The organism is Paenibacillus tundrae (genome assembly GCF_030812775.1).
Classification (GTDB): Bacteria; Bacillota; Bacilli; order Paenibacillales; family Paenibacillaceae; genus Paenibacillus; species Paenibacillus tundrae_A.
Window position 1 is genome coordinate 173015 of record NZ_JAUSTI010000003.1, and the last position, 57671, is coordinate 230685.

The 57671-nt window shown below is 45.1% G+C and carries 58 protein-coding genes (1 of these 58 cut by a window edge); 53 read left to right on the top strand and 5 right to left on the bottom strand.

The features are described from left to right. Positions 1-75: 75 nt before the first annotated feature. Both J2T19_RS06530 and hmpA read right to left on the bottom strand, forming a co-directional pair. Positions 76-1308, bottom strand: coding sequence for a nucleotidyltransferase (locus J2T19_RS06530; protein ID WP_307214212.1), 1233 nt, complete (start codon positions 1306-1308; stop codon positions 76-78). 226 nt (positions 1309-1534) lie between these two features. Then, positions 1535-2770 carry an NO-inducible flavohemoprotein gene (gene hmpA, locus J2T19_RS06535; protein ID WP_307214213.1) on the bottom strand — a complete coding sequence of 412 codons (1236 nt, stop codon included), beginning with the start codon at positions 2768-2770 and terminating at the stop codon, positions 1535-1537. 679 nt (positions 2771-3449) lie between these two features. Here hmpA and J2T19_RS06540 point away from each other — a divergent pair. From J2T19_RS06540 to trmD, 19 genes are all read left to right on the top strand, one after another. Next, positions 3450-3956: a YceD family protein gene (locus J2T19_RS06540; protein WP_307214214.1), complete on the top strand. Its 507-nt coding sequence runs from the start codon at positions 3450-3452 to the stop codon at positions 3954-3956. A 65-nt stretch (positions 3957-4021) separates the two neighbouring features. Further along, a complete protein-coding gene (gene rpmF, locus J2T19_RS06545; RefSeq protein WP_017689233.1) occupies positions 4022-4195 on the top strand; it encodes a 50S ribosomal protein L32 in 174 nt (57 codons plus the stop codon). A gap of 609 nt (positions 4196-4804) precedes the next feature. Next, positions 4805-5398 (top strand): transcription factor FapR, encoded by a 594-nt coding sequence (gene fapR, locus J2T19_RS06550; RefSeq protein WP_174715340.1) that lies wholly within the window; start codon positions 4805-4807, stop codon positions 5396-5398. Beyond that, a complete protein-coding gene (gene plsX, locus J2T19_RS06555; RefSeq protein ID WP_307214215.1) occupies positions 5395-6390 on the top strand; it encodes a phosphate acyltransferase PlsX in 996 nt (331 codons plus the stop codon). The genes fapR and plsX overlap by 4 nt, the downstream gene beginning before the upstream one ends. Before the next feature lie 8 nt (positions 6391-6398). Beyond that, a complete protein-coding gene (locus J2T19_RS06560; protein ID WP_145046248.1) occupies positions 6399-7388 on the top strand; it encodes a beta-ketoacyl-ACP synthase III in 990 nt (329 codons plus the stop codon). Positions 7389-7415: 27 nt separating this feature from the next. After that, complete coding sequence (fabD, locus tag J2T19_RS06565; RefSeq protein ID WP_307214216.1) at positions 7416-8348, top strand: ACP S-malonyltransferase; 933 nt, start codon at positions 7416-7418, stop codon at positions 8346-8348. 36 nt (positions 8349-8384) lie between these two features. Next, positions 8385-9134 carry a 3-oxoacyl-[acyl-carrier-protein] reductase gene (gene fabG, locus J2T19_RS06570; protein ID WP_307214217.1) on the top strand — a complete coding sequence of 250 codons (750 nt, stop codon included), beginning with the start codon at positions 8385-8387 and terminating at the stop codon, positions 9132-9134. Between the two features lie 151 nt (positions 9135-9285). After that, positions 9286-9519, top strand: a complete 234-nt coding sequence (gene acpP, locus J2T19_RS06575) for an acyl carrier protein (protein WP_024630176.1) — start codon at positions 9286-9288, stop codon at positions 9517-9519. Positions 9520-9697: 178 nt separating this feature from the next. Continuing rightward, positions 9698-10936 carry a beta-ketoacyl-ACP synthase II gene (fabF, locus tag J2T19_RS06580; RefSeq protein ID WP_145046254.1) on the top strand — a complete coding sequence of 413 codons (1239 nt, stop codon included), beginning with the start codon at positions 9698-9700 and terminating at the stop codon, positions 10934-10936. Positions 10937-10950: 14 nt separating this feature from the next. Beyond that, on the top strand, positions 10951-11649 hold the full coding sequence (rnc, locus tag J2T19_RS06585; protein WP_056700517.1) for a ribonuclease III: 699 nt from the start codon (positions 10951-10953) through the stop codon (positions 11647-11649). Between the two features lie 189 nt (positions 11650-11838). Further along, entirely contained in the window at positions 11839-15408 is a 3570-nt protein-coding gene (gene smc / locus J2T19_RS06590; protein ID WP_307214218.1) for a chromosome segregation protein SMC, read from the top strand. A gap of 96 nt (positions 15409-15504) precedes the next feature. Further along, complete coding sequence (ftsY, locus tag J2T19_RS06595; RefSeq protein ID WP_128101375.1) at positions 15505-16506, top strand: signal recognition particle-docking protein FtsY; 1002 nt, start codon at positions 15505-15507, stop codon at positions 16504-16506. A 170-nt stretch (positions 16507-16676) separates the two neighbouring features. Further along, a complete protein-coding gene (gene trhA, locus J2T19_RS06600) occupies positions 16677-17324 on the top strand; it encodes a PAQR family membrane homeostasis protein TrhA (RefSeq protein WP_145046258.1) in 648 nt (215 codons plus the stop codon). Between the two features lie 248 nt (positions 17325-17572). Further along, positions 17573-17923, top strand: coding sequence for a putative DNA-binding protein (locus J2T19_RS06605; RefSeq protein ID WP_307214219.1), 351 nt, complete (start codon positions 17573-17575; stop codon positions 17921-17923). 69 nt (positions 17924-17992) lie between these two features. Further along, positions 17993-19369 carry a signal recognition particle protein gene (gene ffh / locus J2T19_RS06610; protein WP_128101377.1) on the top strand — a complete coding sequence of 459 codons (1377 nt, stop codon included), beginning with the start codon at positions 17993-17995 and terminating at the stop codon, positions 19367-19369. Between the two features lie 53 nt (positions 19370-19422). Further along, positions 19423-19695 (top strand): 30S ribosomal protein S16, encoded by a 273-nt coding sequence (gene rpsP / locus J2T19_RS06615; protein ID WP_056700527.1) that lies wholly within the window; start codon positions 19423-19425, stop codon positions 19693-19695. A gap of 23 nt (positions 19696-19718) precedes the next feature. Further along, complete coding sequence (locus J2T19_RS06620) at positions 19719-19949, top strand: KH domain-containing protein (RefSeq protein WP_056700529.1); 231 nt, start codon at positions 19719-19721, stop codon at positions 19947-19949. 289 nt (positions 19950-20238) lie between these two features. Further along, positions 20239-20751: a ribosome maturation factor RimM gene (rimM, locus tag J2T19_RS06625; protein ID WP_307214220.1), complete on the top strand. Its 513-nt coding sequence runs from the start codon at positions 20239-20241 to the stop codon at positions 20749-20751. A 1-nt stretch (position 20752) separates the two neighbouring features. Then, positions 20753-21520 (top strand): tRNA (guanosine(37)-N1)-methyltransferase TrmD, encoded by a 768-nt coding sequence (gene trmD / locus J2T19_RS06630; protein ID WP_307214221.1) that lies wholly within the window; start codon positions 20753-20755, stop codon positions 21518-21520. A gap of 75 nt (positions 21521-21595) precedes the next feature. On the opposite strand, the gene J2T19_RS06635 is transcribed toward trmD, so the two are convergent. Further along, a complete protein-coding gene (locus tag J2T19_RS06635) occupies positions 21596-22552 on the bottom strand; it encodes a polysaccharide deacetylase family protein (protein ID WP_307214222.1) in 957 nt (318 codons plus the stop codon). Positions 22553-22767: 215 nt separating this feature from the next. On the opposite strand from J2T19_RS06635, the gene J2T19_RS06640 reads away from it, so the two are divergent. The 11 genes from J2T19_RS06640 to J2T19_RS06690 all read left to right on the top strand — a co-directional run bounded on the left by J2T19_RS06640 (position 22768) and on the right by J2T19_RS06690 (position 32526). Further along, entirely contained in the window at positions 22768-22905 is a 138-nt protein-coding gene (locus J2T19_RS06640; protein ID WP_307214223.1) for a hypothetical protein, read from the top strand. A 228-nt stretch (positions 22906-23133) separates the two neighbouring features. Beyond that, complete coding sequence (gene rplS / locus J2T19_RS06645) at positions 23134-23475, top strand: 50S ribosomal protein L19 (RefSeq protein ID WP_024630190.1); 342 nt, start codon at positions 23134-23136, stop codon at positions 23473-23475. A 478-nt stretch (positions 23476-23953) separates the two neighbouring features. Further along, positions 23954-24574 (top strand): signal peptidase I, encoded by a 621-nt coding sequence (gene lepB, locus J2T19_RS06650; RefSeq protein WP_307214224.1) that lies wholly within the window; start codon positions 23954-23956, stop codon positions 24572-24574. A gap of 116 nt (positions 24575-24690) precedes the next feature. Continuing rightward, positions 24691-25554 (top strand): ribosome biogenesis GTPase YlqF, encoded by an 864-nt coding sequence (ylqF, locus tag J2T19_RS06655; RefSeq protein WP_145046271.1) that lies wholly within the window; start codon positions 24691-24693, stop codon positions 25552-25554. A 705-nt stretch (positions 25555-26259) separates the two neighbouring features. Beyond that, on the top strand, positions 26260-26967 hold the full coding sequence (gene rnhB / locus J2T19_RS06660; protein ID WP_307214225.1) for a ribonuclease HII: 708 nt from the start codon (positions 26260-26262) through the stop codon (positions 26965-26967). Between the two features lie 62 nt (positions 26968-27029). Further along, a complete protein-coding gene (locus J2T19_RS06665) occupies positions 27030-29087 on the top strand; it encodes a TP0910 N-terminal domain-containing protein (RefSeq protein WP_307214226.1) in 2058 nt (685 codons plus the stop codon). Next, entirely contained in the window at positions 29084-29392 is a 309-nt protein-coding gene (locus J2T19_RS06670) for an EscU/YscU/HrcU family type III secretion system export apparatus switch protein (protein WP_056700545.1), read from the top strand. Before J2T19_RS06665 ends, J2T19_RS06670 begins: the two co-directional genes overlap by 4 nt. Further along, positions 29386-29784, top strand: a complete 399-nt coding sequence (locus J2T19_RS06675; protein ID WP_307214227.1) for a YraN family protein — start codon at positions 29386-29388, stop codon at positions 29782-29784. Before J2T19_RS06670 ends, J2T19_RS06675 begins: the two co-directional genes overlap by 7 nt. 453 nt (positions 29785-30237) lie before the next feature. Further along, the gene (locus tag J2T19_RS06680; protein ID WP_307214228.1) at positions 30238-30399 is read left to right on the top strand and encodes a hypothetical protein; all 162 of its coding nucleotides are present in this window, start codon (positions 30238-30240) and stop codon (positions 30397-30399) included. A gap of 61 nt (positions 30400-30460) precedes the next feature. Then, positions 30461-31681 (top strand): carboxypeptidase-like regulatory domain-containing protein, encoded by a 1221-nt coding sequence (locus J2T19_RS06685; RefSeq protein WP_307214229.1) that lies wholly within the window; start codon positions 30461-30463, stop codon positions 31679-31681. A gap of 293 nt (positions 31682-31974) precedes the next feature. Next, positions 31975-32526, top strand: a complete 552-nt coding sequence (locus J2T19_RS06690; RefSeq protein WP_307214230.1) for a nitroreductase family protein — start codon at positions 31975-31977, stop codon at positions 32524-32526. A gap of 293 nt (positions 32527-32819) precedes the next feature. On the opposite strand, the gene J2T19_RS06695 is transcribed toward J2T19_RS06690, so the two are convergent. Together J2T19_RS06695 and J2T19_RS06700 are read right to left on the bottom strand one after the other, a co-directional pair. After that, complete coding sequence (locus J2T19_RS06695; protein WP_307214231.1) at positions 32820-34424, bottom strand: YifB family Mg chelatase-like AAA ATPase; 1605 nt, start codon at positions 34422-34424, stop codon at positions 32820-32822. 258 nt (positions 34425-34682) lie between these two features. Continuing rightward, complete coding sequence (locus J2T19_RS06700) at positions 34683-35111, bottom strand: organic hydroperoxide resistance protein (protein WP_307214232.1); 429 nt, start codon at positions 35109-35111, stop codon at positions 34683-34685. Between the two features lie 225 nt (positions 35112-35336). Between J2T19_RS06700 and J2T19_RS06705 the strand changes: the two genes are divergently transcribed. From J2T19_RS06705 to J2T19_RS06815, 23 genes are all read left to right on the top strand, one after another. Further along, positions 35337-35792: a MarR family winged helix-turn-helix transcriptional regulator gene (locus J2T19_RS06705; RefSeq protein WP_056700555.1), complete on the top strand. Its 456-nt coding sequence runs from the start codon at positions 35337-35339 to the stop codon at positions 35790-35792. Between the two features lie 241 nt (positions 35793-36033). Then, positions 36034-37194, top strand: coding sequence for an ADP-forming succinate--CoA ligase subunit beta (sucC, locus tag J2T19_RS06710; protein ID WP_056700556.1), 1161 nt, complete (start codon positions 36034-36036; stop codon positions 37192-37194). Between the two features lie 99 nt (positions 37195-37293). Next, positions 37294-38223: a succinate--CoA ligase subunit alpha gene (gene sucD / locus J2T19_RS06715; protein WP_056700558.1), complete on the top strand. Its 930-nt coding sequence runs from the start codon at positions 37294-37296 to the stop codon at positions 38221-38223. Positions 38224-38470: 247 nt separating this feature from the next. Then, positions 38471-39601, top strand: coding sequence for a DNA-processing protein DprA (dprA, locus tag J2T19_RS06720; protein ID WP_307214233.1), 1131 nt, complete (start codon positions 38471-38473; stop codon positions 39599-39601). A 116-nt stretch (positions 39602-39717) separates the two neighbouring features. Then, positions 39718-41817: a type I DNA topoisomerase gene (topA, locus tag J2T19_RS06725; protein WP_307214234.1), complete on the top strand. Its 2100-nt coding sequence runs from the start codon at positions 39718-39720 to the stop codon at positions 41815-41817. Positions 41818-41832: 15 nt separating this feature from the next. After that, positions 41833-43176, top strand: a complete 1344-nt coding sequence (gene trmFO / locus J2T19_RS06730) for an FADH(2)-oxidizing methylenetetrahydrofolate--tRNA-(uracil(54)-C(5))-methyltransferase TrmFO (protein ID WP_370874826.1) — start codon at positions 41833-41835, stop codon at positions 43174-43176. A 24-nt stretch (positions 43177-43200) separates the two neighbouring features. After that, positions 43201-43743, top strand: a complete 543-nt coding sequence (hslV, locus tag J2T19_RS06735; protein ID WP_056700565.1) for an ATP-dependent protease subunit HslV — start codon at positions 43201-43203, stop codon at positions 43741-43743. A 119-nt stretch (positions 43744-43862) separates the two neighbouring features. Continuing rightward, on the top strand, positions 43863-45263 hold the full coding sequence (hslU, locus tag J2T19_RS06740; protein WP_307214235.1) for an ATP-dependent protease ATPase subunit HslU: 1401 nt from the start codon (positions 43863-43865) through the stop codon (positions 45261-45263). 1007 nt (positions 45264-46270) lie between these two features. Continuing rightward, positions 46271-46678, top strand: a complete 408-nt coding sequence (gene flgB / locus J2T19_RS06745; protein ID WP_307214236.1) for a flagellar basal body rod protein FlgB — start codon at positions 46271-46273, stop codon at positions 46676-46678. A 5-nt stretch (positions 46679-46683) separates the two neighbouring features. After that, positions 46684-47136 carry a flagellar basal body rod protein FlgC gene (gene flgC, locus J2T19_RS06750; protein ID WP_239289536.1) on the top strand — a complete coding sequence of 151 codons (453 nt, stop codon included), beginning with the start codon at positions 46684-46686 and terminating at the stop codon, positions 47134-47136. Between the two features lie 63 nt (positions 47137-47199). After that, entirely contained in the window at positions 47200-47511 is a 312-nt protein-coding gene (fliE, locus tag J2T19_RS06755) for a flagellar hook-basal body complex protein FliE (RefSeq protein ID WP_056700575.1), read from the top strand. Between the two features lie 149 nt (positions 47512-47660). After that, the gene (fliF, locus tag J2T19_RS06760; RefSeq protein ID WP_307214237.1) at positions 47661-49244 is read left to right on the top strand and encodes a flagellar basal-body MS-ring/collar protein FliF; all 1584 of its coding nucleotides are present in this window, start codon (positions 47661-47663) and stop codon (positions 49242-49244) included. 11 nt (positions 49245-49255) lie between these two features. After that, entirely contained in the window at positions 49256-50272 is a 1017-nt protein-coding gene (gene fliG / locus J2T19_RS06765) for a flagellar motor switch protein FliG (protein ID WP_056700579.1), read from the top strand. Further along, a complete protein-coding gene (locus J2T19_RS06770; protein WP_307214238.1) occupies positions 50265-51119 on the top strand; it encodes a FliH/SctL family protein in 855 nt (284 codons plus the stop codon). The genes fliG and J2T19_RS06770 overlap by 8 nt, the downstream gene beginning before the upstream one ends. Next, complete coding sequence (fliI, locus tag J2T19_RS06775; protein ID WP_128101398.1) at positions 51106-52425, top strand: flagellar protein export ATPase FliI; 1320 nt, start codon at positions 51106-51108, stop codon at positions 52423-52425. Before J2T19_RS06770 ends, fliI begins: the two co-directional genes overlap by 14 nt. 11 nt (positions 52426-52436) lie before the next feature. Continuing rightward, a complete protein-coding gene (fliJ, locus tag J2T19_RS06780) occupies positions 52437-52889 on the top strand; it encodes a flagellar export protein FliJ (protein WP_056700584.1) in 453 nt (150 codons plus the stop codon). A 45-nt stretch (positions 52890-52934) separates the two neighbouring features. Further along, positions 52935-53873: a MotE family protein gene (locus tag J2T19_RS06785; protein WP_307214239.1), complete on the top strand. Its 939-nt coding sequence runs from the start codon at positions 52935-52937 to the stop codon at positions 53871-53873. 55 nt (positions 53874-53928) lie between these two features. Further along, a complete protein-coding gene (locus tag J2T19_RS06790) occupies positions 53929-55326 on the top strand; it encodes a flagellar hook-length control protein FliK (protein WP_307214240.1) in 1398 nt (465 codons plus the stop codon). Between the two features lie 18 nt (positions 55327-55344). Further along, entirely contained in the window at positions 55345-55920 is a 576-nt protein-coding gene (locus tag J2T19_RS06795; RefSeq protein WP_307214241.1) for a flagellar hook capping FlgD N-terminal domain-containing protein, read from the top strand. Further along, a complete protein-coding gene (locus J2T19_RS06800; protein WP_307214242.1) occupies positions 55917-56300 on the top strand; it encodes a TIGR02530 family flagellar biosynthesis protein in 384 nt (127 codons plus the stop codon). The genes J2T19_RS06795 and J2T19_RS06800 overlap by 4 nt, the downstream gene beginning before the upstream one ends. An 82-nt stretch (positions 56301-56382) precedes the next feature. After that, positions 56383-57198 carry a flagellar basal body rod protein FlgG gene (flgG, locus tag J2T19_RS06805; protein WP_307214243.1) on the top strand — a complete coding sequence of 272 codons (816 nt, stop codon included), beginning with the start codon at positions 56383-56385 and terminating at the stop codon, positions 57196-57198. A gap of 68 nt (positions 57199-57266) precedes the next feature. Continuing rightward, on the top strand, positions 57267-57488 hold the full coding sequence (locus tag J2T19_RS06810; protein WP_056700597.1) for a flagellar FlbD family protein: 222 nt from the start codon (positions 57267-57269) through the stop codon (positions 57486-57488). After that, positions 57488-57671, top strand: the 5' end (the start) of a protein-coding gene (locus J2T19_RS06815) for a flagellar basal body-associated FliL family protein (protein ID WP_307214244.1). 278 nt of this gene lie beyond the right edge of the window; the window shows 184 of its 462 coding nt (coding positions 1-184); it begins with the start codon at positions 57488-57490; the stop codon falls past the right edge of the window. The genes J2T19_RS06810 and J2T19_RS06815 overlap by 1 nt, the downstream gene beginning before the upstream one ends.

Below are 57671 nucleotides of genomic sequence, written 5' to 3' on the forward strand. Positions count from 1 at the left end.
TTTGGTAACTCAATCGAATGAGTTACATGTCACCAATGATAAGCATCTGCAGATTCAGTATGCTTAAGATTCTACTTAGTATCGTATCGGTGGATCATAATAATCGCTGTACATTGTTCTTGTGTCTTTATCCTCGTAAGCAAGGGCATATGCTGCCTGAGCCTGTATATCCAGTTCAAGCTGGCTATGATTGAAGGTAGCTGGCTTGATCACGACGGGTAGAGATGCAGAACGTTTCATTTGTTTGAGCAGGCTTTGACCTTTCGAGCTGAAGCCAAGGACTCGAAGGTAACCTGGCCCCTCAGCCAAGATGCTGGGGGATAACTCAGTCTTGGAATGGTTTAACAGCACATGTGTTAACATCCGTTGCAGCTTGGTACGCGTATATCGCTTGGTCTTCAATGCATTAAGCAAGGCATCGACTGAAGGCTCTGCGAGCTGAGATAGGGTACGAATCAGCCGATGCTCTAGTCCTTCCGTGACCTCGGCGATGCTGGCTAGCTCGGAGGCACGGCGAGTCGCCGCGATGTGCAGCAGCGGCTGGACAAAGCGCTCCCAGTGCACGGGAGCGCGCTGAGTTTGCCATTCGCGTTGGAGAATGGCAAGGGTTGCCGCCGGCACGTATTGCGCGGCGGCTTCAGGCCCGTCCGCCATGAGTAGACGGCGGACGGCTGTTGCACTGGCGATCGCCCCCGGCCCGGGCGTCGCCTCGTGATACGCGGCACCGGTACGTGCCGCGGTAAAGGGTTGGATCGCGCTGCCTAACCGTTCCAGCGCGATCAGGTAGTGCAGCCCAAGCGAATTGTTGGGCTGCTCCAGCAGTGCAGCGGCGTCGCGTGCATCAACGCCGCCAGGCGCCAGTGCCGCCGCCGCGCCTGCGTACGCGGCGGGGTAGCTGGCGCCCTCCCGCAGGCGGCGCGCGATATCCTCGCGCAGCCCTGCGGGCTCTACAGCCAGCACGCGCGCAATGCGCTGCAGGCTGTCCAGGTCTCCCGACTCGCTGCCGAAGCAGAGCGAGTCGACAACCCCGGTATGGTGCAGCAAGGCCACCGCACCATACGCAAACCACTCCGCCGGTTGCACCGCATAGGCAACCGGCAGTTCAAGCACGAGATCAGCGCCAGCATGAAGCGCCATCTCGGTGCGTGCCCTTTTACCCACGATGGCGGGTTCGCCGCGTTGGAGGAAAGGGCCGCTCATCACAGCAACGACAGCATCCGCCCCGCTAAGCCGCCTGGCTTCGCTTAGATGATAGACATGCCCGTTATGCAGCGGATTATATTCAACAATGACACCAACGGCCTTCATATGTATGCTCCTTTTCGAGAAACTCTTTTCAACATGCGCATGTAACGTTTGGCTCAATCACATGAGAGGCATTTATCTTCTACCATAATAGGTCAGGTGGGTCTGATGTTCAAATTGCAGGAGTGTTACACACCCAAAAAGGCATCACTCTTGCATCGTAAGATGCTTAAGCATGCCTTTTGAAGGGTTAACCCGCCAATTTATTGTGAAAGCACAAGTTTATACATTAAACACCTTCTGGAGAAGGGGCGAGCTGTGCTTTTGGACCAAAGAATTCATAATGGATCTGGTCAGGCGATACGCCAATTTCATCTAGTGCTGCGTAAACGCTCTGCATGAATGGGACAGACCCACACATGTAAAATGTTGCATCCAAGTTATTTACAATCTGACGAAGCCAGTCGGCATCCATGTAACCTTCCTTGTGATAACATGAGATATCGCGATCAGAGCTGCTCGGTTGAGTGTAACAATAATAAGCACGAACATGATCATTGTTGTCAGCTAGTAGGTTTACATGTTCTCGGAACGCATGGTTGGCGCTATCTACATTGGCATGTATAAATGTGATTGGACGTTTATCGTCCTTTTGTACAAGGGTGTTCAGCATACTAATCATTGGCGTAATACCGACTCCGCCACTAAGGAGTACAATTGGGCGTGGGTCTTCTGCGTGAAGCGTAAAGTCGCCAGCCGGAGCTGATAACTCAACAACAGAGCCTTCTTTAATGTGTTCATGAAGATATGTGGAGATTACCCCATCTGGACGATCCATGTAACCTTGTTCTCTTTTGACGGAAATACGGTAATAAGGTTTATCAGGTGCATCAGAAAGGCTATACTGACGTATCTGGGTAAATGCATGACCCTCTGGATGAATTTTGATACTGATATATTGTCCCGGTTCATGGCTGGAAATGGGCAGACCATCCTCTGGATACAGGTAGAAGGAGGTAATGATGTCGCTCTCTTGCACTTTCTTTGCCACTTTGAACGAACGGAAGCCTTCCCAGCCGCCCGTTTGTTTCTCTGCTGTAGCATACATATCCTGCTCGATTCCAATAAATGCGTCTGCAATGACTTGGTAGGCTTCGCCCCATGCCGTTATAATTTCATCGGTTGCTGCGTCACCAAGCACGTCTTTAATCGCTTGGAGCAGATACGTGCCAACAATGGCATACTGCTCGGGAACAATGCCAAGACTACGGTGTTTATGGGCGACTTGACGTACGGCAGGTAAGATGGAGGCGAGATTGTCGATATGCAGGGCAGCTGTGTATACCATATTTGCAAGGGCAGCCTGTTGACGTCCTTGTTTTTGGTTAGCATGGTTGAATATATTCAGCAGTTCTGGATGCGCAGTGAACATCGTTTTATAGAAATGGCGGGTAATGGCTTCACCGTGCACTTCGAGTACAGGTACTGTGGATTTGATGACCTTAATCGTTTTTTCACTTAACATGAAATTCCCTCCCGATATAAGATGAAAGTATTAGAGTTTGTTAGCAAAAAAAGTCTGTCTTGTAGTCAGCTAAGTGGCTTCACTAGCGTCGTCGTAAGATTTGTTTGGAAGCGGAAGCGGATGTGGGCTGAGGAGATTTCCTTCATCTCCATTAGAAAATATTCGTTCAATATCTAACGCAGTTGCACGATAATCCGTAGTCTTCATTTTAGCTTCATTCCATTTTCTTTCGCACCGATCGCTAGACTTATTAAGTTAATAGTAGAATAAATCCGTCTTGGATGCTTAACGTGTTTCGGTTTACAACAAGTATAGATACGGAGCATGGAGGGGCGTGTGATATAGATCACACTAAATATCAACGAATTGTGACCGATACTTCCTGCAATAGATGCTTGTAGTTAGAGCGAAGTAAGCCTATAATGTGTCAATGTGCGTATTTGGTTGGAGATCATCGATTTTTTAAAATAGGGTGTAAAGTTAAAAGTGTTGACAAACCTCTTGAAAAATCGGTATAATGATTTTTGTTTGTTAAGTCAATTTCATAATAGTTTTAATGATATAGCGTCAGAATACATACAGTCAGGAAATGAAGTAGTTATACCTCAGCTTGATCTGTATACATGTCGTAAAGCGTTTGACAACAATTATGAGATTGGTTTCGTTTGGAGTGATGGAAATGTTAATGCCATTTCGCAAAGTGGCAACCAGTGATCGTCCTGTACAGTTCAATGAACAGTGGGATATTAAGGAACTGGTTTCTAACCGACAAGATATCACAGCCGTTACCCCGCTGACTGCAGATTTATCTGCAGAACAGAGAGAGGGAAGCGTTGTGGATGTTCATGGCAAACTGACAGTAGGAGCGGACATGTTATGCTCCAGGTGTCTTAAGCCGATTAATGAACATTTTCATATTGATTTTCATGAGCAATTCAAGCAGGGAAAACAACCAGAGGAATTGCACGAAGACGACGATACTTTCTATGTGGATGAAGATAGCGTTGATCTGAAGGCTTATGCCGAGGGGACTTTTCTGCTACATCTTCCGTTTGTACCACTCTGTAGCGATACATGCAAAGGGTTATGCCCTAAGTGTGGCCACGAGTTGAACGAAGGTGACTGCGGTTGTGATAACGAAGTTATCGACCCGCGGCTTGCAGGGCTCAAGGATTTTTTTAAATGAGCATGATTGAAAATCGAACGTAACAACTACCTGCAAAGGTTGATTTTGATAAGGAGGTGGGAATAATGGCAGTACCTCAACGGAGAACGTCCAAGACGCGTCGCGACAAACGTCGCACTCACTTTAAATTGGCTGTACCGGGCATGGTGAAATGTGAGCAATGTGGCGAACTGAAACTGAGTCACCACGTTTGCAAAGTGTGCGGAACGTACAAAGCAAGAGAGATCATCTCTCAATAATAGCTAGCTAATAAGTAGTACTTCATTTCGGTGGAGTGCTACTTTTTCTTTTTCAATCTCCTTTCTATTCTATATGGATGGAACTAAAACACGTTGCTGCCTTACGCTACTTCTTTTCTCTGCGTAGTTCAATCTATGTAGACATTTTCCCGTATAGGACACGGGATTTCATATAATACGGGCGAGTGGAGCGCGGTTGAGAAGTGGGGATTGTTTTTGGTGGATCAGCCTTTCTTTTTGACACGGGATGAGATATACTATAGTTTAGTACCAGGTTCTAAGATTTGACGTTACATAGATATGAGTTATAACTTGTACTTAGAAGTGCCCTGAATTAAGGGCGTAATTATAGAGTAATATGTACTTAAAGTGCATGTTCAAAAAGGTCGGTTTTCAGTACCAAGAAGATGGGATGAAGATAGAAATGGAGTAGCGGAGCGTAGATTAAGCTACGTGAGCAACGGACATTTCGGCTGAATCCCATATTCGATGCTGAGATGCCGCTCGCGCATCCTTCGTAATCAAAAGCGGACTTTTTGAACAACCACTTAAGGATAGAACTGACCGGATGGGCGGTTCCGTAAACGATATAGCTGGGGGGTGTCAGGCATCGAACGTGTACCGAAAAGACAGAGGCAGCAACAGTTGACCAAAATGATCGAAGACAACCCGTTTGTGACGGATCAGGAGCTTACACGACAGTTAAAAGTGAGTATTCAGACGATCCGTCTCGACAGGCTGGAGCTTGGCATACCTGAGCTTCGGGAACGGATGAAACTAATGGCAGAGCGCTCATACGATCAGGTTCGCTCTTTGCCTCTGCATGAGATTATCGGTGATATTGTAGACTTGCAGTTAGATAAGAGCGGAATCTCCTTGTTTGAGATTAAGGAGGAGCATGTCTTTTCCAGAACGGGTATTGCTCGGGGTCACTATGTTTTTGCCCAGGCGAACTCCCTTGCTGTAGCGGTGATTAATGATGAAATCGCGTTGACCGCATCGGCAGACATTCGTTTTGTGCGTTCTGTTCATCTGGCTGAGAAATGTATTGCCAAGGCCTATGTCAGATCGATCTCAGGTCAAAAGGGAAAAGCCAAAGTTGAAGTGTTCACTTATGTGGGGGAAGAAATGGTGTTCCAAGGCAACTTTGTTATCTACCGTTCGGGTGGAGAAGACAGCGTAGAGGGAGGTCAACTGGTATGAAGATTGTCATTGATGCTATGGGAGGCGATAATGCCCCTGCGGCAACGGTCGAAGGGGCGATCGCAGCCGCCACAGAATGGACGGATACACATATCGTTCTGGTTGGTGACGAAGTCCAAATTGAACCGCTTCTGAGTCAAGCTGCGGTTAAGCCTGCTAATCTGTCCATTCGTCATGCTTCTGAAGTTATCGGTTCGGACGATGAACCCGTGAGAGCTGTCCGCCGTAAAAAGGATGCTTCCATGGTCGTTGCCGGAAGGATGCTGAAGGAAGGTGAAGCAGATGCCATGATCTCTGCGGGCAATACCGGAGCACTCATGACAACCGGATTACTAGTTGTAGGTCGCATGGATGGCATCGAGCGGCCAGCACTCGCACCGATGATTCCAACGATTGATGATGTAGGTGTACTTGCATTGGATCTTGGCGCTAACATGGATGCGAAGCCAGAGCATCTTGCGCAGTATGGACTTATGGGGAGCTTGTACAGACAGAAGGTTCAAGGTATTGACTCACCGCGAGTTGGTTTGTTGAATGTGGGTACAGAGCCTGGTAAAGGAAACGAACTCACGAAGCACGCCTATCCTTTACTAGAGCAGTTACCGATTCGCTTCGTAGGGAATGTTGAAGCTCGTGACGTACTGACAGGTGCATGTGATGTGCTTGTCTGCGACGGGTTTGCAGGAAATATATTGTTGAAATCGCTGGAAGGCACAGCAGGTGCCATTTTTACTCTGCTTAAAGAACAGTTCTCATCGTCACTCAAAAGCAAATTGGCTGCTGCTGTGCTTATGCCTGAGCTGAGAGGTCTGAAACGGAAACTGGATTATACCGAGCATGGCGGCGCGCCGCTTCTCGGTTTAAGCAGACTGGTTGTTAAGAGTCATGGGTCGGCCGATGGGAATGCGATCAAAAATGCAGTGCGTCAAGCAAGGATCGCAGTACAGAATCAGCTAGTGGAGAGCATATCTAAGGAAATTAGCGGGAAGTGAGTGACGATATGAATAATTTGCGCCCGGTTGGGGTTATTGGTACGGGGAAATATGTGCCTGAGAAAATTTTGACAAACAGCGATCTTGAAAAAATGGTAGATACAAATGACGAGTGGATCGTCAGTCGAACAGGGATCAAAGAGCGTCACATCGCTGCTCCGGATCAAGCCACTTCGGATCTGGCATATGAAGCAGCGATCAAAGCATTGGAATCTGCGGGTATGACAGGTAGCGATTTGGATCTAATCATCGTTGCAACGATTACACCAGATTCTGCTTTCCCTTCTACTGCTTGTATTCTTCAAGATAAATTAGGTGCTAAAGGTGCGGCTGCGTTTGACCTGTCTGCTGCTTGCTCTGGTTTTGTATATGGACTTGCGACAGCAACAAGCTTTATCAAAAGTGGTCTTTACAATAATGCACTTGTTATTGGTGCAGACTGTCTGTCCCGGATTACGGATTACACGGATCGGAATACCTGTGTACTGTTCGGAGATGGCGCAGGTGCAGTAATCGTTGGAGAAGTACCTGAAGGCCGTGGATTCAAATCATTTGATCTAGGTGCTGAAGGTGCGGGTGGCAGCCTGCTTCAACTGGAAGGTGGAGGTTCACGTCTACCGGCTTCTGCAGAGACCATTGAGAACAAAAAGCATTACATCTACATGAATGGTCGGGAAGTATTTAAATTTGCGGTGCGTGTTATGGGAACGGCTACGCTAGAAGTGCTGAACAAAGCAGGCCTAGATCGCTCAGACGTAGATTTGTTTGTTCCGCATCAAGCTAATATTCGTATCATTCAATCGGCAATGCAACGGCTGGATCTTCCAGAAGAAAAAGTAGTTGTGAACGTAGATAAATATGCTAACACATCAGCGGCCTCTATCCCGCTTGCTTTGGTTGAAGCTGCTGAAGAAGGACGCATGAAAGCTGGAGATACCGTACTGATGGTTGGATTCGGCGGCGGACTGACATGGGGAGCATCTGTACTCGTTTGGTAAATTAGATAGCTTGGAGAGATGAATCTGATGAGTAAATTAGCATTTGTATTTCCCGGTCAGGGATCACAGGCGGTAGGTATGGCAAAGGAAGTGTATGAGACGGTTCCAGCGTCAAAAGAGATTTTTGAAGTAGCTGATCAAACACTTGGCTTTTCGCTGAGCAACTTGATATTTGAAGGATCGGAGACCGAGTTGAAACAGACATCAAATACACAACCAGCTCTGTTGACAGCAAGTATTGCTTGGCTTGAGGCATTTAAGAAAAAAGGAATTCAAGCGGATTACATGGCTGGACATAGCTTGGGAGAATACAGTGCACTAGTGGCGGCAGGCGTATTGTCGTTTGCTGATGCGGTAAGTATTGTCCGGGCTCGTGGTCAGTATATGGAGCAGGCTGTACCTGGTGGACAGGGAGCGATGGCTGCAGTATTGGGTGCGGATCGGGAAGCGCTGGGGGTGCTTTGCCGTGACGTATCTGAAAGTGGACATGTCGTAGAACTGGCGAACATGAACTGCCCAGGTCAAATTGTTATTTCAGGTGTTAAAGAAGGCGTTGCTGCAGTAGCGGAACGTGTTAAAGAAGCAGGCGGCAAACGTGCAATTGCACTGGAAGTCAGTGGACCGTTCCACTCTTCCTTGATGAAGGATGCGGCAGAGAAACTAGCAGATAAACTTAAAACTGTTTCTTTCGCACCAGCTAAGGTTCCTGTTGTGGCAAATGTGACTGCACAACCGATAGAAGATGGACAAGTTCAACAATTGTTGACAGAACAGGTCTATTCTCCCGTATTATGGGAAGACAGTGTGACATGGCTTATTGAGCAAGGTGTAGACACGTTTATCGAGATTGGTTCGGGAAGTGTACTAACGGGTTTAATTAAAAAGACAGATAAAACCGTAAAATTGTACAACGTAAACAGTCTTGAAACGCTTGAAGCAACGGCTGCTGCCTTGCAATAAAGATTAAACTCTATATTTGGGAGAGGAGGAACGATTATGTCTAAATCGCTAGAAGGAAAAAATGCATTGGTTACAGGTGCATCCCGTGGAATTGGACGCAGTATCGCGCTTGCTCTGGCGGAGGCGGGTGCCAACGTTGCCGTTAACTATGCAGGCAGCCAAGCTGCTGCTGAGGAGGTAGCGGAAGCGATCCGTGCCAAAGGGGTCAAAGCGATTACCGTTCAGGCTAATGTGGGTCAGATGGACGAGGCTGAACAGATGGTCAAAGCCACGCTTGAAGAGTGGGGTAATGTCGATATTCTTGTTAACAACGCTGGAATAACTCGTGATAACCTGATTATGCGTATGAAAGAAGAAGAGTTTGATCAGGTTATTGAGACGAATCTAAAAGGTGTATTTAACTGTCTGAAGGCAGTTACACGCCCGATGATGAAGCAGCGGTCAGGAAGAATTATTAATATTTCCTCTGTTGTAGGTGTACTTGGTAATGCAGGTCAAGCTAACTATGTTGCCGCTAAGGCAGGCGTTATTGGTTTGACGAAAGCATCCGCTCGTGAACTCGCTTCACGAGGTATCACAGTGAACTGTGTTGCCCCAGGTTTCATTGAAACGGATATGACGAAAGAACTGTCCCAGGAATTAGTTGATGGCATGCTGAGTGGTATTCCATTGTCCCGTCTGGGTCAGCCGGATGAGATTGCTGGTGTCGTAACATTCTTGGCATCAGAAGCTTCATCTTATATGACAGGTCAGACACTGCATGTCGATGGTGGCATGTACATGTAATTCTTTCCTGACGTGAATAATAGTCGGGGAACAGGCGCTGGACGATCCGAAATGCCGGAAAAAGGCCGGATTCCCCGGCCGGGAGCCGCATATGTCTTCTATGGCATTTTGCCTGCGATTCTCGTATAATACCAAGGAGGAGGTGAACCGGATGTCCGATGTATTGGAGCGTGTAAAACGCATCGTCGTCGACCGCTTGGGCGCAGACGAAGCTGAAGTTACACTTGAAGCATCTTTCAAAGAAGATTTGGGTGCTGATTCTTTGGATGTAGTGGAATTGGTCATGGAATTGGAAGATGAATTCGATTTGGAAATCTCTGATGAAGATGCAGAAAAAATCACGACCGTAGGTGAAGTTGTAAACTACATACAATCTCATACCTAAAGTCAATTCAGTCCCGCACCTGTTTTCGAACAGGCGGGACTTCTCATCATTCATTGGTTTTTCTCATTCCGCAGGTAGCGTAGGTTAAGTCAGGAATTCTTCTTGATTTCTTACGTGTCTCCTGCGGATTTTCCACAAAAATACTTGCGTAAAGCAGTCGATATAGAGGTGAGTCGGTTTGAAACAAAGAGTAGTAATTACCGGAATGGGCGTAATGACATCGCTCGGAAAAGATTTAGAGACATTCTGGGGAAGTTTAATGGCAGGTAAGTCCGGAATCTCTCAGATTGAGGCATTTGATGTAAGTGAATATACTACTCAAATTGCTGCCGAAATCAAGGATTTCAACCCGGAAGAATATATGGATCGTAAGGACGCACGCAAAATGGATCGTTTCGTTCAGTTTGCTGTAGCAGCCGGTTTCAAAGCTGTGGAAGACAGCGGATTGAAAATTGACGAGAACATTGATGCAGAGCGTTTTGGTGTATCGATCGGATCGGGTATCGGTGGATTGGGTACTTGGGAAGATCAGCACAACGCATTGCTGCAAAAAGGCCCTAAACGTGTTAGCCCGTTCTTCATCCCAATGATGATTTCGAATATGGCTTCTGGTCAAATGTCGATCTCTCTTGGTGCGAAAGGCCCGAACATTAACGTAGTAACCGCTTGTGCTACAGGAACACACTCCATTGGAGATTCCTTCAAGTTGATTGCTAACGGTGATGCAGATGCAATGATCTGCGGGGGAGCCGAAGCGACGATCCGTCCAACTGGACTTGCTGGTTTCTGTGCAATGCGTGCGATGTCTACACGTAATGATGATCCAGCTCATTCTAGCCGTCCGTTTGATACAGGACGTGATGGATTCGTTATGGGTGAAGGTGCAGGTATTCTGATTTTGGAATCACTGGAACACGCTCAAAAACGTGGTGCACGTATTTATGGTGAAGTCATTGGTTACGGCTTGACTGGGGATGCACATCACATGACAGAGCCAGATCCAGATGGAGCAGCTCGTTGTATGAAGATGGCACTTCGCAATGCAGGTATTGAACCTGAAGAAGTAGACTACATCAACGCACACGGAACATCCACACCTGTAGGTGACCGCTCAGAGACGCTGGCAATTAAGAAAGCGTTTGGAGATCACGCGTACAAGCTGGCTGTGAGTTCCACTAAATCGATGACAGGTCATATGCTCGGTGCTGCCGGTGGGGTTGAGGCGGTAATCTGTGGATTGTCTCTGACACATCAGACACTAGCTCCAACGATCAATCTGGAGAACCAAGATCCAGAATGTGATCTTGACTATGTACCAAATGTTCCGCGTCAAACGAAGGTTAATATTGCAATGTCCAATTCATTTGGATTCGGCGGTCACAATGCCACCATTATTCTCAAAAAATTTGAAGCATAAGGGGCTCGTTCAATTTGAGTGAAGATCTGAAGCAATTACAGCACAAACTTCAAATCAAATTTGACAACAGGCAGCTTTTAAAACAAGCGTTTACCCATGCTTCGTATGTAAACGAACACCGGTTCAGTCAGCATCAGGATAACGAACGTTTGGAGTTTCTAGGCGATGCGGTATTGGAGTTGACTGTTTCGGAATACTTGTATCATTTGTATCCTAACCGTCCGGAAGGTGAACTAACGAAGCTGCGGGCATCTATTGTCTGTGAACCTTCCCTTGTCAAATTTGCTGAAGCATTGGGTTTTGGACAGTATGTACTTCTTGGAAAAGGTGAGGAACTGACTGGAGGACGGACGCGGCCAGCGCTACTAGCTGATGTGTTTGAATCCTTCATCGGTGCATTATATCTGGATCAGGGACTGGAACCGGTTAGGACGTTTCTGGATCAGCATGTATTTCCGTTAATTGTTTTGGGCGGCAAGCTGCAAATGAGCGATTACAAAACGGAGTTGCAGGAACTCACACAGCATCACAATATGGGATCTTTGGAATATCGAATTGTTGAAGAACGGGGTCCTGCCCATGAAAGGGAGTTTGTCTCCGAGGTCCATATGGGTCAAGAACGGCTTGGCAGAGGTACAGGACGTTCCAAAAAAGAAGCTGAACAGCAGGCTGCATCAGCGGCGCTGGAACGATTGAAGCTTCCGGAAGCCTGAGGCTTTACCGATAGCGCATAGACAAACGAAGAGCAAAGAGCAGCCCCGCGGGTCCGCCCCGGCGGAATGATTAGCCGGACTGCTTTTTGCTCTTTTTTTTGTAAAGAGAGGTTAGGGTTTAGTTTCCCCTAATTCAAGGATATGCGCTGCAACAACTGAAATTTGCAAGAGGAGGTGACGGGAAGCCCTATGTTTCTTAAACGTATTGAACTGGGTGGATTCAAGTCATTCGCCGACAAAACAGAGATGGAATTCGTTCGTGGCATAACTGCGGTTGTGGGTCCGAACGGTAGTGGGAAAAGTAATATATCTGACGGAATTCGCTGGGTACTGGGGGAGCAAAGTGCCAAATCACTACGTGGTGGCAAAATGGAAGATATTATTTTTGCTGGTAGTGATGCGCGCAAAGCCGTCAATTATGGTGAAGTTTCATTAACCCTCGATAACGAAGATCATGCGCTTGCCTTAGATTTTGGTGAGGTGACCGTGACACGTCGTGTACATCGTAGCGGAGATAGTGAATATTTTATTAATAAGCAATCATGTCGTTTGAAAGATATTACTGAATTGTTTATGGATACAGGGATCGGTAAAGAAGCCTACTCGATTATCGGACAGGGACGAATTGAAGAGATTCTGAGTACCCGGTCAGAGGATCGAAGGGGGATCTTCGAAGAGGCATCTGGTATCGTCAAATATAAATCTCGTAAACGGGATGCTACACGCAAGTTGGATGAAACAGAGCAAAATTTGCTACGGATCCATGACCTCGTTACTGAACTAGAAGATCAAATTGGCCCGCTCAGAGAACAGTCGGAGAAGGCAATTCACTATAAGGAATTACGGAGTCAGTTGAAATCTCAAGAAATTTCGATGTATGTGTATCAGATTGAACAAATCCATGCTTCCTGGAGCAAGGCTAATGAACGTTTACAATCGTTAAAACAGGAAGAGGTTGGTCTCTCTGCAATTGTCTCAACACATGATGCAAAGCTAGAGAGCGATCGAAATGCGTTACGTACGCTCGAAGCTGAGACGGAGCGACTGCAATCGGAGCTTCTACAATTCAGTGAAGCAACCGAGAAAAGTGAAGGACACGGAGAATTATTAAAAGAACGAGCACGTAATCTGCAAACGAACCATGAGCAATTGACCGTGACAGTTGCAGCCAGTGAAGAAAAGCACCGCGAGCGTGAGGCTGAGTTGCTCTCTCTTCGTGAGAAGTTCGCTAAGCTGGAGAAAGAACTTACGGAAGTGAGAAACAGCTTGTCCGAGGAAGAGGCGAAGCTCATTGGGGTGACTGGAGGTATCAGTCAACAACAAGAGGAGAGTCTCAAAGGTAATTTGCTCGAATTAATGAATCAGATGGCGCAGACACGGAACGAAATTCGTTATGTGGATCAGCAAAAGGAAACGCTGGAACGACGCATGAGTCGTGCATCCGAGGAATCTGGCAAATGGGAAGGGCAAAAGGAAACGTTAGAGCAGCGTAAGGCGGAAATCGAGAAAAAGGTTGCACGTCTGGGCAAGGAAATTAGTGAACTCCGCGGTGGATACATCACCGAGAGTGAACGACTTCAATCCTTGCAGAAGCTGCTGGAAGAGAGTCGGGGAACCGTTCGGAAATGGGAGCAGAAGCGTGAAGCTCAAGTTTCCAGACGTGATACGATGAAAGAAATGCAGGATGATTTTGATGGATTTATGCTCGGCGTTAAAGAAGTGCTGAAGGCGTCCCGTAAAGGTACACTGAGCGGGGTTCATGGCGCGGTGGCTGAGCTGATCAAAGTGCCTGAAAAGATTGAACTTGCGGTAGAGACGGCGATGGGTGCGTCTGTGCAGCATATCGTCATGGAGAATGAATCGGTCTCCAGACAGGCGATTTCTTTCCTGAAGCAACGTCAACTAGGTAGAGCTACATTCCTACCTCTTGATGTCATTCGTCCTCGTACTATTGGTGCTAATGAGCGATCGATGATTGAAGGTATGGATGGATTTGTAGGTATTGGTGCCGATCTGGTTCAGTATGATTCCACGTATGCCTCGATTATCGGTAGTCTCCTTGGTAATGTCATCATTGCGGAAACGCTGGAGGTTGCGAATAAGATTGCTGCACGGTGTCAATATCGCTTCCGGGTGGTAACCCTGGAGGGCGATGTAGTTAACGCAGGTGGCTCCATGACAGGCGGAAGCCAGCACAAGAAAAACGGCAGTTTGCTCAGCCGTAAACGGCAACTGGATCAGTTAGACCAAGACATTGTGGATACCGAAAATCAAATCGTCAAATTGCATCGCAGTGTAGATGAGGTTAAAGCACAGTTGGAGCATTGCCAGGACAAGCTGGATGAACTGAGACAGTCTGGTGATGATACACGTAATGCGGAACAGCAAGCATCGATGGAAATGAAGCAGGTAGAGCATGAGCTTCGGCACGTGTTGGAGCAGGTTGCTGTAGCGGGTCAAGAGAAGAGTGGATTTAAAGAAGAGATTCAAGAGATGGATAATGCTCGTGCGGTCGCTGTCCAGAAGCTTGCGCAGCTTGAAGAGGAAGAGAAGGCGACGCATCGTGCTATCCACGCTGCTGAATTCGCGCGTAAGGCCAATGAATCTGCCAAAGAGGAATTGCAGAGCCAATTGACTGAACTGAAAGTGCGGGAAGGTAAGCTGGATCAAGAGCGTTATTCCAATGAAGAGCAGCTACGCCGTCTGGAACGTGAGGTCGATTCACTCGTCAAGGAACTTCGTCAGAATCGCACCTTGCTCGCTTCGATGGAAGCGGATTTGAAGAAAACAAAGCTTGAGAGTGTTACGCAGATTGAGAATCTGAATGAGTACAAGCTGAAGAAAACGGAAGCTTCTCAGGAGCTAGACTTCAAGCGAGCTGCTCGAAGTCAGTTGTCGAAGAAGCTAGAGCTTGCGGAAAGTGAAACGAAGGAACAGCGCACACAGCTCAAAGCAGTGGAAGAGCAGATGCGTCAGACCGAGATTGCCGTAAACAGGCTTGATGTTGAGCTAGAGAATATTTTGCGTAAATTGACCGATGAATATGAGCTCGGATATGAACTGGCTAAAGAGCGTTACCCTGTACCAGAGGATGTAGAAAGCACACAGGCTGAGGTACAGAAGCTCAAGCGAAGTATATCCGCACTTGGTGAGGTCAATCTGGGAGCCATTGAAGAATTCCAGCGTGTCAATGAACGATACGAGTTTCTCAGTGAACAGAAGAATGATCTGGTCGAGGCCAAAACAACCTTGTATCAAGTTATCCGTGAGATGGAAGACGAGATGGCTAAGCGTTTCAAATCAACGTTTGATGCGATTCGCCGTGAATTCGGCACCGTATTCTCCAAATTATTTGGTGGTGGACGCGCGGATCTCGTCCTGATGGATCCTGAGCGAATGCTGGATACGGGAATAGATATCGTAGCTCAGCCGCCAGGCAAAAAGCTGCAAAATCTGCAACTATTGTCCGGGGGAGAGCGAGCGCTCACAGCCATGGCATTGCTGTTTGCCATCCTGCATGTTAAACCCGTGCCGTTCTGTGTTCTTGATGAGGTAGAAGCTGCACTGGATGAAGCGAACGTTGTTCGTTTTGCTCAATATCTACGTGAATTCTCCGAACAGACCCAATTTATCGTGGTGACACACCGCAAGGGTACGATGGAGGAGGCTGACGTTCTCTATGGCGTTACGATGGAAGAGGGCGGCGTTTCCAAGCTCGTTTCCGTTAAGCTGGAGGACGAGGAAGCAGAGATCGCATAGACGGTTTAACTAGAAAAGAGCTCTACGAAGTATAGGGAATATTATAGATGGTCTATTATAAATGAAGTATGACTATGTACACGATGGAGGGGCTTTATGAGTTTTTTTAAGAAGCTGAGAGATAGCATTGCTAGCAAAACGGAGTCGGTTACGAAGCAGTTTAAGGAAGGACTCGAAAAGACACGCAAAGAGTTTGTTGAGAAAGTATCTGACCTTATGGTTAGACGCAAAAAAATCGACGAAGAATTCTACGAAGAATTGGAAGAAATTCTAATTGGAGCAGACGTTGGTGTTAACACCGTGATGAATCTCATTGATGAATTACGCGTTGAAGTGAAAAAGCGTAAGATTGAGGACGCAGCTGAGCTACAGCCGGTACTTTCTGAGAAACTAACCGATTTGTTGCGTGGGGAACAAAATAATGAATTAAAACTAAATCCGAATGGGATTACGGTTATTTTATTTGTTGGCGTTAACGGTGTCGGGAAAACAACGACTATTGGTAAACTCGCACATCGTTACAAACAGCAGGGTAAAAAAGTCATTATGGCAGCAGGTGATACATTCCGTGCAGGTGCAATCGAACAGTTAGAGGTTTGGGGACAACGTGCTGGAGTGGAAGTCATTAAGCAACAAGCGGGTTCTGATCCGGCGGCAGTGATGTTTGATGCTGTGCAAGCCGCTAAACAGCGTAACGCGGATATTTTGCTCTGCGACACGGCTGGTCGACTGCAAAATAAATCTAACCTGATGGAAGAGCTGAACAAAATATATCGTGTTATTCAGCGTGAAATTCCGGATGCTCCACATGAGGTGTTGATGGTACTTGATGCAACGACAGGACAAAACGCCCTGAATCAAGCGAAACTGTTTGGAGAGAAAAGTGGCGTGACAGGACTCGTACTAACGAAGCTTGATGGTACAGCTAAAGGAGGAATCGTGGTTGCGATTCGCCAAGAGTTGGACTTGCCTGTGAAAATGGTAGGTTTGGGTGAGAAAATGGAGGATCTGCAGCCATTCGACTCTGAACAATTCGTACATGCATTGTTTGCTGGACTGATTCAGGAACAGGTAGAAGAAGGTTCCACTGAAGAGTAAATCTCGATCAACTGATCGGTTAGACAGAAACAACATTTTTGGAACACAAACGTAACGTATACATGACCCTATTGCCGTTGATAAGCGTATGCTCTACATGTTTATCTGCGGCAATAGGTGTATAATGGAATAAATGTGAACTTAAAATAGGGTTAGAAAGGACGGTTGATATGGCCAATACCTATACCTATTCCCGCCGTGAAGAAGTCGCTAATGCAGTAACTCATGGGATCGGTGCTGCGCTTAGTGTGGCTGCATTGGTACTATTAATTGTATTCTCCAGCATGAAAGGTACGGCATGGCATGTGGTTAGTTTCACGATCTATGGGATCACGATGCTTATGCTCTACACCAACTCAACGTTGGTACACGCACTTAAAGAGGGTAAAGCCAAAGATTTATTTGAGTTTTTTGACCACTCCTCTATTTATTTGTTTATTGCGGGAACGTATACTCCCTTCTTGTTCGTTGCTGTCCGCGGGACACTTGGGTGGACGTTATTTGGAGTCATTTGGGGTATCGCATTATTCGGCGTAATCTTCAAGGCGTTTTTTACGAAAAAATTTCTGTTTATGTCCACGATCTTCTATATTGCCATGGGTTGGCTCATTGTCATTGCTTGGCAACCACTTGTAGCTGCAATTCCTTCAGGAGGAATCGTGTTACTGGTAACGGGTGGACTGATGTACACGCTCGGAACGCTGTTTTATGTGTGGCGTGGATTCCCGTATCATCATGCCATCTGGCATTTGTTTGTACTGGCGGGCAGCATTCTTCACTTCTTCGCCGTACTTTTATATCTTACACCTCTACGATAGTAACAATGAACGAATCAGCTCTTTATAGAGGGGGTTCGTTTTTTGTTTGGAGAGTAGTGATGTAAAAGAAGGATATGAGGCGCATAAATATTGATTATTTCACCTTATTTTTGAGTGGTTTTATGCCTTGAATATAGCAATTTTATTGTGACAAGTATTTTTGCTTGACATCCTGAATTCTTTTCGGTATTATTAGGAACGTTGCAAGAGTGTAAAGTGTTTTTCCTTGACGAAGGGAGTGCCCCGATATGAGTCAAGAAAATCGGCTTGAGAAGACAAACCGAATTAACTTGCTGTTTGCTTTTTATGAACGTTTACTGACAGAGAAGCAACAGACCTTTTTAAAGTATTACTTTCATGATGATTTCTCGCTTGGTGAAATTGCATCCGAGTTCGAGATCAGCCGCCAGGCGGTATACGAGCATATCAAGCGTGCCGAACAAGTGCTTGAAAATTACGAAAGCAAGCTTGGATTGTTAGAAAAGCATGAGCGTCGCAATCGTAATCTTGAAGATTTGCAAAATGCATTGGAAGACATCGGTGTCTCCATTGATAACAACAAACCAATAAACGATATTGTTCAGCAGCTTAGAGAATAGAACAATCTTGAACACTGAACGAAACGTAACGATCTTACAAACAGTATTACAGCTTAAGGAGGTGGGATCATGGCATTTGAAGGATTAACGACCCGATTGCAGAATGTGTTCAGTAAACTGCGCGGCAAAGGCAAGGTGTCTGATGAAGATGTTGCCGAAGCGATGCGCGAGGTGCGTCTGGCATTGCTTGAAGCGGATGTAAACTTCAAAGTGGTCAAGGAATTCATCGCCAAGGTGAAAGAAAAGGCTGTCGGTAAAGAAGTGATGGATAGCTTCACACCAGGAATGGTGATTATCGACATCGTAAACAAGGAACTCACGGACTTGATGGGTGGAAGTCAGTCGAAGCTGGCTAAAGCGAATAAGCCTCCAACGGTTCTGATGATGGTTGGTTTACAGGGTGCTGGTAAAACGACAACATCCGGTAAACTCGCTAAGATGCTGCAAAAGCAAAATAGCAGACCATTGCTTGTAGCGGGAGATATTTATCGTCCTGCAGCGATTAAGCAGTTGCAAGTGCTTGGTGAACAGATCAAAGCACCTGTATTCACACTGGGAGATCAGACAAGCCCGGTAGAGATTGCACGTCAGGGATTACAGCATGCAAAGGATAACGGCAATGATTATGTTATCATTGATACCGCAGGTCGTTTGCACGTAGATGAAGAACTGATGGAAGAACTTCGTCAGATCCATAGTGTAGTTAACCCGGATGAGGTTCTGCTTGTTGTAGATAGTATGACAGGACAAGATGCTGTTAATGTGGCAGAACACTTTAACAAGCAACTTGATCTAACCGGTGTTGTACTGACAAAACTGGATGGAGATACTCGTGGTGGTGCGGCGCTTTCTGTCAAAGCCGTTACGGGTTGCCCAATCAAATTTGCTTCTCTTGGTGAGAAGCTGGATGCACTTGAGCCTTTCCATCCGGAACGGATGGCTTCACGGATTCTCGGCATGGGGGATATGCTCTCTCTAATTGAGAAAGCACAGTCGAACATCGACACAGAGAAGGCAAAGGAAATGGAACGTAAGATGCGTAATGCTGAATTTACGTTTGAGGATTTCCTTGAGCAGATGGATCAAGTGAAAAAGCTTGGACCAATTGATCAGATCATGGATATGATTCCTGGCATGGGCAAGATGAAACAAGCGAAAGATCTGAAAGTTGATGACAAGCAGATGGGTCGAATTGAGGCGATTGTGTACTCGATGACAACAGAAGAGAAACGTAACCCGGACATGATTAATCATAGCCGCCGGAAACGGATTGCTACGGGTAGCGGAACATCTCTGGCTGAAGTTAACCGACTGATCAAGCAGTTTGATGAAATGCGCCGCATGATGAAACAGTTCTCGGATATGATGGGACCTAAAGGCGGCAAAAATAAAGCGATGAAGCAACTCAAAGGATTAGGCAAAGGAATGAAGTTTCCTTTCCGTTGATCTACCTGAGTTGAAGTAATAATCAGATTTCATTGAAGGAGGTGAATTTTCAAATGGCAGTTCGTATTCGTCTGAAACGTATGGGTGCTCACAAAGCTCCTTTCTACCGCGTAGTGGTATCGGATTCCCGTTCCCCACGTGACGGTCGTTTTATCGAGGAGATCGGTTACTACAACCCGGTTGAACAACCGGCTGTTGTTAAGATCGATGAAGATAAAGCATTGCAATGGCTTCAAAATGGTGCGCAAGCATCTGACACTGTCCGCAACTTGCTGAGCAAAGCGGGCGTGATGAAGAAGTTCCACGAGTCTAAACTATCTAAATAAGGTGCTGATTCGGAGGGTCATCTATGGAAGAATTAGTAAGTGTAATTGCTAAGGCTTTGGTCGATCATCCGGAAGATGTGACGGTTCGGACGGTTGAGAAAGACCGGCTTGTCGTGTATGAGTTAACCGTGCATCCTGACGATGTTGGGAAGGTTATTGGTAAACAGGGACGTATCGCAAAGTCTCTCCGTACAGTCGTCACATCAGCAGCAGTTAAGATGGATAAACGGGTTACCGTAGATATCATATCTTAAAGATATACGAAAGGGGGTTAGGATGCATGTCCTAGCCCCTTTTCGTGCATGCTGAACTTATAATTGTTTAATAAAATTCAGAATTAAAATTATTTTGAGGATTACACCCTGACGGAGCGGGCAGAAAAAAATCTAAAGAAACGAAGTGTTCGCCTTTAGCACCGGATATCAACCTTTTTGAAAATTTAATCAAAGAAATCCGGGGATAACAGCGATCGTAAGATGTTTCTGACTGCGCAGTGTGTGTGGGATCAGCTATCATTTTGATTGAATTTCGTAGGAGGATTGTATGGCAGAATTTATGAACGTAGGTAAAATTGTAAACACTCATGGCATTCGTGGAGAGTTGAAAATCATGCCGTTGACGGATTTCCCGGAAGTACGGTTTGCTAATAATGCAGAACTATATTTCTTTACAACGGATAATCATCCGATCTTAGTGCATGTAGAATCTGCACGACTGCATAAAAATATGTATATTGTTCGTTTGAAAGAGTTCGGAAACATTAATGAAGTGGAAAAGTTCAAAGGCGGGATGGCTAAAGTATCCAAAGAAGATTTGGCCGAACTCGACGAGAACGAATACTACTTCCATCAGATTGTAGGATGTACTGTCATAACGGAAGAGGGAGATACACTCGGAACGATCTCCGAAATCCTAACGCCGGGTGCCAATGACGTATGGGTAGTCAAAACACCAGCAGGTAAGGAAGTTCTAATTCCGGTAATTGATGATGTCGTGCTCCATGTGGATGTAAAGGAGAAACTGGTTAAGATTCACCTTATGGAAGGGCTGCTGTAGCATGAAAGTAGATGTATTAACTTTGTTCCCGGAAATGTTCGATGGTGTATTCGGGACGAGTATTCTCGGTAAAGCTCAGACTAAAGGACTTGTTTCTCTAAATGCGGTTAACTTCCGTAATTATGCTACCAATAAGCATAACACAGTAGATGATACGCCATATGGGGGCGGAGGCGGTATGGTGTTGAAGCCTGATCCGATCTTTGCTGCCGTGGAGGATATCCTTAATCAGCGTGAAGAGGTTACTATGCCTACGATGAAGGCACCACGTATTATTTTGATGTGTCCACAAGGGGAGACGTTCACACAGCAGAAGGCGGAAGAGCTTGTGCAAGAGGATCATCTTATTTTTATATGTGGACATTATGAAGGTTATGATGAGCGTATTCGTGAATTTCTGGTTACGGATGAATTGTCCATTGGCGATTATGTGTTGACGGGTGGAGAACTACCAGCCATGGTTGCGATTGATAGTGTGGTACGTTTGATTCCAGGTGTACTCGGCAACGAAACGAGCGCAGTGACTGACTCGTTCAGCACAGGACTGCTGGAGTATCCGCATTATACACGTCCACCAGAGTTTAGAGGCATGAAGGTGCCAGACGTGTTGTTATCAGGTCATCATCTGAATATCGATGCATGGCGCCGGGAGCAGTCTCTGCTACGTACTTTGGAGCGCAGACCTGATATGCTGGAAAATGCGGAGTTGACGGATAAAGAACGACTTTGGTTAGAAGAGGTTCGTTTGAAAAAAGAGAAATCAGAGTAGAAAAAGGCCTAGCTACAGCCGTAATGGCGGTATAGCTAGGCCTTTATCTGTACACATGCTTCAATGTGTTGACTTTTAGTTCGCCTCAGTAACCAATTCAGCATCTTGACTTGAACTGGATTGCAGCAATGCAGGTAGATCCGTGCCAGTAGTCACGGTAAGACGTGGAAGCCTCATTAAGTCGGCACCAGGCTTCACCATTCCTTGGACAATGGTAAAGGCCATGCGGTAGCCATTTTGCTGCAAATGGTAGATCATCTGTGTACTGGTATAACCAAAAGGATAAGCGATATAAGGTGTATCAATGCCTGTCTGCTTCATCTGCTGAATATCATCGCTGAGGAGGCTAGTATCGAGACCAGCGGGAACGAGCTGACCACATCGCATGAAACCTTTATGATGCAAATTGTAGGTGTGACTGTTGTATTCAAATACATCTGAACCGGCTGTCATCTCTGGTTTGGATAAGAACGTATCTTTGCTTGAGTCGAATACAGAAGGCTGATCCTGAATCTTGTTTCCAATCACAAAAATGGAAGCGTGGAAATCATACTTCTTGAGAACAGGATAGGCAAGTGTATAGTTGTTCTGGTAACCATCATCAAAGGTGATTACAATCGATTTGGAAGGTAATGAAATTCGTCCATTAACGTAGTCTTCCAGCTCTTCAAGTGTGATCGTATGGTAACCTTCGTCATGTAAGTATTTCATGTTTTCTTCAAAGTCTTGCAGACTAATCATGGATTTGTTTTGTTTCTTCAGAGCGTCCATATGAGGTTCTATGTAATGATACATCAATACAGGAACTTCTGTGGCAGTACCTGGCGCAACTTGAAATGTAGTGGCATCAAGAGTAGGTACGCTGTTATATTCGGAGTGGGATAATGAGAACACTTCACGTTTCACCATATCCCATGATGTGCAGGCTTTGTGTGCTAAGGCGTTGGAGGGATGATTAACGGCATAGACATACACCGTGGTCAGACAGGTAAGTACAGCTAGAGTAACAAGCAAACATTTTTTCCATTTCATACGATCGTGGTTCTCCTTATAAAAAAATATCAGTATAATTCATGGCATAACTAGCCCTATATATCATAGACGAACATGGCCGCGTGGAAGTTACAGTATCTTAGCCGGTTGCAGGGTTGACTTTGTTCCGCGAATCTGATTATTAAGCATTTTTTTAATCTTGGGAATGTGTCTATTGGTATAGCAGAGCTGTCATAAGGGAGATCATGAGAATCATGAAAAGTCGCCAAAAAGGTATAATTACGGTTGTGTGCATATTATTATCGGCTGTCACTGGAATTGCTTATTTTCAATTATCTACGCCAGAGGAAGTGAACCAGTATCACTCAGCGGGGATTATTATTTTTCAATAGAGATTATAAAAGTGAAGTGATCAATGGATACTTGGTTATATATTTGGCAACAGTTATTGGTTCATAGTCAGAGCACAAATAACCTGATACATTTATCTTGTGTTTTGATATGCTACATGATACAATAAGTCTGTTGTGTGGAATACGGCGGTCCTCTATGGATAATGAAGGAGACAAGGTGATCTCTGGAAGAAGTATGAACGCCTGTACGGAAGGAGGGAGTCATAGATGAATATCGTTCAAGCGATTACACAAGAACAACTTCGCAAAGATATTCCGAGTTTTCGTCCTGGTGACACTTTGAAAGTGCACGTTAAGGTAATCGAGGGAACTCGTGAGCGTATCCAATTGTTCGAAGGTGTTGTGATTAAACGCCGTGGTGGTGGAATCAGTGAGACTTTTACAGTTCGTAAAATTTCTTACGGTGTAGGTGTGGAAAGAGCTTTCCCGCTTCATTCCCCAAAAATCGATAGAATCGAAGTGGCTCGCCGTGGTAAAGTGCGTCGTGCGAAGCTTTATTATCTTCGTGAACTACGCGGTAAAGCAGCGAGAATTAAAGAAATTCGTTAATATAACGGATACCGGGGAGGGCTTGGAGACAAGCCCTTTTCGTTTTTGTCTGGGAAAAGTTGAACCGGAGGTATACTTCCGAGTAAAATGGTATGGCGGCACACGTAAGAGTTAGTCCGGGAGGTTTGAATTAATCAGTTATTGATGTCATTTAATTGTGGTTTGAATGTACGGAGTTCTTGTGTGAGCATTTTGCATAAATCCAATGAGCGACTTATAATTACCAAAGATTACATTTTTAGTGAGTTGTGAAAAAGAGTCATTCGTCTTCACATTGGCTTACACGGGAGTATCTGCCCGTCTTAATTATCGTTTCCGAGAACAAGTGGAATCGAGTTATGCAAAATGCTGGCGTATAGATTACATAACTGATGAGTTTATTTTGTATTTGTTTCGATCTGGATGGGAATGGAATGATGCAAAAATCTGGATTTGCAAGCTGCTATAAACATGTACCGTGAAGAGAGGAAGATCAGTGATGGAACATGAAGTTCAACCAAACCAAGGCAATGCTGTCGATGAAAAAGACAGTCGATCCAAAAAAGCTAAAAATGAAATTGTCGAGTGGCTTAAAGCCATTGTTATCGCATTAGTGCTCGTTATTTTGATTCGTTGGTTGTTATTTAAGCCATTTGTCGTAGACGGTCCGTCGATGCAGCCGAATTTTGAAACAGGTGAACGTGTCATTGTTAATGAAATATTATACGATATTCGAGAGCCGAAGCGTGGCGAAGTTATTGTCTTCCACGTACCGTCCGAAGGTCGAGATTTCATTAAACGAGTTATTGCAGTAGAAGGTGACACAGTAGAGGTAAATGATGATACGGTAACAGTCAATGGTCAAAAAGTCAATGAGACTTATATTCAAGGTGCGATTGATGCCGCAGAAGCAAATGGCGGAACGTATAACGTGAAGGATTTCCCGAATGATCAATTCCCGGATGGTAAAGTGCCACCAGGACATGTGTTTGTAATGGGAGACAATCGTCCTAACAGTACAGATAGCCGTATGATTGGTTATGTATCTCTAGAGGATATCATCGGTCGTGCCGATGTAATATTCTGGCCGATCGGTAATATTAAATGGATTAACCATTAATAGTGATGCTGGACTTATGGCAGACTATGTAATGTGATTGATAACGAGAATATTAAGGCAGAGCTTATCGTAAGAAGGACTGTCTTAGATTAGAATGATAAAGAGGTGAGGACAAGGTGACGATACAATGGTTTCCAGGTCATATGACCCGAGCCAGACGCCAGATTCAGGATAAGTTGAAGCTCATTGACGTGGTCATCGAACTGTTGGATGCCCGTCTGCCTGTCTCCAGCCGTAATCCGATGATTGACGAAATATTGCAGGGGAAACCCCGTATGATTCTGTTGAATAAGTCTGATTTGGCAGATGCCAAAGTGACGCAAGAATGGATTGACTATTTCAAAAAAGAGGGAATAACTGCTTTTCCTGTAGATGCTTCAACAGGCACGAATGTAAAAGACATTCCTGTACAGGCGAAGCTTCTTCTAAAAGAAAAAATTGATCGCCAGCTAGCTAAAGGGGTTAACCCTCGTGCGGTTCGTGGATTGATTGTAGGTATTCCAAACGTGGGTAAATCGACGCTGATTAATCGACTGGCAGGCCGTAGTATTGCACTGACAGGGGATCGCCCGGGTGTGACGAAGGGGCAACAGTGGATCAAGGTAGGCAAAGAGATGGAACTGCTGGATACCCCTGGTATTCTGTGGCCGAAGTTCGAAGATCAGAACGTAGGTTATCGCCTTGCGGTAACCGGTGCCATCAAAGAAGAAATTTTGAATGCCGAGGATATTGCCTATTTTGCGATTAGTTATTTAATGCGTTATTATTGGGATGCTCTTGAAGAGCGTTACGGACTTGAGGATTTTTCCAAGGATGCAGATGATTCAGACAGTGTCATTGCAATTATGGAAAAGGTTGGACGCATTCGTGGTTGTATTGTAAGCGGAGGGCGTGTTGACCTTGAAAAGGCATCAAGAGCCTTTTTGCGTGAACTGCGTGCTGGCAAGATGGGACGCTTCTCAATGGAAGCTCCATATTAATCAATATATTATAGGAAGATGAACTGTATACTCAGTCTTCTTCTATGGAACAAGTGCCGAAAGAAGCGGCCGTTACCGGATTACCGGGAGCGGCCGCTTTTTTTGTATACAATAAGCGGGAGATCTAATTCACTAAACCATTTACGTGATAATAGGGAGAGGCGAATTAATAGGAAATAGAGGCATGACTTATTTTAAAAAGCTAGATCTATGAGATAACTTCGTCCACAAGTATTTACAAAAGGGCGTTATTTGGAAGATTTTGAGTAAGAACTTGCATTGCTCAGATTGCGTCATATGTATATGAGGACAAAACGAATCATGGTATGATGAATGGTGAAGTAAACGCACAAGGACGGATGCAAAATATCTTCAATTTAAATAAACAAATGCCGATAAAAATAATAAATCGAATCAATTTCATAACTCATTAAAAATGGATTGATGAAACGAGATAAAGACAAATTGAACCGTTTTGATCTATATCTCGCCTTGATTGAAGCAGCTATAGGTATTATGAAATTGATTCAATCTATTTCTTATTTCTATACCATTATTATGTAACAAGTTGTCTACTAAATTAAATGTCGTTGGTGAACATGTATGGTTCAGTAACTCTAATATTTTAATTGAAAAGCCAATTTAAATCTGTATGAATCTGATAAATACGTTATTGCAAGCATGGGTAGAGGGGATGAAGGCAAGATGACTCATAACGATAAAGAAGTTGAACTTATTCAGTTAGAAGTGCTGGATAAACCAAAGAAGAAAAAAGAAAAAGTGGTTGCTGAACTACAAGATCTGCTGAGATATGAGCGAGACTATTGGGAGAGTGGATTCGAACATATTGCGGGCATTGATGAAGTCGGTCGGGGATGCTTGTTTGGAGATGTGGTGGCGGCAGCGGTCATTTTACCTCGGGATCTCATTCTAGAAGGTGTGAATGATTCCAAAAAGCTGTCGGAGAAAAAACGCGATATGTTGTTTGAACTCATTATGGAAAAAGCGATATCCGTCGGTGTTGGTTTTGCGGATGCAAAAGAGATTGACCATCTTAATATTAAACAAGCGACTCGTCTGGCGATGAAGCGGGCAGTGGAAGGGCTTGGGGTTCGACCTGACTATCTCTTCGTAGATGCGGAAAAGGTCGATGTGACTATACCTCAGATGTCAATCATTAAAGGAGATGCCAATAGTCAGTCCATTGCTGCAGCATCCATTATCGCAAAGGTGACCCGGGATCGACTGTGCAAGGAAGAATGGGAGACGTTATATCCGGATTATGGTCTGTCGATACATAAAGGCTACGCTACAAAATTTCATCGGGAACAGATCATGGCTTTGGGAGCAACACCTATGCATCGCCTTAGTTTCCTAGGGAATTTGTTAGGGGAGCAACAAACGTTATTTTAATCAACATCCGTTCAACTAACTTTAGTTGAACGGATGTTGTTCAGACGAGAGGAGGGAAAGTCGTGAATATCAGCTCAATGATTCGAGGGCTACTCGGAGACAATAAACCAGGCGAAGCCAAACCTCTTGAATTGAAAGAAGGTCAGGTGGTACGTGGATCTGTTCTTAGTGTGTCAGATGATGGCGGAGATGCCGTTCTACAAATACAGGGAGTACAGGTGAGGGCTAAGCTTGAGACGCCTCTGCGCCCAGGGGAAACCACGTTGCTTCAGGTACAGCCACAGGGAGAGAATGGCGTCACTGTGATGAAACCGCTGGCTAATACGCTGTCGGAACTGCCTCAAGCATCGTTGAACAACCTGCTTCAAGAAGTAGGCTTGTCAGATACGAAAGGGAATCGTGAATTGTTACTGGCTATGCAGCGCAGTGGACTACCTCTGACTAAGGATAATGTCGCTATGGTTCAAAATATGATGACAGCTAAGCCAGCACAGGTTCCGGTGGAGGAATGGGTGCAATCGACGGGAATTGCTTTCCAGCGGGGGCTTCCCATTACAGCGGAGACGGTTAAAGGGTTACATCAGGCAGTGTTTGGTCCACCCTTGCATCAATTGTTAAACGGACTTGCAGATCAGTTGGAATCCTTTCTCACGCAACAGGCAGGCAAATCGGCTGCAACGACGGGAGAACAAGTTGGTGCGGCGAAGACAGCGATTAGCCAGGGAGTGGCCATGCCCGTGACGGGAAGCCTGCCAGCAGAAGATGCTGCATTGCCTGCTGGTGCAGGGCGTCCTTTGGCAGCAACGAATGGAGCAGGACAGGCACCTGTTGCAATTGGGGGAACCCCTGTTATGACTGATGGCGCAGCAGAAGAGGCGGGAGCCCCATCAAAGGCGACCGGGCAACCGCCAGCAGCAGGCACCGGTAACGCTACGGAGGCTGCTGGTGTGAAGGCGGGAGCCAGTCAAGTGGAGACGGCTGGCAAGCAAGGAGCAGGTATTCCAGCGGGAACCGGAATACCTGGGGAGAGCCCGCGTGGTGCTGAAGCGGGCTCTGTGGGTCAGAGCCGTCCAGGTGCATCAGGGGCGGCTGATCCTATGGCTGGCCGCGCAATCGCGGGACAGCCAGAAGCAGGCGCTGCCGGGCGAACTGCCGGCAGCGCTGAGGCTACGCCTGCGGCTGCGAGTGCAACGCCCGCAGCCGCGCAGGCGGCGCCAGCAGCAGCAAGCGCAGCGGAGCTTGCGCCTAAGCTGCTGGCGCTGCTGGATGCGCTGCGCAGCGCATCCACTGCCGCACCGGCACAGCCGGGTGCGGCAGCCCAGGCCGCCCCTGCATCGCAGGGCGGCCAAGCCGCTGCGGCTGCCGGAGGCGTGCCGCAGCAGGTTCCAGCCGGCGCTGATACGCCGCCAGCTGGTGGAACTGCCGCAGCTCCTGCAGGTGCTGCGGCAGCGCCCGTCACCCACGGTGGAGACCCGTGGGTGGGGCGTGTGTTGAAGCTGCTCGGTGCAGAGCACGAGCAGCAGGCAGTGCACGGCGCAGCTGTGCAAGCGCGCGTGGGCGACGTGGCGAGTCCGGGAACCTCGGACACGCTGAAGGGCTTGCTGCTGCAGTTAGCCAGCAGCGACAATGCCCCGGCGGCACTCAAAGATGCCGCCGGGCAGGCTGTGCAATATTTAACGGGTCAGCAATTACTGCTGACAACCGATCGAAGCTCTACCTTTGCCCAGATGCATTGGTTCATTCCAATTACGGGTCCCGATGGAGAAGAGACCGCTTCAGTTCAGATTCAATCTCGCAGAGGCCAGCGTGGCGAACTGGATGCATCCAACTGTCGTTTATGGTTTGACTTAGATATGAAGAGTTTGGGGCCAACGTTAGTGGATGTGCATGTCGTCAACAATATAGTCAGTCTGCGTGTGCTTAATGATCGGGAAGGCATGGGGCCGCTACTCGAAAGTGGGCGTGAAGTCATTCATACGGCTCTGGATAGACTAGGCTACCAACTGCTGACCTTTAAAACAGAACCTTGGCCGGTAGGCCAGGAACCTGGTGCAGAACGTAAAATTAATGCGTCGGATTATAGCCCTGAACGGTACAAAGGGGTGGACTTTAAAATATGAAAGATGAGCCGCAGCCGGATCTGCTTTCCAAAAAGGCTGTTGCCTTAAAATATGTACCAGGGGAAACAGAAGCGCCTGTTGTCGTGGCCAAAGGTCGTGGCAAAGTGGCAGAAGCCATTCTGGATAAAGCCAAGGAAAATGGTGTGCCTGTTCAAGAAGATGCCGCTCTGGTAGAGGTGCTCTCTAAGCTGGATCTAGATGAACAGATACCGGCGGAACTATATCAGTTAGTAGCAGAGGTATTAACCTACATTTATAAAGCTGATCGAATGGCTTCTGGACGGGAGGAACAGAACGATTGGTAGATCATATACCAGAACATCAATTTGCCCCTAGGCTTACACGTCAACAAAAAGGAAAATTAGGCGAGCAAGCAGCTTGTCGGTGGCTACAAGAACATGATTACGAGATCGTAGCCCAGAACTGGCGTTGTCGTAGTGGGGAGATCGATATTGTTGCTACGTTTGAAGAACTCGTCATTTTTGTTGAAGTCCGAAGTAGAAGCGGCGTAGGGAGATACGGTACACCACAGGAATCGGTTGATTCCCGTAAGGTGCAACAGGTTCGTTCAACAGCGGCAGTGTATATGCAAAGGACTGGAGAGCTGCATCGGCAAATCCGCTTTGATGTTATTGCAGTGATGCAAGATGCGACTGGAGAAGCAATTTCCCTAGAACATATTGTCAATGCGTTTTAGTGCCGCTTCAATCTCACTTAAAGGCATCGCTCACCGGCTTTTCGCTCCTGCTGTGTCACGTTCTTTTGAAGTACTCAGTATGAAGATTGCGAAATTTTTTAGACTCGATACGTAAATTTGGTAAAATCTATTCCTCCGGGAGTTCTAAGTACACCCAAATAATAGAGATGAAAACAGACTTTATTGCCACGAACATCGTCGTGGTAGTGAAGTCTGTTTTGTTGATAGACTATACCCCATCTTTCTATTGGTTCCAATCAATAGGATCCGAATTTTAGATTTGTAATACTTCTTCGATCTGCCTCGGTCTAATTCCAACATCTATCCTGATTGAGTTATTGTTAGAGTTTTGGTTATGTGCAGTGAATTTCATATTGTAATTGAATGATACAAATTGTATCATATATCGTGGGAAATGACAGAAAAGCAGATTGAAGGTAGGAGGAGAGGAAGATGGAAAAAGAAGCAAATAGAATGGACAGCCAAGTTAAGCGTTGTTGGCAAACGCCCAAAATGGATGTGTTGGAGGTGCAACATACCCTGAGTGGTGGTGGGGGCCTCTGGCATTATGTATGGAACGGAGAATTTTGGAAACTTGAATTACTTACAAGCTAACACTGACTGGCCGCTGTATGACAAGACCTATAAAAAGACTAATGAGGTGAAACCCATGTTTATGAGTAAGTGTTCTAAATGGATCTCTCGATCGTTCATGCTGGGCTTCTTTATGATCTTACTTAGTATTGTGTACGCTGGAACGTCTTACGCATTGGAGCAAGAAGGGGTCTCCCCCACCGCACAAGAAAATAATGCCCAACCACCAGCCATTATTTATGGAAAAATAACGGATCGAGAAGGTTACAGCGTGCCTCATGCCAAAGTGGATTATGAGCTTTATTATCGGGGCGATACGACCAAACACAGTCTGCTTGCTGATGAAAACGGAAACTATCGCTTTGAAGCAGTGGTAGAAGATTATACGGATCTGAAACTGTATGTTGAGGCAGAAGGCTTCATTGCCTATGCATCCTATAAGCGATATGAAAGTTATACGCTAAGTCCTGGGGATGATTTGAATATCAATGTAAGTCTGTATGAGCCTTCTACCATTGTAGGAACGGTGACAGATTCAGCAGGTCAACCGGTTACTGGTGCTGCAATTAAAGTTACCAGTATAACAGATCGTCTCATCCAAACGGATGCGAACGGAAGATATACGGTAACGGGCATCGACTATGATTACAACCCGAATATTGCCATCTGGATCGATAGTCAGGATCATCTTCCTTATCTACAAGACCGTTTAGGCATTGATGCTGGTCAAACGTTACGTATCGATGTTGTACTGGAGGATGCTGCTCATGTCCAAGGACGGATTGTTGATTCAAACGGTAATCCGATTGCAGGTGCCAAAGTTAGTGGGTACACGCAACGAGTCACAACAGATGATCAAGGAAATTATATACTTAAACGGCTTCAGACAGGTTCAACGACCATTGTTGTAGAGGCATCTGGATATCCCAAACATAACATTAGAGCGGATCTAACCGCGGGAGATAATACAGTAGATTTTGTATTACGCGTAAACCAAGATGTTCAGCCTCCAGTAACCAAATATCGCCTGGTGCCATTAACGGAAACGATTAATGGAAAGCTTTATATTGTTGGGTTTACGTTTAGACTGCAAGCCACGGATGAAGCTAACGGATCAGGCGTAAAGATAACGCAATATCGTTACAATGGCGGAGAATGGATGACCTATAATGGCCCTGTTAAATTTTATGCAAATGACGTAAAGTTGGTGGAGTACTATAGCACCGATGTAGCAGGTAATGCGGAGAAAATGAACAAAATGGATTTTGTAAATGGTATCTTCGAAGGAGCTGGCTCATACTAAAGGGTTTGGCTAGAAACAGAAGGATGGTTGCCAGTTAAATATGCGCGAGTACCGAGGTGCTTTTAATCTATGTATCCCTTTCGAGGGGAGCAAGATGGAAAGCATCTTTTTTTATGATTATAGGTAACAGAAGAGGAAAAGACTCAGAACGGTCAGCTTTTTTGAATCTGGTGAACTGAACGATGTATAATGAAGAAGCAACTTAACAGGTTGGCAGTTTTATATCAAATCATATGCTTGGTTTACAAGCTGTTACACCATAATTTAAACAAGAAAGCCTAGGAGGTTATGTGATGAGCAAATCAATTCAGACAAGAAACGCGGTCATTGAGGCGATTAAAAATCGCCGGACGGTCAAAAAGTTCAAAAAAGACGCGGTGCCAACAGATAAAATTATTGAATTATTAGATGCAGCCGTGTGGGCTCCTAATCATAAACTGCGCGAACCTTGGCGGTTCCTTTTATTTACCGGGGATGGCCGCAAAAAGCTAGCTCAGGCAATTGATGCTGAGATGGGAGAAGACAATAAATTCTCAGCTAATATTAAGCAGGTTCCTGCGGTGATGTTGGTTGTACTGGAAGAGGACCCGCGCCAAAACATTTGGGATGAGGATTTTGCTGCGGTTAGCGCGCTCGTACAGAACTTTTTACTTGCAGCCTGGAGTGAAGAGATTGGCACATTCTGGGTAACGAAACCATTTCTATATGCTCCCAAATTTCGTGAACCACTCGGTATTGAAGCAGGCGAAAAGATTATTGGCATGATTTATATGGGATACCCGGATGTTATTCCTTCAGCTAAAGAACGTACACCGGCAAAAGACAAGCTGACTCTATTTGAATAATTGATTTTCATAACTTAGGTTATGTAAAGTTGTATATATTTTGTCGACGTTTGGTGAAGAATGAGGTGACACAAATCGCCCCAATTTACGCTGTTTTCCCTAATACATGGGAATGCTACATAGGTTGAACTTATCCGTTTATGGTAGAAACAATAACCCTAAGGACAGTTTGTTTTCTTAGGTTTTGGCCGTAAACGTGTGTTCATTCAATCGATCAGCAGGCGTAAATGGGGCTATTTCTAATGTTTGAGTTATACCGCCCTCTATTAACAATGTGGATTACGGCATTCTTTTTAAAAGATTTTAAGATCCAACTGACGATATTGAATGGCTTCAGCCACATGCGCAGTGACCACTTCACCCTCATTTTCAAGGTCAGCTATCGTCTGTGCCATCTTCATGATTCGATCATGTGCGCGCATGCTTAGATTCATGGCCTGTAATGTATTTTGCAGCAATTGCTCTGCCTCCTGAGGTAGAACAATCATGCGGCGTAGCAATGCTCCAGAAAGCTGGCTATTCCAGTGAACACGTGTATGTGCGTAACGTTTGGCTTGAAGCCGATGAGCGTGCATGACTTTGGCTTGCATCTCATTAGAGCCAAGAGATGGGGCAGCCTTACGCCATTCACCTGGGGGTGGTACCTCTACTTGTAGATCGATTCGATCAAGTAGAGGTCCTGATATTTTGGCACGATATGCTGCGACACGGGAAGGACTACAGATACAGCTGAGGTCATCGGTTTGTGCTGATAAATATCCACATGGACACGGGTTCATAGAACAGGCGAGCATAAACTGCGCAGGAAACGTGAATACAGCCCTGGCTCGGCTAATCGTCACCGTTCGATCCTCCAATGGCTGACGCAATACCTCCAACACTTGACGTTGGAACTCAGGCAGCTCATCCAAAAACAAAATGCCACGATGAGCCAGACTTACTTCACCAGGCTTCGGAATACTGCCGCCACCGATTAAACCTGAAGTTGAGATAGTGTGATGTGGAGAACGGAATGGCCTTTGGCTGACGAGCCCTTGTGATATTTCTTTTAACTTACCTGCAGCGCTTAAAATTTTAGTTACCTCAAGGGCTTCCTCTTCGGAAAGGGGAGGGAGAATGGTAGGCAGCCTTTTAATCAGCATCGTTTTGCCTGTGCCTGGTGGACCAACAAGCATAATATTATGCATGCCTGCAGCAGCGATCATTAGTGCCCGTTTCACATGATGCTGCCCTAATACGTCGTGATAGTCCTCTAGAGAGCAATCCTCTGGTTGTCCAGCTTTATCCGGATCGATCACTTTTATTGCATCCTTTGACGATAACAAATGGTTGTAATCTTTTAAAATGAGTGGCTGATTATTTGCTTTTGTTTCTACAGTGTTACCTATACCAGATTCGCTTTGCGGTATAACATCTTGCAGATGTTGAATCCCATACACCTTAATACCTCGGATTAGAGCAGCCTCTGCCAGATTCTCCTTTGGCAGTAGGACAGAAGTGAAGCCTCCCCTTTTAGCGAGATCAACCATAGCAAGGATACCGGGTACTGAACGCACCGTGCCATCTAGAGCAAGCTCTCCAAGGATCAGCGTTCGTTCTTGTGGAGGGAGCATGAGTTGACCACTGGTGATAAGCAGACCCACCGCAATAGCCAGATCAAAGGAAGAGCCTTCTTTTCGTAAATCAGCAGGAGCTAGGTTAATCGTAATTCGCTGTAGTGGGTACTGGAAACCACAATTTTTAATCGCTGCCCGGACACGCTCTACAGCCTCACGAATGGCTGAATCTGGTAGTCCAATAATGGATGTCTGAGGTAACCCATTTGATAAATCGGTTTCGACCTCAATCAAAACGCCATCAATTCCGTACAAACAAGCACTATGTATCTTACCGTACATAATGAAAAAAACACCTCACTTCGTTCTTGACTCTGCAGAGTGCAGGCCAGTCTTCGAATTAAGGTGCTTCCTCATCTTCTATTATGCATTTTATATAAAAGAAATCAGGGCGTCAACTCAGGTGTTCGTCATGATGACATCGAACGAGATTCCTGATTCCTGAATTGTTATGAGATCAACAAGAAATTCCTCAGAGAATTACGAATGAAAACCAAACGTCTTATTATATATAAGGCATGCAAATGAAATATTAATGTTTTAAAGAACGTTCAGTTCAACAACAATGTTTCCACGGGTTGCACGGGAATAAGGGCATACTTGGTGAGCAGCTTCGACTAATTTTGCAGCCGTTTCTTTGTCTACACCTTTGGCTAGAACGTCCAGTGTAGCCGCGATTCCAAAGCCACCATCTTCAACTTTGCCAAAGTGAACTGTTGCCGTTACCTCTGTACCTTCCAATTTAATCTTCTGCATACGAGCTACCATGTTGAGTGCACTGTCAAAACAAGCTGCGTAACCTGCCGCAAATAATTGTTCAGGATTCGTGCCTTCACCGCCAGCACCACCCATTTCTTTAGGGGTACGTACGTCTAGTCGAAGTTCAGGGCTGGAGGATTCTACATAACCGTTACGTCCGCCTACGGCTTTAACTGTCGTTTCATACATTTTTTGTTGGATTGTCATCATATCATTCCACTCCTATGTAAACAATTATATTTTATACAATTTAATTTAACATGATTAAATCTAAAAGTAAAATACTTTGTGCTCAATTATTCTGTTTTTTTTCTAATTTGTGATAAGATAGATCTAGAGTTTCTAATTATTCGCAACATCAAGTAGCTAACTTAGGCGTGAAAATGCGGATTTAATTAGGAATTGAATGTACAATTAGGCAGGTGAGATCAAGATATGCAGAACGATTCATTGAAGTTGGATAACCAATTATGCTTTGCCATATATGCTTGTTCACGAGAAATTACCAAGATGTACCAGCCTTATCTAGAGGTGCTGGGTGTAACATACTCGCAGTATTTAGTGCTAATGGTGCTGTGGGAGCGTGAAGAATGTACGGTGAAAGAAATCGGAGAGGCGCTTTATCTCGATTCGGGGACGTTGACTCCTCTGCTGAAACGCTTGCAATCCGCAGGTCACATCCATCGTGAACGCTCAGCGCAGGATGAGCGTAAAGTGCTTATTACATTAACCGACTCAGGTAGGGAATTACGGAACAAAGCTTTGGCTATACCGTCCTCCATCCAAGGAGATGCTTGTTTGAATAGTACCGAGTTTGAGGCTTTGCTAGGACAGTTCAAAGGGCTTTTGCATAAGGTGCATGAGACCAATATGAAAGAGTCCAGAAAATAACCTCCAAAATGATGACGAACCTTCGACATATTAGTCGAAGGTTTTTCCATTTATATCCAAACATTCGCTAAATGGGATGATATCCATATCAAAATGCTGTCTATTAACCATTAATTTTTTAAGGAAAGCGTTTTAAAAACGTGTTACAATGAATTGGGTTTAAGTAAAAATAGTCAACATTTGTCTTTTGTTAGTCAACCAACCCGCCTTGTTGCAGTCATGTTGATAGGAGGATTCGAGAATGAATATCCATGAATATCAAGGAAAAGAAGTACTGAAACAGTATGGAGTTGCCGTTCCTAATGGAAAGGTTGCTTATACAGTCGATGAAGCGGTCGCGGCCGCAGAGGCACTGGGCAGTCCGGTGACTGTAGTCAAAGCGCAAATTCACGCAGGTGGCCGGGGTAAAGCCGGCGGTGTGAAAGTGGCGAAGAGCACGGATGAGGTTCGTGCGTATGCATCTGAAATTTTGGGGAAAGTCCTGGTTACACACCAAACTGGACCTGAAGGTAAAGAAGTGAAGCGTCTTCTGATTGAAGAAGGATGCGATATCCGCAAAGAATACTATGTGGGTGTTGTTGTAGACCGCGCTACGGGACGTGTCGTGATGATGGCTTCCGAAGAGGGCGGTACGGAGATCGAAGAAGTGGCTGAAGCTACACCTGAGAAAATTTTCAAAGAAATCGTTGATCCTGCAATTGGATTGCAAGTGTTCCAAGCACGTAAACTGGCTTACAGCATTAATATTCCGAATGAATTAGTTAACAAAGCTGTGAAGTTCATGCTTGCGTTGTACAAAGCATTTGTCGAAAAAGATTGCTCCATCGCTGAGATCAATCCTCTCGTTGTTACAGGAGATGGAAACGTTATCGCACTGGATGCGAAACTCAATTTTGACTCCAATGCGTTGTTCCGTCACAAAGACATTTTGGAACTTCGTGATCTGGACGAAGAAGACGAAAAAGAAATCGAAGCTTCGAAATACGACCTCAGCTACATAGCGCTGGATGGAAACATCGGCTGTATGGTTAATGGTGCGGGACTTGCGATGGCAACGATGGACATTATCAAATATTATGGAGGCGACCCAGCCAACTTCCTAGATGTTGGGGGCGGTGCGACAACGGAGAAAGTGACAGAAGCATTTAAGATTATTCTGTCCGATGCTAAAGTTGCAGGTATCTTCGTTAATATTTTCGGTGGTATCATGCGCTGTGATGTCATTGCCAATGGTGTGGTTGAAGCTGCGAAGCAGCTTGGACTTACGAAACCACTGGTTGTCCGTCTTGAAGGAACGAACGTGGAGCTTGGTAAGCGTATTTTGGGTGAATCCGGCCTAAATATCGTACCAGCTGACTCCATGGCCGATGGTGCACAGAAAATTGTTGCCCTCGTGAAGTAAGCTCATTCCTGGGAAGATTGCACCTGAGTAGTGCAACAAACTTCCTTAGTACCGGAGCTGTCCGGCACTTGAAAAATAACCGTAAGGATGTGAAGCAACGTGAGTATTTTGATTGATAAAAATACAAAAGTCATTACGCAAGGCATTACGGGTTCAACGGGAATGTTCCACACGAAGGGCGCATTGGACTACGGAACCCAGATGGTAGGCGGTGTTACTCCGGGTAAAGGCGGAACCAATGTTGATATCACACTGGAAGATGGCCAAGTGGTGAGTCTCCCGGTATTCAATACGGTGCAGGAAGCGAAGGAAGCGACTGGCGCAACAGCGAGCGTCATTTATGTTCCCCCAGCATTCGCAGCAGATTCAATCATGGAAGCCGTAGATGCAGAGCTGGATCTTGTCATCTGTATCACAGAAGGTATTCCGGTGCTTGATATGGTTAAGGTAGACCGTTTTATGGAAGGTAAAAATACTGTCCTGATCGGCCCTAACTGTCCAGGTGTCATTACACCAGGCGAGTGTAAAATCGGAATTATGCCAGGATACATCCATATGCCGGGACATGTTGGTGTTGTTTCCCGTAGTGGAACATTGACGTATGAAGCTGTACATCAACTCACCACTCGTGGTATTGGACAATCCTCTGCTGTCGGAATCGGTGGAGACCCTGTTAAGGGCTCTGAGTTTATTGATATCCTCAAACGGTTCAATGAAGATCCGCAGACTCATGCAGTCATTATGATTGGTGAGATTGGTGGTACTGCTGAAGAGGATGCAGCAGAATGGGTGGCAGCTAACATGACCAAACCTGTTGTAGGGTTCATTGGTGGTGTTACAGCTCCTCCAGGTAAACGTATGGGTCACGCTGGCGCAATTATTTCTGGTGGTAAAGGTACGGCTAAGGAAAAAATTGCGAAGCTTGAATCTTGCGGTATCAAGGTTGCGCCTACGCCAGCCGAGATGGGATCTACGCTTGTTAGTGTGCTTGAAGAACGTGGTATTCTGAATTTGTGCACGACACATTAATTCTTTTCCGTTATAATAGAAGAAACGGTACAGGAAACTCGTTTTCCTTGTAACCGACTTTGTGGATACGGAAAAGGTAAGCAACCTTTTGTCCTAATTTAGGGCGAAGGGTTGCTTTTTTGCGTTTTTTTACTCGATTTACTCGCGAGCAGGGGAGATTCTTTTTAGAGTAAACGCTTGCAATCCGTTGTCACAGCCTACACAATATGAGGGAAGAACTTCTTCCCGGATCGGGAGGTTTTTGTTTATGGAGGAGAGATGGGTTTTATTTGGTTTGCATGAGATGGATGGGGTCGGTAAGAAAACGATCGCGAAGCTATTATCTGGACAGCATAAGCTCCAAAATCTATTAGATTATACGGAAGCCGATTGGTTGCAGGCGGGTCTGAGGAAGGATCAGGCGCATCGCCTAGCCGTGCAGTTTGACCTTGACTGGATAGATCAAAAACGCGAGAACGTTTACAAACAGGGGATTGAGGTTATAACTTATCTGGATTCCAATTACCCTATTTTAATGAAGGAAACCGTTCAGCCTCCATGGGTATTGTATGGTCGTGGAGATATGCAGCTGCTGCATTCTAAGTCCATCGCGATGGTAGGTACCCGTATGCCGACTGTATATGGTCGTAAAGTTGGAGAGCGACTGGCTGAGGAATTGTGCAAGGCAGGCTTGACCATTGTTAGTGGACTGGCTAGAGGTATAGATAGCGTGTGTCATGATGCTGCTTTGCGTGCAGGTGGCAAAACGATTGCAGTATTCGGAACAGGCATAGATTCGATCTATCCGCCTGAAAATAATAGTTTGGCTGAACGCATTGCCGAAGCGGGTCTGCTTTTGTCAGAATACCCTCCAGGTACTCGAGCTCACCAGGGGTTGTTTCCCGAACGGAACCGAATTATTGCTGGCTTAAGTCTAGGAACGTTGGTAGTAGAAGCTGACATTCGTAGTGGCTCACTCATAACGGCTGATGCAGCATTGGATGCGGGTAGAGATGTATTTGCAGTTCCAGGTCCTATTACATCGCCGAAGAGCAGAGGGTCACATAATCTCATTCGACAGGGAGCAAAATTGGTCACTTCTGCAGCCGATCTGTTAGAAGAGTATCAAATGGACTTGCCAAATCCCGAACAAGTTCCTTACAATAGAGGACGTTCGACGCAAAATAAACAGGATGTTACAGCGGGAATGTTTCCTCCGGCAACCCTCTCTTCGGACGAGCAGAGAGTAATTGCCATACTGGAACAGGAGGAACAGTCCTTAGATCAACTTGTTGAACGGCTTAATTGGGATTTTGGACATTTGCATTCAGTTCTGTTATCTTTAATCATAAAAAAGCAGATTAGCCAATTACCTGGAACTAAATATGCAAGGGTATGACGATGCTGTGACGTATGCAGCGTGTGAATATAGATTATTAACGGAAGTTAACGGCTATGATGAGCATTACTATGAATTGGAACCAAGCAGTTTCATGACTGAGAGGAGATGGACCTATGGCGGATTCACTCGTAATCGTGGAGTCGCCCTCAAAGGCGAAGACCATTGGCAAATATTTAGGCAGCAAGTTCATCGTTAAGGCTTCGATGGGACATGTGCGTGATTTGCCGAAAAGTCAGATCGGCGTTGAGGTTGAGAATGATTTTAATCCGAAATATATTACGATCCGCGGCAAAGGTTCGATTTTGAAAGAACTGAAAGATGCACGTAAGAAAGTGAAAAAAGTGTACCTCGCAGCTGACCCGGATCGCGAAGGTGAGGCTATTGCGTGGCATTTGGCTCATGCCTTGGAACTTGATGATACAGAAGATTGCCGCGTTGTATTTAACGAGATTACTAAACAAGCCGTCAAGGATGCGTTCAAAACGCCGCGCAAAATCAATATGGATCTGGTTAATGCGCAGCAGGCAAGACGTATTCTGGATCGGCTCGTAGGATATAAGATTAGCCCTTTATTATGGAAGAAAGTCAAAAAAGGACTATCGGCTGGTCGGGTTCAATCGGTAGCGGTCAAAATCATTTTGGATCGTGAAAATGAAATTGATGATTTTGTACCTGAAGAATACTGGAGCATTACCGCTAAGCTGACCGCTGACGGAAATCCATTTGAAGCTAAATTCCATCAGTTGAACGGCACCAAGACCGAACTGGGTAGCGAAGCTGAAGTGCAGGCGATCCTGAAACAGATCGAAGGCGCTGACTTTACGGTCAAAGAAGTGAAAGAGAAGGAACGTAGCCGGAATCCTTCCGCTCCGTTTACGACGAGTTCCTTGCAACAGGAAGCCGCTCGTAAATTGAATTTCAGAGCTTCTAAGACCATGTCCGTTGCACAACAGCTGTATGAAGGCGTAGACCTGGGGAAAGAAGGCACAGTAGGTCTCATCACGTATATGAGAACCGATTCCACACGAATCGCAGCATCTGCACAGGAAGAAGCGAAGGAATACATCATTGGCAAGTACGGCGAACCATTTGCGCCTGAAACACCTAGAAACTATTCCAAAAAGGCAACTAATGCACAGGATGCGCATGAAGCTATTCGTCCTACGTCCATTTTGCGTGATCCGGATTCGATTAAATCATTTATGAGCCGGGATCAATTTCGCTTATATAAATTAATCTGGGAACGTTTTGTCGCAAGTCAGATGTCATCCGCTATTCTAGACACACTGTCTGTTGATATTGCTGTCGGAGATACGATCTTCCGCGCTGCGGGCTCCAAAGTTCGCTTCCAAGGTTTCATGAAGGTATATGTGGAAGGTAACGATGACGGTACAACAGAAGAAGATCGCCTGCTTCCTCCGCTGAAAAATGGAGATGTACTGGAGAAACAGGAGATCGAGCCGAAACAACACTTCACACAGCCACCACCGCGTTATACCGAGGCTAGGCTGGTTAAGACTCTTGAAGAACTGGGCATAGGCCGTCCGAGTACATATGCGCCAACGCTGGAAACGATTCAGAAGCGCGGGTATGTTGCGATCGAGGAAAAGAAATTCATGCCTACAGAGTTAGGTGAGCTTGTCATAGAACAGATGGAAGAGTTTTTCCCAGAAATTCTTAATGTAGAGTTTACTGCCAACATGGAAGGTGACCTTGACCATGTAGAAGAAGGCTCTGAGGATTGGGTCAAGGTTCTTGCGGAATTTTACGAATCCTTCGAGAAACGACTTGAATTTGCAGAAGAAGAAATGAAGGAAATTGAGATTGAAGATGAAGTTTCTGATGAAATCTGCGAGAAGTGCGGTAAACATTTAGTTTACAAACTTGGCCGTTTTGGTAAGTTTTTGGCTTGTTCTGGCTTCCCGGAATGTCGGAATACCAAACCGATTATTAAGGATATCGGCGTGACTTGCCCGAAATGTAAGGAAGGACATGTTGTAGAGCGACGGAGCAAAAAGGGACGTGTATTCTATGGATGTGACAAGTATCCTGAATGTGATTTTGTCTCGTGGGATAAGCCATCAGCGAAGCCATGTCCAAGCTGCGGTTCGTTAATGATTGAGAAGCGCAATAAACAAGGAACACGATTACAATGTACGTCTTGTGACCATCAGGAACCTGTGGAAGAAACAGACGAGGAATCAGCGGATTAGCATATATGGGGGTAAATGATTTTGACTAACGAACAACAAGTAACGGTTATTGGAGCAGGTCTGGCAGGAACAGAAGCAGCTTGGCAGATTGCGAGTCGCGGTGTACGTGTGAAACTATACGAGATGAGACCGGTTGTGAAAACACCGGCTCATCATACAGATAAATTTGCAGAGCTGGTATGCAGTAACTCACTGCGTGCTAACGGTCTCACCAATGCAGTAGGTGTTCTTAAGGAAGAAATGAGAATGCTTAACTCTCTTGTTCTTGGAGCGGCAGATAAGCATGCTGTACCAGCAGGTGGAGCTCTTGCGGTTGACCGGGATGGGTTCTCAGGGGAGATTACTTCTACGCTGCAACAGCATCCTTTAATTGAGGTTGTTAATGAGGAACTGACTTCCCTTCCGGAAGATGGCATCGTCGTTGTTGCAACAGGGCCTTTGACATCTCCTGCATTATCGGAGCAGATCAAAGCACTCATGGGAGAGGAATACTTCTACTTCTATGATGCAGCTGCACCAATTATTGAAAAAGACTCTATCGACATGAATAAGGTCTACCTAGCTTCCCGTTATGATAAGGGAGAGGCGGCATATCTGAACTGTCCGATGACAGAAGAGGAATTTGATGTATTCTACGATGCATTGATTACCGCGGAGGTCGCGCAATTAAAAGAGTTTGAGAAAGAGATTTACTTTGAAGGCTGTATGCCAATCGAAGTGATGATGAAACGTGGTAAACAAACAGCATTGTTTGGACCGATGAAGCCCGTAGGTCTAGTTAACCCACATACAGGAACACTCCCACATGCGGTAGTTCAACTTAGACAGGATAATGCTGCAGGAACGTTGTATAATCTAGTTGGATTCCAGACACATCTGAAGTGGGGAGAACAAAAACGTGTATTTTCATTGATTCCTGGTCTTGAAAATGCAGAGTTTGTACGTTACGGCGTGATGCATCGCAATACATTTATTAATTCTCCGAAATTGTTGCGTCCAACATATCAATTTAAAGACCGTCCTAACCTGTTCTTCGCTGGACAAATGACAGGTGTTGAAGGATATGTCGAATCGGCTGCATCAGGTCTCATTGCAGGTATGAATGCTGCAAAAGCGGCTCTTGGTCAGGAACTTGTAGTACTGCCAGTAGAAACAACACTGGGTAGTATGGCACAATATATTACGACTGCTGATTTTAAACACTTCCAGCCTATGAATGCAAACTTTGGTTTGTTGCCGAAACTGGAAACGAAGATACGCAACAAAAAGGAAAAGAATGAAGCTCTTGCTCAGCGTGCATTGGATGGAATTGCTCGGTTTGCTGCTTCAGAAGGTCTAACCGTTCCTGAACGCGTATAAATTATTCGTGGGGGAGGCTATATCATGGATATGTCATTTCATGCCACTACGATCTGTGCAGTGCGCCATAATGGCAAGGCAGCGATTGCTGGAGATGGTCAAGTGACCATGGGGCAAAGTGTTGTGATGAAGAATACCGCCAAAAAGGTAAGACGTTTGTATCGCGGACAGGTCGTTGCTGGTTTTGCTGGCTCCGTGGCAGATGCGATTACACTCTTTGAGAAATTCGAAGGTAAGTTAGAGGAACACCATGGTAATTTACAACGGGCTGCTGTAGAGCTTGCCAAAGACTGGAGACAGGATCGAATACTCCGTAAGCTTGAAGCGCTCTTAATCGTTATGGACAAAACAGGTATGTTGCTCATCTCTGGTGGTGGCGAGATCATCGAGCCAGATGATGATGTTATTGCCATAGGATCAGGAGGGAACTTCGCTCTATCCGCAGCACGAGCGTTGAAACGACATGCAGGCAATTTGGAAGCCAAGGATATTGCGCGTGAATCACTCCAAATTGCAGCAGAATTGTGCGTGTACACTAATACGAATATCATTGTAGAAGAGTTGTAATATAACCCCGCAAAATGGAGCCTGACCCCGGTCATTTTTCCTCATGTTTTGCGGGGTTCTCCCTAATTTGGGTCATGAATAGGTTTGAAAATGAAGTATACCAGTAGGAGGGAAGCTATATGCAATCACAAGCGCTAACACCTAGACAAATTGTTGCAGAGCTCGATAAATACATCGTTGGTCAAAAACAAGCCAAGAAATCCGTAGCGGTGGCTCTTCGTAACCGTTATCGTCGTAGCTTGCTACCCGAGCAAACCCAGGATGATATTGTACCAAAAAATATTCTGATGATTGGACCTACAGGTGTAGGTAAAACAGAGATTGCCCGTCGGTTAGCTAAGCTCGTGGGCGCTCCGTTTGTTAAAGTAGAAGCAACGAAATTTACTGAAGTGGGTTACGTGGGTCGTGATGTTGAGTCCATGGTGCGTGATCTCATCGAAACGTCCTTGCGCATGGTTAAATTGGAGCGGACAGAAAAGGTAAAAGACAAAGCCGAAGAAGCTGCCAACGAGCGAATTGTACATATTTTGGCTCCTTCACAATCCAAATCCAAAAATCAGCGGAATCCATTTGAGATGATTTTTGGGAATAATGGTAATCATGTCCCTGAGCAAGAAGAAGCTGAGCCAGATACAAATGTGGCTGAGCGCCGCCGTAAGATTAAATTTGAGCTGTTATCAGGCAAGCTAGAGGACGATGTTATAGAGATTGATGTAGAGGATACAACACCTAACATGATGGATATGTTTGCTGGTCAGGGTAATGATCAGATGGGAATGAACATGCAGGAGATGTTTGGTAGCTTGTTGCCTCGGCGTACCAAGAAACGCAAATTGGCTATTAAAGAAGCTCGAAAAGTGCTCATTCAGGAAGAAGCAAGCAAATTAATCGATATGGATGACGTGACCCAGGAATCAATCCGCAGAGCAGAACAAACCGGAATTATCTTCATTGATGAAATCGACAAGGTAGCCAGCCAAGGACGCGGAAGTGGCCCTGACGTTTCACGTGAAGGTGTACAGCGGGATATTCTGCCTATCGTTGAAGGTTCAACTGTGATGACTAAATACGGGCCTGTCAAAACCGATTATATTCTGTTTATGGCTGCAGGAGCATTTCATGTGGCTAAGCCCTCAGATCTGATTCCAGAGCTTCAGGGGCGATTCCCGATTCGTGTAGAATTAAATAGCCTCACACTGGATGAATTTGTATCCATATTGACTGAACCGAAAAATGCATTAACGAAGCAATATGTCGATTTATTGCGTACAGAGAATATTGAAATTGAGTTTTCGGACGAAGCCATTCGAGAGATTGCTAAACTTGCAGAGTCCGTAAACCAGAATACGGAGAATATTGGCGCACGTCGTCTGCACACAATTCTGGAGAAACTACTTGAAGACTTGTCCTTTGAGGCAGCTGAGCTCACGTTAGAGCGTATGGTAATCACGCCAGAGTATGTTCGTGAGAAATTGAATGATATCGCTCTGGATCGTGATCTGAGCCAGTACATTCTATAGATCAGCTATAGCTGACTTGCAATTTTGACATCGATTAGACAATGACGGTATACATGGATAAACAATCACATTTTAAGTTATTGGTGGATATGACAATCCTACAATGGCTTGTAAGCGTGCTGTCTATTCTGAGGTGTACCGTCTTTTTGTATTGACCGAAAAGATCTTGTTTAACAAATTCAGCTAATTAAACAAAGGTAAAGAACCGATAATTAGGTGTAAGTAGATTTTTGGTGAGTGACATATAGGACTTGTGCCGCAGATCGGGCATAATTCGCTCGACAAAAGTAGAGTTATAGCGTGCTCAGGTGTGGAACCTCTTCCAATATAAGGGTTTTGTTTTAACCAAGTCTGACGATAGGTTTTATGAAGAATGAGAGAAAAATTGCGCAAATGTGCAAAAAGTGGGTTTGGAGAAATTTCTGGAATACCAAACTACTTTCCAAGAAATCAATCTACATACAAGTTACTAATTGTTAAAAAAGTGTTGTGGAAAAAGAGAAGAATTGAAGTAACAAAGATCGTTTTTAAGTCAAAATTTTATTACACAGAAATGCTGTCCCAAAAGTGGGATTAATGGAAAAACCTTATTATATCGGCGATTAGCTATATCATCATAAGGGATGAGCTAATCAATCATGCAGCTATTTTGTAAAGGTTGCGTAAGAAACTAGGGGAAGAACCATTTTTTTTATTTTAAGAATGTTTAAGTGCAGGATGATTGGATATTAGATAATTTTTGTTTTGGGCCTCATCATTTACGAAAAAAATCATAATTTGCAGAAAATACACAAAAAGCCCTCTATTACAGAAAAGATAGGGCTTTTTTCTTATTGTAATAAATCCCAATCTCGAAGAAACTTATCATATACGACAACATCAGAGTTAATTCTACTTAAGTCCTAGAAAAACGTGTAAAAGCGAATGTTTTTGTCGAAAAAACATAAGCGATTAAAAGGAAGAAGATGCAATCTTTTTCCATAATTTCTAAGGAGAGGAGGGAAAATATGAATCTTTTGAATGATATTAGTTTCCAGAGGTTACAAGGTGCACTTGATGCGTCGAATATGAGACAACGTACGATTGCAGACAATGTAGCAAATGCGGACACCCCGTACTTTAAGCGTTCTAACGTCGCTTTTGAAGAAATGTTGCAGCAGCAAATGGGTGGAGATACCCCTGTTCTTAGAGGGAAAGTAACGGATTCAAGGCATTTTGTCATAGGCCCTTCCTCTTCCGTACCTACACCAGTAGTCAATTTGGATCATTCTACATCGATGAATAATAACCAGAATAATGTCGATATCGACAGAGAAATGAGTCTTCTGGCGGACAACCAATTGCGCTACAGTGCTTATATCCAGCAAGTAAATGAACAGATCAAAATGATGCGTGTTGGCGTTGAAGGGAGATAGCTAAAGTGAACATCAGTAATAGCTTTGGGATTAGTGCATCGGCTCTAACGGCTCAACGTTTGCGAATGGACGTGATTTCTTCCAATATTGCTAACGCAGAGACAACGCGTGCCAGTGTAGTTAATGGGGAAGCCGTTCCTTATAAAAGGAAAATGGTTGTTCTTGAGCCTAACAAATCCTCGTTTAGCAGCATGCTTCAAAGCCAAATGAGAGACGGTGGAACGGGAGAGGGTGTTAGAGTTTCTGAGATTCGTGATGATCAATCTCCGCTCAAGCCTGTATACGATCCAACACATCCAGATGCAAATGCGGACGGGTATGTATTTATGCCTAATGTCGACATTGCGAAAGAGATGGTTGATATGATCTCTGCTTCGCGGTCATACGAGGCTAACGTTACTGCTTTGAATTCAACTAAAGCCATGATATCTAAGGCATTGGAGATTGGTAGAGCCTAGTTAAACAGGAATGAAATTAAATTCTTCTTAAGCTGAAGAAAGAGATGAAGGGGAGGGACATTAATGATTCAGAACAACATGTTTAACACACAGGGGATTCAACCGCTCCAGATGCAAAATGCTTCCGTTAGCAAACCCTCAACACCAGCCGAAACTATTGAGAGCTTCGGTACATACTTACAAGAAGCGTTAGGCTCCGTAGCTGCACAGGAATCTCAAGCGCATGAAATGTCTAACCAGTTTTTGGTTGGAAAAGTGAACGTCGATCAAGTGATGATCGCATCAGAACAAGCTCTACTGGGTTTGCAACTGACGACTCAGGTCCGAAACAAAGTAGTCGAAGCATACCAAGAAATTATGCGTACGCAATTGTAAAATAGCACGCCTTGCGCTTCGATAACAGCGCTGATCATTACAACAAGCAGCGTGATGCTGCTCCTAAAAGCTAACGTTTATTCTGTAACTAATGACGTACAGAAGTTGCTTCGGGACAGACTAAGCAAAGTTTCGGATGGGGTGACAGAGTGAATGAGAGAATCGCCCAGTACAAAGACAAGACGGTTCAGTACTGGAATAGTTTTAGCAAAAAACAGAAGGTATTACTGGTATCTACCTTTTTATTTTTAATCATGGCTGCAGTTGTTCTAACCATGCAACTCTCCAAAACGGAATATGAGGTCGCCTTTAGAGATCTGAACTCTAGTGATTCGGCAGGAGTTATTGCATACCTAGATTCAGCCAATATTCCTTATAAACTAAGTGCAGATGGAAAATCCATTTCCATTCCTAGTACGGATGTTGCTATTACGAAAGTAAATGTTGGATCACAAGGCATCATACAGAACGGTTCATTAGGTTATAAAGCATTCTCAGAATCCTCGTCTCCGATTGGGATGACGGATAAAGAATTTGATGTGAAATACAATAGTGCGTTAAACGGAGAAGTGGAGCAATTGCTTCAACGGATGCAAGGGATTCAGGATGCCAAGGTACTCGTCAATATGCCAAAGGATAACATCTTCGCTGGCTTAGAAGAGCAAGACAAAGCGTCCGCATCTGTAGCCCTCCAATTCAAACCGGGTTATCACCCAAATCAGGCAGCAGTTGATGGGTATTTTAATTTGGTAAAAACGGCTATTCCTAATCTGCCGATAGAGAATATTACGATTACGAATACGGATGAAGCAGAGCTGATTCCATCAGCCCGCGGTGGCAGTGGTGGCTTGTCATCTGAAGTTCAAGAAAACATGGCACTGCAGAAAAAGTTTGAAAATGATGTTCGTAACAACGTGAAGCAATTCCTTTCACAAATCGTAGGCGAAGAAAAAGTTAACGTTCTTGTCGTTTCTACCTTGAATTTTGACAAGGAAACTAGAAAAGAAAATCTCGTTCAGCCAGTCGATGTGGAAAATATGAAAGGTATTGAGATTAGCGTACAAGAGATTCAGAAGAGTTATACCGGAGCAAGTACACCTACAGGTGGCGTAGCTGGTACGGGGCAGGAAGAAGTTCCTGGTTACCCATCGGCTGATGCGACAGGAAATTCAACCTCCGAAGAATCATCGAGTACTAAAAATTACGATGTTAACCGAATTGTTAAAGATATTGTGGCAAGTCCATATTCTGTAAAAGACTTAACCATTAACGTGGCTGTTGAACCACCGGCAGGTCAGACAGAATTGCAAGCACCGGTTCAAGATGCGATTGAAAATATCTTGGTGAATATCGTTCGTGCTTCACTTGCTGACACAGGCACGGTTATCACTGACGCGGATCTAGCTAAGAAAGTATCTGTCATTTCTCAAGGATTCCAGACTACAGATACAGCGGATACCGGATTCCCACTTTCAACAGGAATGCTATGGGGCATAGGTGGACTGGTTGCAGCATTGATCGCAGCCGTTGTGATCCTGCTCGTACGCCGTCGCCGCAAACAGGATGAAGAAGAAGAAGAGGAAATCCCTCTTCCAGTAGCAACCGAGTTCCCGTCCATAACGTTGGACAGTGTAACGAACGAAAGTCAGGTGCGCAAACAATTGGAGAGTTTGGCGAAGAAAAAGCCAGACGAATTCGTCAATCTGCTGCGTACATGGCTGGCTGACGAATAGAGGTGGACGCATTGGCAAAGGCAAGCAATCAGGGACTAAGCGGAAGACAAAAAGCAGCAATTTTGCTCATTACACTTGGTCCAGAGGTATCGGCACAAATCTTCAAACATCTTCGTGATGAGGAAATAGAACAACTGACGTTGGAAATTGCCAACGTTCGTAAAGTGGATGCCGCGGAAAAAGACATGATTATGGCTGAATTTCATCAGATCTGCCTTGCTCAGGAATACATTTCTCAAGGCGGTATCACCTATGCAAGAGAGATTCTCGAGAAAGCTCTGGGATCCTCAAAAGCTCTCGAAGTCATTAATCGCTTAACGGCTACACTACAAGTTAGACCATTCGACTTTGCTCGCAAAGCGGATCCGAATCAAATTTTGAACTTTATTCAAAACGAAAGTCCACAAACGATTGCTTTGGTACTGTCTTATCTGCAATTCGAGCAAGCTGCAGCGATTCTTTCCTCCTTACCGCAGGAAAAACAAGCTGATGTGGCGAGAAGAGTTGCGGTCATGGATAGTACTTCTCCAGAAGTTATCGCTCAGGTGGAACGAGTGTTGGAGCAAAAATTGTCTTCGACTGTTACGCAGGATTACACAAATGCTGGTGGTATCGAGTCAATCGTACAGATTTTGAACGGTGTAGACCGAGGTACAGAGCGTACGATTTTGGATTCTCTCGAGATACAAGATCCAGAGCTTGCCGAAGAGATCAAAAAACGGATGTTTGTCTTCGAGGATATCGTCAACGTCGACGACCGTTCGATTCAACGAATTATTCGCGATATCGACAACGCAGATCTGCAGTTGGCACTCAAAGTGGCCAGCGAGGAAGTGCGCGATGCGGTGTTCCGGAATATGTCGAAACGGATGTCCGAAACGTTCAAGGAAGAAATGGAGTTCATGGGGCCTGTTCGATTGCGTGATGTGGAGGAAGCACAGACTCGTATCGTAGGTACAATTCGTAGGTTGGAAGAAGCTGGTGAGATCATTATCGCTCGTGGTGGAGGAGATGATATCATTGTCTAATTTGATTAAATCTTTCCAGTATGTTCCGGTGGATGACCGCAAACGACTAGAGAATCATCATCATTATGGAGATTCTGAAGCGGAATTTGAAATGGAACGAGATGAAAGTGCTGAAGCAGAACAACTGCAAGCACGTGTAGACGAGGAGTCACAACGACTCACTGCAGAGATGCTGGAGGATGCGAAGGAGTTTGCAGAAAAGCAGGTGCGAGAAGCTTCTGAGGAGGCGGAACGTTTGCTTCAAGAAGCCCGTGAGCAGATTGATAGCTGGTGGCAGGAACAACGCATGCAGGATGAACATCTTACTGAAGCGATGCGATCACAAGGCTTTCAGCAAGGGTTTGAAGAAGGTAAAGTACAGGCTGAACTGGATCTCCAAGTGCAGATCGAAGAGATGATGAAAGAAGCTCGTGAAGTTCTTGAAGAGGCTTATGTTGCTAAAGATCAGATTATTCAAGAAGCAGAACCATTTCTGGTTGATCTAGCATGCGGTATTGCAGAGAAGGTAATTGATATGCAACTTACTGTGGAGCCAGAACAAATGCTTGAATTAATTCGTCAAAATCTGTCGCGTAAACGGGAACAAGGAATGATCACGCTATGTGTAGCACCAGATCAGTTCTCTTTTGTGCAAGCAGCACGGGAAGAGTTATCGCTCGCAATTGACTCGCAAGCTGAACTGCAGATTTTGCCTGATGCAACCGTCAAAGACAAGGGATGTGTCATCCGTTCTTCCTTCGGAAGTGTGGATGCCCGTATTGATACCCAATTAACTGAGATTAAAAAGGAACTGATCCGTTTAGCACTTGAGGATGAGGGGCGAAGAAATCAACATGAAGGTTCTTAGTTCACAGCGTTATATGGAACATTTAAAAGGTTTTGACCCTGTCCGGGTTAACGGAAAAGTGACTCAGGTTATCGGATTAATGGTTGAATCTGAGGGGCCAGATGCAAGCATCGGTGACGTATGTTACATCTACCCTGGAAAATCAGCTAAGCCACTTCAGGCAGAGGTTGTTGGCTTCAGAGATAACAAAGTACTGTTAATGCCTTTAGGAGAATTGCAGTCGATCGGGCCAGGTTGTGATGTTGTAGGAACAGGCAAACCGCTTGGCGTACAAGTGGGTTCTGAACTGCTTGGCAAAGTGCTTGACGGCTTGGGACAGCCGCTCGATGGCTCACTTCTACCGTCAAGAATGCCTACGTATTCCACCTCGAATACACCCGTCAATCCGATGGATCGACCGAGAGTACTAGAGACAATGGGAGTTGGCGTTCGTGCCATTGATGGACTGCTAACCGTTGGTAAAGGTCAGCGGGTCGGGATTTTTGCAGGATCTGGTGTCGGTAAGAGTACATTAATGGGTATGATTGCTCGGAATACAGCTGCTGATGTGAATGTAATTGCGCTTGTAGGTGAACGGGGACGTGAAGTTCGAGACTTTATCGAACGGGATCTAGGGCCAGAAGGATTAGAACGATCTGTCGTGATCGTAGCGACTTCCGATCAACCTGCCTTAATTCGGATTAAGGGAGCGGTCATTGCGACGACGATTGCAGAGTATTTCAGGGATAGAGGCATGAATGTCATGCTGATGATGGACTCTGTGACACGTTATGCAATGGCACAAAGGGAAGTTGGACTCGCTGTTGGTGAACCCCCTGCCATGAGAGGATATACGCCATCTGTTTTTGCTAGCCTTCCGAAATTGCTAGAGCGAGCAGGAACGGGTCCGACAGGTTCAATTACCGCCTTCTACACAGTTCTTGTTGATGGTGATGATATGAATGAACCGATTGCGGATGCAGTGAGGGGTATTCTGGATGGCCACATTGTATTGAACCGTGCCATTGCGAACAAAGGTCATTTTCCAGCCATCGATGTACTTGCGAGTATCAGCCGTGTCATGAAGGACATTGCACCTCAGGAGCAGATCGAAGCAACGAATAATATGAAGCGATTAATGGCTGTTTATAAAGAATCCGAGGACTTAATTAACATTGGAGCGTATCAGAGAGGTTCCAATGCTGCGATCGATGAGTCGATGGATCAGATTGATAACATTTGGAATTTTACCAAACAAAAAGTAGATGAAAAAGTGACACTGAGTGAAGTACAGGAACGTTTGATTCTTGAGTTTGCAAGGAGATGAATGAGTAAGCGATGAAATTTCGATATCATTTCCAGAAGGTTTGTGACCTGAAGAGCAATGAGAAAACACAAGCGGAGTGGATGTTATCCACAGCCATCGGTAAACTTCAGACGGAAGAAGAGCACCTTTTACAACTTTTGAATGATAAAAATGAGCTGATCCAAGTGATCCAAACGGCAACGGAAAGCACAGCTTCTGTATCTTCCCTACAAGAAATGCAACGATATGTTCATCACCTAGATGAATGTATTAGTAGAAAAAATACAGATGTTAAGCATGCCCAGGTCAATGTAGAACGGAATAAAACGTTTCTGAACGGCAAAATGGTTGACGAAAAAGTATGGCTTGAAGCGAGAGACAAGGCCAAGATCAAATTTCAGCAGGAGATGCTCCTCCGTGAACAGAATGATCTGGACGAGATGGCTACTGTACGCTTCGCTGCAAAAGCCGGACGGGCAATGTAATAGAAGTCTGGAAGCGAGGTTGCCCTCGTGAGGGAGGAATAAACGATGGCTGTAAGAGACACAGAGGACATGGAAAAAGAGTCAAGCGGTGGATGGGAGAAGTTTCTGATGATCTCCATTCCAATTGTATTCACCGTTGTACTGCTTGGGGTGTTACTCACCCTATTTAATGTAGATATTCGCAATAATTTGCTTGATTTTGCTAATAAAATCCCAGTTGTTAAGGACTGGGTACCTGAACCTGTGTTAGATCCAGAGAAAGAGAAGCTTGAGAAGAGCGAGAAGCAAGTGGAAAGTGCTGAAGCGACAATCGAAAAGCTCAAATCTCAAATTGCTGCAAAGGATACGGAGCTTCAAGCAGCTAAGGATGCTACGGCTACAGAAACACAGAAAGCTAGCAATTTGCAAAAGAAATTGGACGAAGCTGAGCAGGCTGCAGAAACGGCTGCACAAGCCACTCCTGAGTCAGAGTCTGATTACCAAAAACAAATCAAAGATTTAGCTAAGATGTACGCAGACATGAGTCCAAGTAAAGCAGCACCGATTCTGCAAAACATGACCAATGAAGAAATGGTGCTTCTGCTCAGTGCAATGCAATCTACACCTCGGACTAGAGTGCTTGAGAAAATGGATCCCAAAACGGCTGCAGATGTGACCATGATGATGAAGGATGCCAAACCATCTGGCGATTTGGCCATTGATGCACTGCAATCTAGATTGAATAAAGAAGCAACAACAACGGCAGCGGCTACAACTACCTCGAAGAATCTAGACAAAAACCAACTGAGTCAAACATTTGCTAGTATGTCAGCTTCAAGTGGTGCGAAACTACTGCTCGAAACATACAAACTCAGTCCGGATAAAACGTTGACCATTTTGAACTCAGTGGATGATGCCACTCGTTCGCAACTGCTTGAAAATATGTCCACCGAAAATTCAGTGGAAACAGCCAAAATTTTAAACAGACTGATGGGAAACAAGTAATCGGTGCATCATCTTTATAACATGTGTTTGAACATTTGAAAGGAGGTGAGAACATATGTCGATCGTATATCAAATGACTACTGCATCCTCATCGAAAGCAACGGCAACGACTTCAACGACAGGAACCCAAGCAAAGGGAGCTGTTGCGGCACCAGGGGGAGAATTTATGCAAACCCTCGCAGCATCTTTGAATGGAGGAACTACAGAAGGAAGTAATGTGGCAGGATCTGGGATGTTAAGTGTAAATCCACTTAGAATAGCTTTGGTATCTAGCGAAGAAGGAGAGCAAACCTCGTTAGCAGATATACTTCATTCTTTGTTCAGCGACTTGGAAACTTTAGATGATGCAATTGAGCAAGATCCATCACTTCTTGCGGAACTCCAAACCCTCATTCAGCAGATGTATGCACAGATCGCTGATGGTACAGAGCAAGAGAGTGGAACTGCGGCGGATAGCGATGCGGCTCCAGAAGCATTGAAAGCCGTAACAGCTATCAACCTGACGGAACACCCGACAGCAGCTCGGTTTGTGTTGCAGGATGCTCTTACACAAATGGCGACAAACTTGGTTAATCCAGATGGCACCCTTAATAAAAACACGAGTGAGTTTAAGAATCTCCTTCAGAATTTACAGAATCATTTACAGAACTCAGGCGTGGATTTAAGTGGTAGTAAGGGATGGTCAGATCTGAAATCAATTGTGGATACCCTAGTCACCATGAAGGAACAGAATGTACATGTTACTCAAGCGAGTACAGCACAAGCGCTGAATAAGCAAGATGCAGTGATCTCTCAACTTCTTATTGCTTCTACAGCAGGTAAAGCTATTCATGCGACAACGGAGACAGGAACGAATGCATCAGTATCAGCGAGCACAGATGTAGAATTAGATCATTCGACTGTAATCACAGCTGGTGAGTTATCCATGCGTACTTCGGGTACATCTGCAGCTAAACCTGCGGAGCCTGTTATGCAAGCATCACAGTTTGCTAAAGAAATGACGCAATTCGTTGTGAACAAGTTGGATATTGTTCAGAAGAATGGATTCTCTGAAGCGACGATTTCACTTCGTCCGGAGCATTTAGGTAAGTTGGATGTTCAGATCACGTTACAGAACGGACAATTGGTTGCTCGTTTTATGACAGAACATACCATGGCGAAAGATATGCTTGAACAGCAGATGATGCAGTTACGTAGTTCACTTCAGGCCCAAGGAATTCAAGTAGAACGACTTGAAGTAACACAGAACAGCTCACTGGGATCTCAAATGTATCAGGATGGTGGACGTCAGCCGGGAAGTAACTCCCAGCAGCAACGTCGTTCGCGTGAGCGTGAAGAGCAGTCCGATGATGCTGTAACCGCAGCAGGGATCCAAGAAGAATTGCGTAACTGGCGCAGCGAGCAAGTAGAGGGTCAGGAGCTTAAACGGGATTCGTTTACAGCAGAAGCTTAATAGAAATGAGGTGATTATATGGCTAATGAAATCGTTTCAACCAACAATACCTGGCCTAACTACTCGGCAGCGAATAAAGCAACGACAAGTGCTGCAACAAAGGAGTTAGGGAAGGATCAGTTTCTCAAAATTTTGATTACTCAGCTTCAGAACCAAGATCCGATGCAGCCCATGGAGGATAAAGAGTTTATCGCTCAGATGGCGCAGTTCAGTTCGGTTGAACAATTGGTTAACATTTCATCACAACTCAAGACTTTGAACCAATCCCTAGGAGCTGTGTCTGGCATGATTGGTCGAGAGATCAGTTGGCTTTCTTCTAATAAAGCAGATAACGGAACGCTTCGTCAGGGCATTGTAGATTCCATCGTTGTTCGAGATGGTGTACAGTACGCTAAAGTGGGCAATGACGAAATCAAACTAGATGAGATTATTCAGGTAACCAATCCGAAGGAACCAGAATCAATTGATCTGAACCAGCCGGAGCAAAATGAACCTCAGGTTCAAAACGCTACGGATATCGTGTCAGATACAAACGAAAGCCCAGTTAATCCAGAAGCAATCGAGCCAACGGATGACAGTGAGAACTTGTTATGAGTGAACGAATAACGGTTGGGCAGTTATACACAGGGATAAATACACCAAATTTGCTGAGTCGATCCAAGCAGGGGGATTTATCCACAACGCCAGAGCGCCCCTTTGCCCAGGTGTTGGAAGATAATCTTCTAAAATTAAGTAATCACGCTGCAAAGAGATTGGAACAACGCGGCATCGAGCTGAAAAGTGAGCAAATGCAACAAATTGGTACTGCCCTAGATAAGGCTGCTGCAAAGGGAGCCAAGGAGTCTCTGATTTTGATGCAGGATTTAGCTTTTATCGTTAACGTCAAAAATCGCACCGTCGTAACTGCCATGGATAGTGAAAGTATGAAGAACAATGTATTCACTCAAATTGATAGTGCTGTCATTATTTCTTAACCGGCTGGCCCTTCTCGGGAGCCGGAATGCCGCTGACCGATTGATGCGGTAAACCAAATTATGGCTGGGAGGCTTTTTTAAAATGTTGAAATCAATGTACTCAGGCGTTTCCGGGATGCGGGGTTTTCAAACAAAGCTAGATGTTATTGGTAATAATATTGCGAACGTAAATACGGTTGGTTTTAAAGGTAGCCGCGTTATGTTCAAAGATATTATGAGCCAAACAACGGCTGGGGTAACTGCTCCAGGAGATGCAACTGGTGGTGTGAACGCGAAACAAATCGGACTTGGGGTATCAATTGGTTCAATTGATACGTTGCACTTGGCAGGTAGTCCGATGACAACGAACAATCCTACAGATTTGCGGATTAACGGGGATGGATTCTTCTTGGTACGCCTCAGTGAGGATCAAGAGGTTCCTTATTTGACTCGTGCTGGTGATTTCCATATTGATGCTGCACGTAACCTGTTGACATCTGATGGATTGTTTGTACTGGATAATGGTGGTGCTAACATTACCCTTGGAGATGATGTTGTGTCCTTCACCATTGGTCAAGATGGAACGATTAATCAGACGATGGCTGATGGCACGATTGAAGCTGGTGCACAGCTTGGTATTGGTAAGGTAGTCAATCCAGAAGGTTTGGAGAAAATCGGAGGCAACTTGTATCGTATGACAGCCAATGCGAATCCGGATGGTGCGCTTGACCCACTGACAGCCAACAGTGCTGAAGATGGAACTGGTGCAATCATTGCTGGTCAGCTTGAAATGTCCAATGTGGATTTGACAGGTGAATTTACAGAGATGATTGTAGCTCAACGTGGATTCCAGGCCAACTCAAGAATCATTACCACATCCGATGAAGTGCTTCAAGAAGTTGTTAACCTGAAGCGTTAATAACGGTTTAGCAGTTTTTTAATTGTGTGGGGGAATGGGTTCCCCCACACTGAATAAGGGGGCTTAGCATGATTTCGGTGACGCGGTTAAATGGTTCTCCTATGTGGTTGAATGCGCTGATGGTGGAGATCGTTGAAGAGACGCCAGATACGTATATAACTCTTGTCACAGGAAAGAGACTCATTGTGCTGGAAAAAGCGGATGAAGTCATTTCCAAAATTAAAGAATACAACCGTGAAATTGGGGTTCAGGCGGCCACCATCAAAGTGCAACAAACGGAGGAATCCTGATGAAAAAGATGATGCCCTGGATTGCAATGAGCCTGCTTGCTATAACACTCATTGCGGTGGTTGTGTTTGTATTTATGCAAACTCAGAACGGGAACAACGCTGATGCACATAAGTCTGCTGCTGTAGTAGAGAAGAAGAAGACTGCAGATGAGATTGTCGAAGTAACATCAGAAATTACAGACA

What these genes read in the sequence shown, in the direction of transcription:
- hslU (WP_307214235.1), top strand. Translation starts at nt 43,863, where the DNA reads ATGCAATCACAAGCGCTAACACCTAGACAAATTGTTGCAGAGCTCGAT.
- J2T19_RS06530 (WP_307214212.1), bottom strand. Translation starts at nt 1,308, where the DNA reads ATGAAGGCCGTTGGTGTCATTGTTGAATATAATCCGCTGCATAACGGG.
- J2T19_RS06635 (WP_307214222.1), bottom strand. Translation starts at nt 22,552, where the DNA reads ATGAAATGGAAAAAATGTTTGCTTGTTACTCTAGCTGTACTTACCTGT.
- rnhB (WP_307214225.1), top strand. Translation starts at nt 26,260, where the DNA reads ATGACTCATAACGATAAAGAAGTTGAACTTATTCAGTTAGAAGTGCTG.
- flgB (WP_307214236.1), top strand. Translation starts at nt 46,271, where the DNA reads ATGAATCTTTTGAATGATATTAGTTTCCAGAGGTTACAAGGTGCACTT.
- J2T19_RS06640 (WP_307214223.1), top strand. Translation starts at nt 22,768, where the DNA reads ATGAAAAGTCGCCAAAAAGGTATAATTACGGTTGTGTGCATATTATTA.
- topA (WP_307214234.1), top strand. Translation starts at nt 39,718, where the DNA reads ATGGCGGATTCACTCGTAATCGTGGAGTCGCCCTCAAAGGCGAAGACC.
- J2T19_RS06695 (WP_307214231.1), bottom strand. Translation starts at nt 34,424, where the DNA reads ATGTACGGTAAGATACATAGTGCTTGTTTGTACGGAATTGATGGCGTT.
- J2T19_RS06800 (WP_307214242.1), top strand. Translation starts at nt 55,917, where the DNA reads ATGAGTGAACGAATAACGGTTGGGCAGTTATACACAGGGATAAATACA.
- J2T19_RS06795 (WP_307214241.1), top strand. Translation starts at nt 55,345, where the DNA reads ATGGCTAATGAAATCGTTTCAACCAACAATACCTGGCCTAACTACTCG.
- fabD (WP_307214216.1), top strand. Translation starts at nt 7,416, where the DNA reads ATGAGTAAATTAGCATTTGTATTTCCCGGTCAGGGATCACAGGCGGTA.
- fliJ (WP_056700584.1), top strand. Translation starts at nt 52,437, where the DNA reads ATGAAATTTCGATATCATTTCCAGAAGGTTTGTGACCTGAAGAGCAAT.
- fliI (WP_128101398.1), top strand. Translation starts at nt 51,106, where the DNA reads ATGAAGGTTCTTAGTTCACAGCGTTATATGGAACATTTAAAAGGTTTT.
- J2T19_RS06620 (WP_056700529.1), top strand. Translation starts at nt 19,719, where the DNA reads ATGGAAGAATTAGTAAGTGTAATTGCTAAGGCTTTGGTCGATCATCCG.
- J2T19_RS06790 (WP_307214240.1), top strand. Translation starts at nt 53,929, where the DNA reads ATGTCGATCGTATATCAAATGACTACTGCATCCTCATCGAAAGCAACG.
- J2T19_RS06705 (WP_056700555.1), top strand. Translation starts at nt 35,337, where the DNA reads ATGCAGAACGATTCATTGAAGTTGGATAACCAATTATGCTTTGCCATA.
- J2T19_RS06685 (WP_307214229.1), top strand. Translation starts at nt 30,461, where the DNA reads ATGAGTAAGTGTTCTAAATGGATCTCTCGATCGTTCATGCTGGGCTTC.
- acpP (WP_024630176.1), top strand. Translation starts at nt 9,286, where the DNA reads ATGTCCGATGTATTGGAGCGTGTAAAACGCATCGTCGTCGACCGCTTG.
- trhA (WP_145046258.1), top strand. Translation starts at nt 16,677, where the DNA reads ATGGCCAATACCTATACCTATTCCCGCCGTGAAGAAGTCGCTAATGCA.
- rpmF (WP_017689233.1), top strand. Translation starts at nt 4,022, where the DNA reads ATGGCAGTACCTCAACGGAGAACGTCCAAGACGCGTCGCGACAAACGT.
- lepB (WP_307214224.1), top strand. Translation starts at nt 23,954, where the DNA reads ATGGAACATGAAGTTCAACCAAACCAAGGCAATGCTGTCGATGAAAAA.
- hslV (WP_056700565.1), top strand. Translation starts at nt 43,201, where the DNA reads ATGGATATGTCATTTCATGCCACTACGATCTGTGCAGTGCGCCATAAT.
- J2T19_RS06700 (WP_307214232.1), bottom strand. Translation starts at nt 35,111, where the DNA reads ATGATGACAATCCAACAAAAAATGTATGAAACGACAGTTAAAGCCGTA.
- J2T19_RS06670 (WP_056700545.1), top strand. Translation starts at nt 29,084, where the DNA reads ATGAAAGATGAGCCGCAGCCGGATCTGCTTTCCAAAAAGGCTGTTGCC.
- ftsY (WP_128101375.1), top strand. Translation starts at nt 15,505, where the DNA reads ATGAGTTTTTTTAAGAAGCTGAGAGATAGCATTGCTAGCAAAACGGAG.
- J2T19_RS06680 (WP_307214228.1), top strand. Translation starts at nt 30,238, where the DNA reads ATGGAAAAAGAAGCAAATAGAATGGACAGCCAAGTTAAGCGTTGTTGG.
- smc (WP_307214218.1), top strand. Translation starts at nt 11,839, where the DNA reads ATGTTTCTTAAACGTATTGAACTGGGTGGATTCAAGTCATTCGCCGAC.
- J2T19_RS06690 (WP_307214230.1), top strand. Translation starts at nt 31,975, where the DNA reads ATGAGCAAATCAATTCAGACAAGAAACGCGGTCATTGAGGCGATTAAA.
- J2T19_RS06605 (WP_307214219.1), top strand. Translation starts at nt 17,573, where the DNA reads ATGAGTCAAGAAAATCGGCTTGAGAAGACAAACCGAATTAACTTGCTG.
- sucC (WP_056700556.1), top strand. Translation starts at nt 36,034, where the DNA reads ATGAATATCCATGAATATCAAGGAAAAGAAGTACTGAAACAGTATGGA.
- hmpA (WP_307214213.1), bottom strand. Translation starts at nt 2,770, where the DNA reads ATGTTAAGTGAAAAAACGATTAAGGTCATCAAATCCACAGTACCTGTA.
- J2T19_RS06540 (WP_307214214.1), top strand. Translation starts at nt 3,450, where the DNA reads ATGTTAATGCCATTTCGCAAAGTGGCAACCAGTGATCGTCCTGTACAG.
- flgG (WP_307214243.1), top strand. Translation starts at nt 56,383, where the DNA reads ATGTTGAAATCAATGTACTCAGGCGTTTCCGGGATGCGGGGTTTTCAA.
- rpsP (WP_056700527.1), top strand. Translation starts at nt 19,423, where the DNA reads ATGGCAGTTCGTATTCGTCTGAAACGTATGGGTGCTCACAAAGCTCCT.
- dprA (WP_307214233.1), top strand. Translation starts at nt 38,471, where the DNA reads ATGGAGGAGAGATGGGTTTTATTTGGTTTGCATGAGATGGATGGGGTC.
- fabG (WP_307214217.1), top strand. Translation starts at nt 8,385, where the DNA reads ATGTCTAAATCGCTAGAAGGAAAAAATGCATTGGTTACAGGTGCATCC.
- rplS (WP_024630190.1), top strand. Translation starts at nt 23,134, where the DNA reads ATGAATATCGTTCAAGCGATTACACAAGAACAACTTCGCAAAGATATT.
- fliE (WP_056700575.1), top strand. Translation starts at nt 47,200, where the DNA reads ATGATTCAGAACAACATGTTTAACACACAGGGGATTCAACCGCTCCAG.
- trmFO (WP_370874826.1), top strand. Translation starts at nt 41,833, where the DNA reads ATGATTTTGACTAACGAACAACAAGTAACGGTTATTGGAGCAGGTCTG.
- trmD (WP_307214221.1), top strand. Translation starts at nt 20,753, where the DNA reads ATGAAAGTAGATGTATTAACTTTGTTCCCGGAAATGTTCGATGGTGTA.
- plsX (WP_307214215.1), top strand. Translation starts at nt 5,395, where the DNA reads ATGAAGATTGTCATTGATGCTATGGGAGGCGATAATGCCCCTGCGGCA.
- ffh (WP_128101377.1), top strand. Translation starts at nt 17,993, where the DNA reads ATGGCATTTGAAGGATTAACGACCCGATTGCAGAATGTGTTCAGTAAA.
- J2T19_RS06810 (WP_056700597.1), top strand. Translation starts at nt 57,267, where the DNA reads ATGATTTCGGTGACGCGGTTAAATGGTTCTCCTATGTGGTTGAATGCG.
- J2T19_RS06560 (WP_145046248.1), top strand. Translation starts at nt 6,399, where the DNA reads ATGAATAATTTGCGCCCGGTTGGGGTTATTGGTACGGGGAAATATGTG.
- J2T19_RS06785 (WP_307214239.1), top strand. Translation starts at nt 52,935, where the DNA reads ATGGCTGTAAGAGACACAGAGGACATGGAAAAAGAGTCAAGCGGTGGA.
- rimM (WP_307214220.1), top strand. Translation starts at nt 20,239, where the DNA reads ATGGCAGAATTTATGAACGTAGGTAAAATTGTAAACACTCATGGCATT.